This is a genomic window from Sphingomonas sp. FG14, from assembly GCF_057809675.1.
Map to the genome: position 1 here is coordinate 1 of NZ_JBMDKK010000020.1, position 57344 is coordinate 57344.

Annotated in this window: 53 protein-coding genes and 3 pseudogenes (1 of these 56 running past the window's edge); 42 read left to right on the forward strand and 14 right to left on the reverse strand. The window is 64.5% G+C overall.

Annotation, left to right across the window (positions count from 1 at the left end; all coding sequences use genetic code 11):
• Positions 1–693: helix-turn-helix domain-containing protein (locus ACODTA_RS26375; RefSeq protein ID WP_489070197.1), on the reverse strand; the 693-nt coding region annotated here is incomplete at its 3' end.
• A gap of 191 nt (positions 694–884) precedes the next feature.
• Between ACODTA_RS26375 and ACODTA_RS26380 the strand changes: the two genes are divergently transcribed.
• Positions 885–1457: a recombinase family protein gene (locus ACODTA_RS26380; RefSeq protein WP_009824027.1), complete on the forward strand. Its 573-nt coding sequence runs from the start codon at positions 885–887 to the stop codon at positions 1455–1457.
• 289 nt (positions 1458–1746) lie between these two features.
• The gene (locus ACODTA_RS26385) at positions 1747–2949 is read left to right on the forward strand and encodes an aspartyl protease family protein (RefSeq protein WP_013039112.1); all 1203 of its coding nucleotides are present in this window, start codon (positions 1747–1749) and stop codon (positions 2947–2949) included.
• Here the strand turns inward: ACODTA_RS26385 and ACODTA_RS26390 are convergent.
• Positions 2943–3359, reverse strand: a complete 417-nt coding sequence (locus ACODTA_RS26390) for a MerR family transcriptional regulator (protein WP_004212867.1) — start codon at positions 3357–3359, stop codon at positions 2943–2945. The genes ACODTA_RS26385 and ACODTA_RS26390 overlap by 7 nt on opposite strands.
• Before the next feature lie 78 nt (positions 3360–3437).
• On the opposite strand from ACODTA_RS26390, the gene ACODTA_RS26395 reads away from it, so the two are divergent.
• From ACODTA_RS26395 to ACODTA_RS26455, 13 genes are all read left to right on the forward strand, one after another.
• Positions 3438–4064, forward strand: a complete 627-nt coding sequence (locus ACODTA_RS26395) for a cation efflux transmembrane domain-containing protein (RefSeq protein ID WP_004212870.1) — start codon at positions 3438–3440, stop codon at positions 4062–4064.
• Entirely contained in the window at positions 4064–6031 is a 1968-nt protein-coding gene (locus tag ACODTA_RS26400) for a cytochrome c/FTR1 family iron permease (protein ID WP_004212871.1), read from the forward strand. Before ACODTA_RS26395 ends, ACODTA_RS26400 begins: the two co-directional genes overlap by 1 nt.
• 73 nt (positions 6032–6104) lie before the next feature.
• Positions 6105–6401, forward strand: coding sequence for a hypothetical protein (locus ACODTA_RS26405; RefSeq protein ID WP_007406840.1), 297 nt, complete (start codon positions 6105–6107; stop codon positions 6399–6401).
• 60 nt (positions 6402–6461) lie between these two features.
• Positions 6462–7739 (forward strand): TolC family protein, encoded by a 1278-nt coding sequence (locus tag ACODTA_RS26410; protein ID WP_013039111.1) that lies wholly within the window; start codon positions 6462–6464, stop codon positions 7737–7739.
• The gene (locus ACODTA_RS26415; protein WP_004212877.1) at positions 7739–8917 is read left to right on the forward strand and encodes an efflux RND transporter periplasmic adaptor subunit; all 1179 of its coding nucleotides are present in this window, start codon (positions 7739–7741) and stop codon (positions 8915–8917) included. The genes ACODTA_RS26410 and ACODTA_RS26415 overlap by 1 nt, the downstream gene beginning before the upstream one ends.
• 3 nt (positions 8918–8920) lie before the next feature.
• Positions 8921–12166, forward strand: a complete 3246-nt coding sequence (locus ACODTA_RS26420; RefSeq protein WP_004212878.1) for an efflux RND transporter permease subunit — start codon at positions 8921–8923, stop codon at positions 12164–12166.
• A 53-nt stretch (positions 12167–12219) separates the two neighbouring features.
• Positions 12220–12708, forward strand: coding sequence for an SRPBCC domain-containing protein (locus ACODTA_RS26425; protein WP_004212879.1), 489 nt, complete (start codon positions 12220–12222; stop codon positions 12706–12708).
• Positions 12705–13082: a hypothetical protein gene (locus tag ACODTA_RS26430; RefSeq protein ID WP_021238674.1), complete on the forward strand. Its 378-nt coding sequence runs from the start codon at positions 12705–12707 to the stop codon at positions 13080–13082. The genes ACODTA_RS26425 and ACODTA_RS26430 overlap by 4 nt, the downstream gene beginning before the upstream one ends.
• Before the next feature lie 47 nt (positions 13083–13129).
• Positions 13130–13543 (forward strand): hypothetical protein, encoded by a 414-nt coding sequence (locus ACODTA_RS26435; RefSeq protein WP_017183574.1) that lies wholly within the window; start codon positions 13130–13132, stop codon positions 13541–13543.
• Between the two features lie 3 nt (positions 13544–13546).
• Positions 13547–14233, forward strand: coding sequence for a ZIP family metal transporter (locus ACODTA_RS26440; RefSeq protein WP_004212882.1), 687 nt, complete (start codon positions 13547–13549; stop codon positions 14231–14233).
• Positions 14230–14838 (forward strand): cation efflux transmembrane domain-containing protein, encoded by a 609-nt coding sequence (locus ACODTA_RS26445; RefSeq protein WP_004212885.1) that lies wholly within the window; start codon positions 14230–14232, stop codon positions 14836–14838. Before ACODTA_RS26440 ends, ACODTA_RS26445 begins: the two co-directional genes overlap by 4 nt.
• A complete protein-coding gene (locus ACODTA_RS26450) occupies positions 14835–17336 on the forward strand; it encodes a heavy metal translocating P-type ATPase (protein WP_004212886.1) in 2502 nt (833 codons plus the stop codon). Before ACODTA_RS26445 ends, ACODTA_RS26450 begins: the two co-directional genes overlap by 4 nt.
• The gene (locus ACODTA_RS26455; protein ID WP_004212890.1) at positions 17333–18082 is read left to right on the forward strand and encodes an HAD-IIB family hydrolase; all 750 of its coding nucleotides are present in this window, start codon (positions 17333–17335) and stop codon (positions 18080–18082) included. Before ACODTA_RS26450 ends, ACODTA_RS26455 begins: the two co-directional genes overlap by 4 nt.
• 247 nt (positions 18083–18329) lie before the next feature.
• Here the strand turns inward: ACODTA_RS26455 and ACODTA_RS26460 are convergent.
• From ACODTA_RS26460 to ACODTA_RS26480, 5 genes and pseudogenes are all read right to left on the reverse strand, one after another.
• Positions 18330–18905 (reverse strand): annotated as a pseudogene (locus ACODTA_RS26460) (Tn3 family transposase); the annotation flags it as partial.
• 57 nt (positions 18906–18962) lie between these two features.
• On the reverse strand, positions 18963–21932 hold the full coding sequence (locus tag ACODTA_RS26465; RefSeq protein ID WP_014072601.1) for a Tn3 family transposase: 2970 nt from the start codon (positions 21930–21932) through the stop codon (positions 18963–18965).
• 91 nt (positions 21933–22023) lie between these two features.
• Entirely contained in the window at positions 22024–23400 is a 1377-nt protein-coding gene (merA, locus tag ACODTA_RS26470) for a mercury(II) reductase (RefSeq protein WP_021222959.1), read from the reverse strand.
• Between the two features lie 79 nt (positions 23401–23479).
• Positions 23480–23809, reverse strand: a complete 330-nt coding sequence (locus tag ACODTA_RS26475; RefSeq protein ID WP_004213249.1) for a heavy-metal-associated domain-containing protein — start codon at positions 23807–23809, stop codon at positions 23480–23482.
• 12 nt (positions 23810–23821) lie between these two features.
• A complete protein-coding gene (locus tag ACODTA_RS26480; protein ID WP_014072602.1) occupies positions 23822–24217 on the reverse strand; it encodes a mercuric transporter MerT family protein in 396 nt (131 codons plus the stop codon).
• A 76-nt stretch (positions 24218–24293) separates the two neighbouring features.
• On the opposite strand from ACODTA_RS26480, the gene ACODTA_RS26485 reads away from it, so the two are divergent.
• Both ACODTA_RS26485 and ACODTA_RS26490 read left to right on the forward strand, forming a co-directional pair.
• Positions 24294–24716 carry a MerR family transcriptional regulator gene (locus ACODTA_RS26485; protein ID WP_014072603.1) on the forward strand — a complete coding sequence of 141 codons (423 nt, stop codon included), beginning with the start codon at positions 24294–24296 and terminating at the stop codon, positions 24714–24716.
• Between the two features lie 170 nt (positions 24717–24886).
• On the forward strand, positions 24887–25447 hold the full coding sequence (locus ACODTA_RS26490) for a recombinase family protein (RefSeq protein ID WP_004213255.1): 561 nt from the start codon (positions 24887–24889) through the stop codon (positions 25445–25447).
• A gap of 61 nt (positions 25448–25508) precedes the next feature.
• Here ACODTA_RS26490 and ACODTA_RS26495 read toward each other — a convergent pair.
• A pseudogene (locus ACODTA_RS26495) lies at positions 25509–27782 on the reverse strand (Tn3 family transposase); the annotation flags it as partial.
• A gap of 125 nt (positions 27783–27907) precedes the next feature.
• On the opposite strand from ACODTA_RS26495, the gene ACODTA_RS26500 reads away from it, so the two are divergent.
• Both ACODTA_RS26500 and ACODTA_RS26505 read left to right on the forward strand, forming a co-directional pair.
• Positions 27908–28528, forward strand: a complete 621-nt coding sequence (locus ACODTA_RS26500) for a recombinase family protein (protein WP_008832583.1) — start codon at positions 27908–27910, stop codon at positions 28526–28528.
• Complete coding sequence (locus ACODTA_RS26505) at positions 28525–29055, forward strand: GNAT family N-acetyltransferase (protein WP_007686150.1); 531 nt, start codon at positions 28525–28527, stop codon at positions 29053–29055. The genes ACODTA_RS26500 and ACODTA_RS26505 overlap by 4 nt, the downstream gene beginning before the upstream one ends.
• Before the next feature lie 66 nt (positions 29056–29121).
• Here the strand turns inward: ACODTA_RS26505 and ACODTA_RS26510 are convergent, their stop codons facing one another.
• The 6 genes from ACODTA_RS26510 to ACODTA_RS26535 form a co-directional block, all read right to left on the reverse strand.
• Entirely contained in the window at positions 29122–30384 is a 1263-nt protein-coding gene (locus ACODTA_RS26510; protein ID WP_439959212.1) for a type II restriction endonuclease, read from the reverse strand.
• A 281-nt stretch (positions 30385–30665) separates the two neighbouring features.
• Complete coding sequence (locus ACODTA_RS26515; RefSeq protein ID WP_037462736.1) at positions 30666–31070, reverse strand: copper-binding protein; 405 nt, start codon at positions 31068–31070, stop codon at positions 30666–30668.
• Positions 31067–34210 (reverse strand): efflux RND transporter permease subunit, encoded by a 3144-nt coding sequence (locus ACODTA_RS26520; RefSeq protein WP_066969660.1) that lies wholly within the window; start codon positions 34208–34210, stop codon positions 31067–31069. The genes ACODTA_RS26515 and ACODTA_RS26520 overlap by 4 nt, the downstream gene beginning before the upstream one ends.
• Positions 34207–35697 (reverse strand): efflux RND transporter periplasmic adaptor subunit, encoded by a 1491-nt coding sequence (locus tag ACODTA_RS26525; protein WP_021243085.1) that lies wholly within the window; start codon positions 35695–35697, stop codon positions 34207–34209. The genes ACODTA_RS26520 and ACODTA_RS26525 overlap by 4 nt, the downstream gene beginning before the upstream one ends.
• A complete protein-coding gene (locus tag ACODTA_RS26530) occupies positions 35694–36956 on the reverse strand; it encodes a TolC family protein (RefSeq protein ID WP_013039107.1) in 1263 nt (420 codons plus the stop codon). Before ACODTA_RS26530 ends, ACODTA_RS26525 begins: the two co-directional genes overlap by 4 nt.
• A gap of 398 nt (positions 36957–37354) precedes the next feature.
• Positions 37355–37717, reverse strand: a complete 363-nt coding sequence (locus ACODTA_RS26535) for a hypothetical protein (RefSeq protein ID WP_007406428.1) — start codon at positions 37715–37717, stop codon at positions 37355–37357.
• Between the two features lie 261 nt (positions 37718–37978).
• Between ACODTA_RS26535 and ACODTA_RS26540 the strand changes: the two genes are divergently transcribed.
• The 23 genes and pseudogenes from ACODTA_RS26540 to ACODTA_RS26650 all read left to right on the forward strand — a co-directional run.
• Complete coding sequence (locus ACODTA_RS26540; RefSeq protein ID WP_021243088.1) at positions 37979–38317, forward strand: hypothetical protein; 339 nt, start codon at positions 37979–37981, stop codon at positions 38315–38317.
• A 143-nt stretch (positions 38318–38460) separates the two neighbouring features.
• On the forward strand, positions 38461–38886 hold the full coding sequence (locus ACODTA_RS26545) for a heavy metal-responsive transcriptional regulator (protein ID WP_021243089.1): 426 nt from the start codon (positions 38461–38463) through the stop codon (positions 38884–38886).
• 332 nt (positions 38887–39218) lie between these two features.
• Positions 39219–39536 (forward strand): hypothetical protein, encoded by a 318-nt coding sequence (locus ACODTA_RS26550; RefSeq protein WP_021243090.1) that lies wholly within the window; start codon positions 39219–39221, stop codon positions 39534–39536.
• A gap of 19 nt (positions 39537–39555) precedes the next feature.
• Positions 39556–41481 carry a 2Fe-2S iron-sulfur cluster-binding protein gene (locus ACODTA_RS26555; RefSeq protein WP_021243091.1) on the forward strand — a complete coding sequence of 642 codons (1926 nt, stop codon included), beginning with the start codon at positions 39556–39558 and terminating at the stop codon, positions 41479–41481.
• On the forward strand, positions 41481–42209 hold the full coding sequence (locus ACODTA_RS26560) for a hypothetical protein (protein ID WP_009824015.1): 729 nt from the start codon (positions 41481–41483) through the stop codon (positions 42207–42209). Before ACODTA_RS26555 ends, ACODTA_RS26560 begins: the two co-directional genes overlap by 1 nt.
• On the forward strand, positions 42206–42928 hold the full coding sequence (locus ACODTA_RS26565) for a hypothetical protein (protein ID WP_025549149.1): 723 nt from the start codon (positions 42206–42208) through the stop codon (positions 42926–42928). The genes ACODTA_RS26560 and ACODTA_RS26565 overlap by 4 nt, the downstream gene beginning before the upstream one ends.
• Entirely contained in the window at positions 42915–43358 is a 444-nt protein-coding gene (locus tag ACODTA_RS26570; RefSeq protein ID WP_004212663.1) for a DUF1622 domain-containing protein, read from the forward strand. Before ACODTA_RS26565 ends, ACODTA_RS26570 begins: the two co-directional genes overlap by 14 nt.
• Positions 43359–43372: 14 nt before the next feature.
• Positions 43373–43813: a four-helix bundle copper-binding protein gene (locus ACODTA_RS26575; protein WP_025549148.1), complete on the forward strand. Its 441-nt coding sequence runs from the start codon at positions 43373–43375 to the stop codon at positions 43811–43813.
• Between the two features lie 254 nt (positions 43814–44067).
• Positions 44068–45369 carry a glycoside hydrolase family 130 protein gene (locus ACODTA_RS26580; protein WP_438830636.1) on the forward strand — a complete coding sequence of 434 codons (1302 nt, stop codon included), beginning with the start codon at positions 44068–44070 and terminating at the stop codon, positions 45367–45369.
• 228 nt (positions 45370–45597) lie between these two features.
• Entirely contained in the window at positions 45598–45888 is a 291-nt protein-coding gene (locus ACODTA_RS26585; RefSeq protein ID WP_007406388.1) for a hypothetical protein, read from the forward strand.
• Positions 45889–46206: 318 nt separating this feature from the next.
• On the forward strand, positions 46207–46608 hold the full coding sequence (locus ACODTA_RS26590) for a hypothetical protein (protein ID WP_015449265.1): 402 nt from the start codon (positions 46207–46209) through the stop codon (positions 46606–46608).
• A gap of 148 nt (positions 46609–46756) precedes the next feature.
• Complete coding sequence (locus ACODTA_RS26595) at positions 46757–47086, forward strand: hypothetical protein (protein WP_021224454.1); 330 nt, start codon at positions 46757–46759, stop codon at positions 47084–47086.
• Positions 47087–47339: 253 nt separating this feature from the next.
• The gene (locus ACODTA_RS26600) at positions 47340–48860 is read left to right on the forward strand and encodes an aldehyde dehydrogenase family protein (protein ID WP_025549141.1); all 1521 of its coding nucleotides are present in this window, start codon (positions 47340–47342) and stop codon (positions 48858–48860) included.
• Positions 48861–48886: 26 nt separating this feature from the next.
• A complete protein-coding gene (adhP, locus tag ACODTA_RS26605; RefSeq protein ID WP_007683342.1) occupies positions 48887–49912 on the forward strand; it encodes an alcohol dehydrogenase AdhP in 1026 nt (341 codons plus the stop codon).
• 25 nt (positions 49913–49937) lie between these two features.
• Positions 49938–51644 carry a copper resistance system multicopper oxidase gene (locus ACODTA_RS26610; protein ID WP_062343367.1) on the forward strand — a complete coding sequence of 569 codons (1707 nt, stop codon included), beginning with the start codon at positions 49938–49940 and terminating at the stop codon, positions 51642–51644.
• Entirely contained in the window at positions 51641–52627 is a 987-nt protein-coding gene (locus tag ACODTA_RS26615; protein ID WP_009823975.1) for a copper resistance protein B, read from the forward strand. The genes ACODTA_RS26610 and ACODTA_RS26615 overlap by 4 nt, the downstream gene beginning before the upstream one ends.
• Complete coding sequence (locus tag ACODTA_RS26620; protein WP_066969879.1) at positions 52621–53862, forward strand: MFS transporter; 1242 nt, start codon at positions 52621–52623, stop codon at positions 53860–53862. The genes ACODTA_RS26615 and ACODTA_RS26620 overlap by 7 nt, the downstream gene beginning before the upstream one ends.
• 79 nt (positions 53863–53941) lie before the next feature.
• The gene (locus ACODTA_RS26625; RefSeq protein ID WP_007683347.1) at positions 53942–54379 is read left to right on the forward strand and encodes a DUF411 domain-containing protein; all 438 of its coding nucleotides are present in this window, start codon (positions 53942–53944) and stop codon (positions 54377–54379) included.
• A 383-nt stretch (positions 54380–54762) separates the two neighbouring features.
• The gene (locus tag ACODTA_RS26630) at positions 54763–55026 is read left to right on the forward strand and encodes a type II toxin-antitoxin system RelB/DinJ family antitoxin (RefSeq protein WP_004212689.1); all 264 of its coding nucleotides are present in this window, start codon (positions 54763–54765) and stop codon (positions 55024–55026) included.
• Positions 55013–55294 (forward strand): type II toxin-antitoxin system YafQ family toxin, encoded by a 282-nt coding sequence (locus ACODTA_RS26635; protein ID WP_004212690.1) that lies wholly within the window; start codon positions 55013–55015, stop codon positions 55292–55294. The genes ACODTA_RS26630 and ACODTA_RS26635 overlap by 14 nt, the downstream gene beginning before the upstream one ends.
• 401 nt (positions 55295–55695) lie before the next feature.
• A pseudogene (locus tag ACODTA_RS26640) lies at positions 55696–56390 on the forward strand (Mu transposase domain-containing protein); the annotation flags it as partial.
• Positions 56377–57105: an IS21-like element helper ATPase IstB gene (gene istB, locus ACODTA_RS26645; protein WP_025549137.1), complete on the forward strand. Its 729-nt coding sequence runs from the start codon at positions 56377–56379 to the stop codon at positions 57103–57105. The pseudogene ACODTA_RS26640 and the gene istB, both read left to right, overlap by 14 nt.
• 171 nt (positions 57106–57276) lie before the next feature.
• Positions 57277–57344, forward strand: partial view of a TonB-dependent receptor domain-containing protein gene (locus ACODTA_RS26650; protein ID WP_004212694.1) — the beginning only. The gene runs 391 nt beyond the window's last position; the window shows 68 of its 459 coding nt (coding positions 1–68); its start codon is at positions 57277–57279; its stop codon lies off the right edge, out of view.

Below are 57344 nucleotides of genomic sequence, written 5' to 3' on the forward strand. Positions count from 1 at the left end.
GTCGACGTAAAGCTGTTCGGGAATGCCGCTGACGATCCATTCGGGATTGGGCTTGCGCCAGATCGCCTGCCGCAAGGCGAGCGCCGTGTTGAGGGCACTGGGGGCATCGAGGCTGAGGAAGTAACCGGCGATGGCTCGGCTGTGATCGTCAACGATGACGGTCAGCCAAGGACGCACCGGGGTTCCGGCATCATCGAGCACGAGAATGTCGAGAACGGTATGATCGGCCTGCCACATCTCGTTCGAGGTCGCGGCTTCGCGCCGATGCACTAGCTCGTGCTGGTCGCGGTAGACGGCCGGATCGGAGGCTGCGGCGATCTGGCTTGCCGGTATCGCCCTGACGACACGCGCGACGGCCGCATAGCTGGGGGTTCGGTGTCCATGCGCGATGGCGAGTTCCTGCACCTTTCGGTGAATGGCGGCGACCGGGGGTCGCGGGCGCTTGGTGGCGAGAGTGCGGGTCAGTTCGACCAGATGTTCCGGCAGGTGCAGCCTGCCCCGATCGTTGCGCGGCAGACGCGCGAGACCGGCAAGTCCTTCGGCACGGTAGCGCCCGAGCCAGCGCTGCAACGTCCGCTCGCTCAGCGTGCCGGTGCGGGCGAGGTCCGCGAGCGGGATGCCATCGGCGAGGTGCGGTTCAAGGACGCGGTAGCGCTCGATCGCCAGCGGCGGGACAAGCGCCGGATGCGTCACCGCCGACGGTCCGTGTCGCAGGTAAGGAAAACGGAGATTTGCCTGCCCATCGCCATGCGAGTCCGCTCGCGTTGCCAAACCGGCCTGTTCGACGTAAATCTACCCGGTAAAGAAAACTAGGGCAACATAGACCTGCCGATGACGACTTTCTTCCCAAACCGCGCCCGATCGGGGCGCCACCGGCCCTACGCATGAAAATCGGTTACGCCCGCGTATCGACCGCCGAGCAGAACCTGGACCTCCAGCGTGATGCGCTGAAGGCTGCCGGCTGCGAGAAGGTCATCACCGACAAGGCCTCCGGGGCGACTGCCGCTCGCCCTGGATTGGAAAAGGTGAAGGAGCTGCTTCGCGCCGGCGACACACTGGTGGTCTGGCGCCTCGACAGGCTCGGCCGCTCGCTCCGTGATCTGATCGGATGGATGACCTACCTCGACGAGGAAAAGGTCGGGCTGCTGAGCCTGCACGAGGCGATCGACACGACCACCACGTCGGGCAAGCTTACCTTCCACCTGTTCGGGGCATTGGCGGAGTTCGAGCGCAACCTGATCCGCGAGCGGACCCAGGCCGGTCTCACCGCAGCCCGCGCTCGCGGCAAGAAGGGTGGCCGGCCGGCCGCACTCGGCAAGGACAAGCGCGACCTGCCCGTCAGGCTCTACCACGAGAACACGATGCCGATCGCCAAGATTTGCTCGATGCTCGGCATCTCCAAGCCAAAACTCTACGCCTATGTGCGATCGGCCGAGACCAAGCCGGTAGCCGCGTAGCGACGCTCGCCGACAAATAGCGCGATCAGAATGCCGCCACTTAGCGCGAGCGTTTACACCGTTCGCGGTCCCGATCGGCCCAGCGTCCCCCGGAACCGTTCGTTATCGGGAAGGCATCTAAGCGGTCTGCACCATCCTTCATCTAAAGTTCTCCAAGCGCTTCTGAGGATTTTCGGGCGCACCAAAAGCACTTGCTCCTCCAGTGGCTGGAGCATGTAACCGCAATTTGCTCTCCTGCGGACGGGGGGCTGGAGGTGGCTTTTTGACGGCCCGTGTTGAAGCAATCGGTATGTCTCGACGCTCATTAGTGGCGCGGCTGGTGGCCTGTGGAACCGGCTTGGTGCTCGGTTCTCCAACGCTCGCGCGACAGACTTCCCGGTCTGCGGGCTCGTGGAACTTCGGTGCGGCTCACCTCGAATGGGAGCCGCTGGAAGTCGGCACGGGTGATACCCTCCTTGTTTCGGCACAAGTGCGCGGAGTGCCGGTGCGGGCGGTGCTCGACAGTGGCAGCGGCGCGTCGATCATGAGCACGGCGCTCGCGGCGAAGCTCGGCTTGAACGATGGTGAGCGGCGCATGATTAGCGGGCTGAGCGCCAAGGCCCCGGTGCTGCTGGTCCGCGACATCGACGTACAGCTCGCCCGCGAAACCCGTCGCTTACCCTTTGCCGTCGTTGGTGATCTGAGTTCAGTGTCGGCGGCCTTCGGACGACCGATCGATATCCTCCTCGGTGCCGATATGTTCACGGGTAGCTGCATCGCGCTCGATTTCGCGAAAAGGCGTATGGCGGTCGTCAAGTCAGGCACGTTTCTCGCCGGTCCCGACTGGCGCGCTGTCGCGCTCGGGCGCGGTGCCAAGCAGGAGCTGTTCATTCGAGCTTCCGTCTCGGGTTTGCCTCCCGTGCCCTTGATGATCGATCTTGGCAGCTCGGCCGCGCTGATGCTCTCGTCGGCCTATGCCCGCGATCAAGGGCTGTTGAACGGGAAGCTCGTCTCGACCGCGGCGATCGGCGGCGTCGATGGTGTGCGTATCAACGATGCTTTCACGATCCAGAACATCAACATCGAAGGGCTTGGCGTCTCGAACGTCCCCACACTCGGGATGAGAGCTTGGCTCTCCACCAGCACGGTTGGCAATGTCGGCCTACCGCTGATCGCTCAATTCGACGTGGTGTTCGACGTGACCGCCGGATTCGTGTGGCTCCGGCCACTCGGTCCTCGTCGTCGCCTGCCGATGCTGAAGGACCGTAGCGGCCTTGGCCTCGCAGCCTCACCAACGGCGCTCACCGTTGTTCATGTGGCGGCGAACAGTCCCGCGGAAAAGGCTGGCTGGGCGGTCGGCGACCGGATCGTGGCGGTGAACGGCCATTCGATCGATGCGAACTATACGCGTGGGGAGCTCTGGCAAGTGCGCTCCCGGCCTGCTGGCACCCTCGTAAAGCTGACGATGGCCTCGGGTGATGTGCGCGAGCTCAGGCTGGCCGATTATTATTGATCGGCTTGAGGGTGGCCTTTGCCGATCGCCTTCATGATCCGACAATCGGCCATGCGCGCCTTGGTGCAGCTCTGGCTGAGCATTGCCAACTCATCCCGCAACACCGCGAGTTGCGCCAGTCTCTCCTCCACATCCTTGAGGTGCTGAGCAGCGATAGCTGAGGCGGCACCACAATCCTGGTCCGGGTTCTGCGCCAGCCCCATCAACGAACGGATCTCGTCGACGGAGAAGCCAAGCCGGCGACCGTTGCGGATGAAGTGCAAACGCTCAATGTCACTGGCATCGTAGGTTCTGCGACCCGACGCCGTGCGAGGGGCGGATCGGAGCAACCCGATCGACTCATAAAAGCGGATCGTCGTCACCTTCGTCGAGGTCTCGCTGGCGAGCTGCCCAATCATCACCGGCTTCATCATGCCATCCTTGCTTATGCGAACGTGTCGCACATTTCGCTTGCTTCTACAGCGACTGGAGGTGGTAAGGAAGGCCGCATGAATGCTTCTACCGAAAGCTGCGGGTGCCACGGGGAGCCCGCGCGCGCGCAAACCGATCCGGCCTATCGCCGTGCGCTGCTGACCGTCGTGGTGCTCAACCTCGGCTTCGGAGTCGCCGAGCTGTTCGGCGGGTTCATCGCCGATAGCCAAGCGCTGAAAGCGGATTCCCTCGATTTTCTCGGGGACGGGTCGATCAGCCTTATCGGTCTTCTCGCGCTTGCCTGGTCCGCACGGGCGAGGGCAAAGGTCGCGCTGACGCAGGGGTTGTTTCTCGGTGCGCTTGGCGTGGGCGTAATCGGTTTCGCGATTTGGCGCGCCCTGAACGCAACCGCGCCCGATGCCGAACTGATGGGCACAATCGGCGTTGTCGCGCTCGCGATCAATGTCGTGTCCGCCTTGGTGCTTGCGCGTTTCCGGGAAGGGGACGCCAATGTTCGCGCGATCTGGCTGTTCAGCCGCAACGACGCGCTCGCCAACGTGGCGGTGATCGCCGCGGCCGGTCTGGTGGCGTGGACAGGAAGCGCCTGGCCGGACCTCGCCGTCGCCGGCCTCATCGCCCTCCTGTTCCTCCACTCCGCTTATGAAATCGTCACTGGCGCTCGGCGCGAATTGGGAGAGCGGTAGTGCGTCTGCTCGCGTTGATCCGGGCAATGCTCTCGTTGCGGCTGCTCTCCGCGCTCGCGGCGCTGCTGATCCCTGCTGCGGCAATCGCCGAACCCGGCGACGTGCAAACCGCATGGCGGCTGCTCGACTATATGGCCGTCGATTATGGCGGCGCGGTCGCCAACGGTCGGATCAAGAGCACGTCGGAATATGCCGAGATGACGGAGTTCGCCGCGTCGGTCTCGACACGGCTTCAGGGCCTGCCGGCGAAGCCGGAGCGTCAAGCCCTCATCCAGCGGGCTGCCAACCTCCAGGCGGTGATCGCGGAAAAGGGACCGACTGAACAGGTGGCAACATTGGCGCACGGGCTCGCGGCCGATCTGTTGCGCGCCTACCCGGTGCCGCTCGCGCCCGATAAGGCTCCGAACCTCGTCTCCAGCGATGCACTGTTCCGACAATCCTGCGCGTCCTGCCACGGGATGACGGGCAACGGCCGTGGCCCTGACGCCGCCAAGCTCGCTACGCCCCCGATTGCTTTCACCGATGCCGAGCGCGCGCGCCAGCGCAGCGTGTTCGCGCTCTATCAGGTGGTGACGCAAGGCATCGACGGGACCGCGATGCAGAGCTTCGCCGATCTGCCCAACGATCAGCGCTGGGCGTTAGCATTCCGAGCCGGGAGCTTCGCCTTCACGGATGCGCAGGCGCGCGAAGGCGAGCGGCTTTGGAAATCCGACCCGACCCTTCGCCGGCGCATTCCGGACCTGAAAACCCTGGTCGCGCTCACCCCGGCCGCGCTCGGCGCGGCGATCGGCGACGCCAAGGCTGACCCAGTGCTCGCGTTCCTGCGTCGTCATCCCGAACAGGTGATACAACAGGCTCCCGGCTCGCTCGCGGTCGCCCGCGCCAAACTCGCCGAAAGCGTGGCGGCTGCGCGGCGCGGCGATGCGCGCATGGCGAAAGAGCTGGCGCTGTCGGCCTATCTCGATGGGTTCGAGCCGATCGAGCCAACACTCACCGCGCGCGACGCGACGCTGATGGGTCGAATCGAGGGCGCGATGGGGGAGTTCCGCGCCTCGATCGACCGGGGCGCGTCGCCCGATGATCTCGCGGAGAAGGTCGCAGTACTGGGCGGCCTTTTCGACGATGCGGAAGCGGCGCTCGCGCCTGATGCCGCCACCGAAGCGTCCACGTTCCTGGGCGCGTTCACGATCCTGCTGCGTGAAGGGCTCGAAGCCCTGCTCATCGTTGTCGCCATGATCGCGTTCCTGCGTAAAGCCGAGCGCGGCGAGGCGCTGCGGTACGTGCATGGCGGCTGGGTCAGCGCGATCATCGCGGGCGGGATCACCTGGGCGGTCGCCACCTATGCGATCGGGATCAGCGGTGCGAGCCGGGAGCTGACGGAAGGGTTTGGCTCGCTGTTCGCCGCGGTCGTGCTGCTCTCGGTCGGGATTTGGATGCACGGCAAGGCGCAGGCCGATCAGTGGCAGCGCTATATTCGCGAGAAGATGTCGCGGGCGCTCTCGGGCGGGTCGGGCTGGTTCCTGTTCGGGCTGGCGTTCGTCGTAGTTTATCGCGAGGTCTTCGAGACGATCCTGTTCTATGCCGCGCTTTCGGCGCAAGGTGACAACGGGATGCTTCTCGCGGGGGCCGGGTCGGCGATTGGACTGCTCAGCCTGATCGCTTGGGCCATGCTTCGCTACAGTCGCAAGCTGCCGATCGCGCAGTTCTTCCGCTATAGCTCCTGGCTCATGGCGGTCCTGACCGTCGTGCTGGCGGGTAAAGGCGTCGCCGCGCTCCAGGAAGCCGGCCTTATCAACATCGCACCGCTCGCGGACGTGCCACGGCTGTCGATGCTCGGCGTGTTTCCCACTTGGCAATCGGTGCTGGCGCAACTCCTGATGGCGGTCGCCATTGCGGTCGGGTTCGCCTGGAACGGGCGCGACCGATCCCGCTCGGGTTCCGGCTCAGTGACCCTTGGTTCGAATTAGTGCAATGACATGAAAACCCTTCCGTGATAGAGGCAAGCTAGTGCGAGCCTTTTTGCCTTTCCTGACATGCCTGATGCTGGTCCTGACCAGCTTCTCCGGCATGGCCCATGCCGCCGATCTGGCGGGGGGAAGCATCGCGGGCGTTGAGTTCACGGTCCATACCGCCGGTGACATCGATCAGGTGCCATCGGACTCGGACAAGAATGTCCCGCATCATCACAATTATTGTCACGGACACGACGTCGGCGCGCCTGCGCGCACGACGATGGAATATACCCCCGTCCTCACAGTGCCCAAGCCGACAATCTCCGCCTCTGCGTCGCTCGACGGCCGCACCGGCATGGTCCATTTGAGGCCCCCCCAAGCCTGACGTCCGATTTGGGCGTGCGTTGGCGCGCCCCTGTCGATCATCGTCAGGAGTCCTATTTTCATGAATCGTATCCTCGCGGCCATGCTGGCCGCAGCGTCTTGCGCCACGATGGCGCAGGCGCAGGTCGGACCGTCCGCGCCTGTTGCGCAGGATGCGCCGGTCTACACGCTTGACCAAGCGGTCAGTGCAGCGGGCGGTTCGGCCCCTGCTGCGGAAGCGGCGACAGCTGGAATCGACGCGGCCCGTGCAGGTCGCACAGTCGCCGGCTTGCGGCCCAATCCGGTGGTTCAAGGCCAAGTCGAGAATGTCATCGGCTCCGGGCCGTATCGGGGGGTCCGCAGCGCGGAAACCACGGTCGGCTTTGCGATCCCGATCGAGCTAGGCGGCAAGCGCGGCGCCCGCGTCGCGGTCGCCAATGCGCAATTGTCCCGGGCCGAGATCCAGGCCGCGATCATCGCGGCGGATGTCCGGCTTCAGGTAACGCAGCTCTATGTCGAAGCGGTCGCGGCCGATCGCCGGGTAATGACAGCCCGCGATCAGGCCCGGATCGCCAGCGATGCGCTGCGGGCCGCGAGCGTTCGCGTGCAGGCAGGGCGGGCATCGCCACTCGAGCAACAGCGCGCGGATGTCGCGCGTATCAATGCCGACGCCAATGTGGAGCGGCAGCTTCGCTTGGCCGAGGCGGCCCGCGCCAATCTGGCGCGTCGGATCGGACGGCCGATCGACGGCCTGCTCGATGACACGCTGCTCGATCGCCTTCCCGATGTGAACGTCTATGGGCCGTTGGCACCGGTCAACACGACCGGCACACTCGCGCTGGCGGCAGCCAACGCGGATTTCTCCATTGCCGAAGCCGGCGTGCGGCTCGCGCGCGCCAATCGCGTGCCTGACCTGAACGTCGGGCCGTCGATCCGCCGCCTGGAAGCGACCAACGACATGGCGGCGGTGTTCAGCGTGTCGATCCCGATCCCGGTGTTCAACAATGGTCGCGCCGCGATTGCGCAGGCGACCGCGCAGCGGACCCAGGCGGATGCGCAGCGCCGCGTGACCGCGCTCGACATCGAACAGGCGATCACGGACGCGCAGGCGCAGGCGGCCAATGCCGCAACGACGGCTCGTGCGGCGTCGGGGCCGGCGCTGGCGGCTGCACAGGAGGCCGCCCGCATCGCGCGGATCGGCTATCGCGAGGGCAAGTTCGGCCAGCTCGAATTGCTCGATGCTGAACGCACGCTCGCCGAAACGCGGGTCGCCGCGATCGACGCGCTTGCCAATTACCAGAATGCCCGCGCGCAAGTGGAGCGACTGACCGCTCGTGCGCCCAATGGGGGGAATCAGTGATGAAGAGCTTTTATCTCGCGGGCGCGGCGTCGCTCGCCCTGCTCTTGGCTGCCTGCGGCGGCAAGGATGGCGGAAACGAGGCAACTGCCGAAGGCGCAGCTGCCAATGAGACGGCAGCGGGCACGGAAAAGGGCGGTGCTGAAGGCGGTCATGCCGGTGAAGGCGTCGTCACATTGGGTGCCGACCAGATCGCCACAGCGGGCGTCCAGGTCGGACGGCCGATCATCGGCGGGGCCGGGACGATCGAGCTGCCCGCGATCATCGAGGGCGACCCACAGGGAACGCAGGTCGTCTCGGCCGCAATTGCGGGACGCGTGGTCGCGCTCACCCGTAACCTCGGCCAATCGGTCGGACGCGGCCAGACCATTGCGGTCATCGAAAGCCGCGAGGCGGCGCAGATCAAGGGCGAGGTCGAGGCGGCGCGGGCGCGGCTTCAGCTCGCTAATTCGAACCTCGCGCGCGAACAGCGGCTGTTCGCGCAGAGAGTCTCCCCTGAACAGGATCTGATCGCCGCCCGCACAGCGGCGACGGAGGCGCGGATCGCCCTGACGCAGGCGCAGAGCATGGTTTCGGCGGCGGGTGTCGGCGGCGGCGGGCTCAACCGGCTCGGCATTGCCGCGCCGATCTCGGGCCAGATCATTGCGCGCCCCGTGACGCTGGGACAAACGGTCGCGGCGGATGCCGAACTCTATCGCATCGCCAACCTGAGCCAGGTGTCGATCGCGCTTAATCTCAAGCCCGAGGATGCGGGCCGGGTGCGTCCCGGCAATACGGTGCTGGTGAAGGCGGCAGGCCGTCAGGCGACCGCCCGCGTGACCTTCGTGTCGCCGGCGCTTGATCCGCAGACGCGGCTCGTGCCTGCGCTCGCCACCCTCGACAATCGCGGTGGCGAATGGCGGGTCGGCGAGCCTGTGACGGCAGCCGTGCAGCTCACGGGCAGCGGCGGGAGCGGGGCGGTCCGCGTGCCGACGACGGCGGTCCAGAGTTTCGAGGGCAAGTCGGTCGTGTTCGTGCGCACGCCCACCGGCTTCAAGGCGACCCCGGTCCAGCTCGGCGATGCGTCGGGCGACACGGTGATCGTCCGGTCGGGCCTGACCGGCAACGAACAGATCGCCACCACCGGAAGTTTCACGCTCAAGGCCGAGATCGGCAAGGGCGAAGCGAGCCACGAGGATTAAGCCATGATCGCCCGTATCGTAACCTGGGCGGTCGAGAAGCGCTGGCTAGTCCTGCTCCTCACCGTCATCGTCGCCGCCATCGGCGCCTTTTCCCTCTACCGGCTACCGATCGACGCGGTGCCGGACATCACCAACAATCAGGTCCAGATCAACGTCCGCGCGCCTGCCCTCTCGCCCGAGCTGGTCGAGAAGCAGGTGTCGTTTCCAATCGAAACCGCGCTCGCCGGCACCCCCGGCCTGGAATATACGCGCTCGTTGAGCCGCAACGGCTTCGCGCAGATCACGGCGGTCTTTTCGGACGCGACGGACATCTATTTCGCCCGCCAGCAGGTGGGCGAGCGTCTGCGGGGCGTGCAAGAGAATCTGCCCGACGGCGTGAACCCTGAAATGGGTCCGATCGCGACAGGCCTGGGCGAGGTGTACATGTACACCGTTCGTCTCGATCATCGCGAGGACGACAAGCACAAGCCCGGTGAACCGGGCCAACAGCCCGATGGCAGCTACATCACGCCAGAGGGCGAGCGACTGACGACCGAAGAGGACAAGGCGACCTACCTGCGCACCGCGCAGGACTGGATCGTGACGCCGCTTCTGAAGACCACACCGGGCCTCGCCGGTGTCGACTCGATTGGCGGTTACGCCAAGCAGTTCCTCGTCGTGCCCGACGTGCAGAAGCTGGCCTCGCTCGGCATCACGCTGACGGACCTGGGAAATGCGCTGGAGCGCAATAACACCAGCGTCGGCGGTGGCTTCGTCAATCGCAATGGCGAAGGTCTGGCTGTTCGCTCGGATGCGCTCGTTCGCAATGCCAGCGAGTTGGCCAGGACCGTGATCGCGACACGTAACGGCGTGCCGATCACGGTCGAACAAGTTGCGACTGTGAAGACGGGTCAGGCGATCCGCATGGGTTCGGCATCGGAGAACGGTACCGAAGTCGTCGTCGGCACGGCGATCATGCGGATCGGCGAGAACAGCCGCATCGTGTCGACCGCGGTCGCTGAGAAACTGAAGACGATCAACGCTTCGCTGCCTCCTGACGTCGTAATTCAGCCGGTGCTGAACCGCACCGAGCTGGTCAATTCGACGATCAAGACGGTCGCGAAAAACCTGTCCGAAGGCGCGGTGCTGGTCATCGTCGTGCTCTTCCTGCTGCTCGGCAACTTCCGTGCGGCCCTGATCGCGGCGTTGGTCATCCCGATCACCATGATGCTGACAGGCTTTGGTATGCTGCGCGCTGGGGTCTCGGCCAATCTGATGAGCCTTGGGGCTTTGGACTTCGGTCTGATCGTCGACGGCGCCGTCATCATTGTCGAAAACGCGCTGCGCCGGCTTGCCGAGCAACAGCATCATGAAGGCCGATTGCTCAGCGTCAAGGAACGGCTCGCGACCGTGGCAGCCGCTGCGCGTGAGATGATCCGTCCCTCTGTGTACGGGCAGGCAATCATCATCCTCGTCTACGTACCGCTGCTCACGCTGACCGGCGTGGAGGGTAAAACGTTCGGACCGATGGCGCTGACCGTCATCATCGCGCTCGCCTTCGCCTTCATCCTCTCTCTCACCTTCGTGCCGGCGATGATTGCGATCTGGCTGTCGAAGAAGGTCGAGGAGAAGGACGGCCGCATCATCACGTGGCTGAAGAAGCGCTACGAACCCGGTCTCGACCGGGCCATGAAGCGCCCGACGCTGACGATCGGTGCGGGTGTGGGAAGCCTTGTGGTGGCGGCGCTTGCTTTCACTACGCTCGGCTCGGTGTTCCTGCCGCAGCTCGACGAAGGCGATTTGCTGATCCAGTCGCTCCGCATTCCGGCAACGTCGGTCCAGCAGAGCCAGGCGATGCAGGTGCCGATCGAGCGGATGATGTCGAAGCAGCCGGAGGTGCAATTCGTCTATTCCAAGACGGGCACCGCCGAGCTGGCGGCCGACCCGATGCCGCCGAACGCGACCGACATGTTCGTCATCCTGAAGCCGCGCAAGGATTGGCCGGATCCTGAGCTTCCCAAGGAGGAGCTGGTCAGCCGGATCGAGGGTAATCTCGCGAAGATTCCGGGAAATGCCTACGAGATCACCCAGCCCATCCAGATGCGCTTCAACGAGCTGATCGCCGGCGTGCGCGGCGACATCGCGGTGAAGGTGTTCGGGGACGACTTCAACCAGATGAACCGGACGGCCGAGCAAATCGCGGCGGTGCTGCGCAGAACGCAAGGCGCAGCGGACGTGAAGGTGGAGCAGACGACCGGTCTTCCCATGCTCGACATTCGCGTCAACCGCGACGCGATGGCGCGGTTGGGCGTTACGGCTCAGGATGTGCAGGACACCGTGACTGCGACGATCGGCGGGCGAACATCGGGCCAGATCTTCGAGGGCGACCGTCGCTTCCCCGTGGTGATCCGCCTGTCGGAGGCGCAGCGTGCCGACATCGGCCTGCTCCAACAGGTGCAGGTGCCGGTGGCAGGCGGCGGCTATGTACCGCTGTCCAGCGTCGCCGAGATCAAGGTGGTCGATGGTCCGAACCAGATCAGCCGCGAGAACGGCAAGCGGCGCGTGGTGGTGCAAGCCAACGTGCGTGGCCGCGACGTCGGATCCGTCGTGGCGGATGCGCAGGCGGCGATCGGCAGCCAACTCCGGCTGCCTGCCGGCACCTATCTCGAATGGGGCGGCCAGTTCGAGAACCTCCAATCGGCAAGCGAACGGCTGAAGCTGGTCATTCCGGCTTGCTTCATCTTGATCCTGCTGCTCCTCTACGGGGCGTTGGGATCGGTCCGCGACGCCGCGATCGTGTTCACCGGCGTGCCTTTCGCGCTGGTGGGCGGCGTCCTGTTGCTGTTCCTGCGGGGCATGGACTTCTCGATCTCGGCGGCAGTGGGCTTCATCGCCCTCTCGGGCATCGCGGTCCTCAACGGCCTCGTCATGGTCAGCTCGATCCAAGATCTGATCCGATCAGGGATGAGCCGCGAGGAAGCCGCGCATGTTGGCGCGATGCAGCGTCTGCGACCCGTCATCATGACCGCGCTAGTCGCCAGCCTCGGCTTCGTGCCGATGGCGCTGGGCGAAGGCGCCGGCGCAGAGGTTCAAAAGCCTTTGGCGACGGTCGTCATCGGCGGTCTGATCTCGGCGACGCTTCTTACGCTGTTCGTGCTGCCGACACTCTATGCCCGGTTCGGGCAGAAAGTGATCGAGAAACCCGAGCACTACAATGAGGAGCATGAAGGGGACGACCACGGTCAGACCTTCGTGAACAACTTGGCCTGATGGATGGGCGGGGCGATCCGCGATCGCCCCGCCCATCTCTGGGAGATGGGGATATGCCTCGCACCATAACCAGCTCGATGCTTCACGGCGGGCCACTGCGCATCTGGTCGGCACTCACCGATCCGGATCATCGCCGGGCGTGGAGTCCGCTCGTATTTCTCGATGATCCGTCCCGGCTCGGCGACACAGAATGCACCTTTGCGATCCAGGGCATCACCCGGCCAATTCGGACGCCAGCACGGATTGATCGATTCGATAAACCGCACGCCTTCGCTTGGTCCTGCGGCATCCCCTATCTGTTCACGCTCGAAGAGCGGTACGAGCTGGCGGGGGACGATGGCGGCACCAGGCTAACGCATAGCTGCACGCTGCGCGGGGCGCTCTCCCTGCCGTTCGCGGCGATGATGTTGCGCCGCCTGCGATCCCTGATGGTCGAATCTGACGATCGCCTCGCAACCTATCTCCGCTGGCGGGTAGGTCAGCCTGCCCGGGCTATCAATCGTCAGCGCGTCCCCTTCCGCTACAGGAGGAAGGCGCGATGATGATGCACTGTAAGCGGGTGCTGCCCGCCGTCATCCTCGTTGTCGGGCTCGCGGCGTGCTCGGAAAGAAAGCCGCCAGCCCCGCCAACGGAGCAGCAGATCCATTCGTCCGACAGCGCCGTGACGACCGGGGAAATGGGGCGGCATAGATATCGCTGTTCCGACGGGGAACCGCTGTTCGTCGATTACAAGGACAACGGCCTGCAGATCGATTTGCGGCGCTCCAACGGGGGACCGCCGATGATGCTGACCGCGCCAGCGCAGGGCCTGCAATATGTCGGCGAAACAGCCACCGCGACCTTCAAGGGGTCGCAGCTCACCATCGTGGAAGGCGATGGCCGTACCCGGATCTGCGAGCAGGAAGGCACGCGATGAACTGCCCTGCCTTCGAACGCCACAGGGCGCTTCGTCGGAAGAGACCGATGTCTGACACGTCGATTTCAAATGTGACAACCTTGTGCGGCCTGAATCGGGCCGGTCTGGCGATCGCGCGCCTCGGCGTCGTTCTCGTCTCCGGGGCGGTTATAGGGGCGTGTAATCCAGCGCCGACCCAGCCTACCGAGCCGGCGCATGAAAAGCATCTGACGTCGAAACTAATCGCGCAGCGCATCATGTACTGCGACGACGGCACACGCGCCGATGTCGACTTCATCGATGAAGGCTTGAAAATGGCCGTCACCTGGCTGCCGAAGGGCAGGACCGAGATCCTGCGCGCGCAGCGAACCGGTGACGAGTTTCGCGGCGACCATTCGCGGGCTGTCGTGGCGGGCGGATCGATCGCGTTCACGCGACGCGGGAAGATCCGCGTCTGCCACCGAACCCCGGAGGAGTCCTAGGAAATGCAGGCACTGCTCTATACGCTTGCGCCTGTGCTGGCGGTCGTGCTCGGCGCGATTGTCGCGAGCCGCACCAAGTTGAAACCTGGCCTCGTGGCGGGCCTACAGCATCTCGCTGCCGGCGTCGTGTTCGCGGCGGCAGCGACCGAAATCCTGCCGCAGGTCAAGCATGAGGCATCGCCCAGCGCGACGTTGATCGGCGGGGCGGCGGGCGTCGCGACCATGCTGGGGCTCAAGGCTCTTGAGGCCCGCTTCAAGGGGCCGATGGCGCTACTCGCCGCGATCGGCATCGACATTCTGGTGGACGGCCTGGTGCTCGGCCTCGCTTTCGTGGCGGGCGAGAAGGCAGGTCTCCTGCTGACGATCGCGCTCACTCTGGAAGTGTTATTTCTGGGACTGACGCTGACCGACGAGCTGGCGGAAACCTATCGCTCGCGCTTGCGCATCATCGTGATCGTCTCGGCATTGGCCCTGCTGCTGCCGATCGGCGCGCTCGCTGCCGTGCCGGTCGCCGCGCTGTCGCCGGTGATGATCGCCGGCTTCCTCAGCTTCGGGCTGATGGCGCTGCTCTACCTCGTCACGGAGGAGTTGCTGGTCGAGGCGCACGAGAAACCCGACACCCCGCTCATCAGCTCGATGTTTTTCGTCGGCTTCCTGGCCCTGCTGACACTTGAGGAGATGATGGGATGATCCCGGGCAACGACAACAATGGCGGGCAGGAGCGCCGCACACTGTGGATCGTCCTGCTGCTGAACGCGGCGATCGCTGCGGGCTTCTTCGTTTCCGGCTTCTTCGCGGACTCGAGCGCGCTGATCGCCAACGGCGTCGACAACCTGTCCGATACGGCTGTGTATGCGCTGAGCCTTGTGGCGCTCACCCGGGGCCAGACATGGAAGACACGCGCCGCGGTCGCTTCGGGCGTCATGCTGCTGATCTTCGCGGGCGGCATCTTGATCGATGTCGGACGGCGCTACGTGCAGGGCAGCGAGCCCATCGGACCTACCATGATGGTCATGTCCGCGATCGCCGGCGTCGTGAATTACCTCTGCCTGCGGCTGCTCCAGCGCCTCAAGGATCCGGACGTCAATCTCCGGGCCGCAACCACCTTCAGCTTCAACGACTTCATTTCCAACGGCGGCATCCTGATCGCCGGCGTGCTGGTGCTGTGGTTGGGTACCAATTGGCCGGACCTGCTGGTCGGCTTCGCCACCGCCATCATCGCCATCAAGGGCGGTGTCGAAATCCTGCGCGACGCGCGCGCCGAAACCAAGAAAAGCGAAAGGAGGTCGTCATGAACGACAAGCTCGAACTCGACATTCCAGTGTTGTTGCCGGACCTTCCTGACGCGGCCGATGCCTGCCTGGACCGTCTCGTATCAACCCTGTCAAAGCGCGAAGGTGTCGAGCGGGCGCATGTGATCTGTCTCGACGGCAACACGCCAGCGGCGCTGTGCATCCATTTCGATGCCGCCAAGCTGCCGCTGCCACGGTTGCGCGAAATGGTGCGCGCCGCAGGTGCCGAAATCACCGAGCGCTACGGCCATGCGATCTGGCAGGTGACGGGGATCAACCACGAACGTCGGGCGCGCACGGTCAGCGATGCGCTGTGCGCCTTGCCCGGCGTGGTCCAGGCAAGCGCCAGCACCAGCGGGTCTGTCCGGGTCGAATATGATCGCCGCGAAACCACCGAAGAGGAGGTGCGCGCTGCGCTTCGCAAGCTGAAGGTGAGGGTGGGCAAGCGGGTCGCTGCCGATGAACATGCCGGCCACGACCACGGCCCCGGGGGCCACGGCGCGGGCGAAGAGAAGCACGGCCCCGGCGATGGCCACGACCATAGCCACGCCGAATTTCTCGGCCCCAATACCGAGCTGATCTTCGCGCTCGCCTGTGGCGCGCTGCTGGGGATCGGCTACGCGATCGAGAGGCTGGTCGCTGGCGCGCCCGAATGGCTGCCGACCGCCTGCTATATCGCAGCCTATTTCTTCGGCGGATTCTTCACGCTGCGCGAGGCGATCGACAACCTCCGGATGAAGAAGTTCGAGATCGACACGCTGATGTTGGTCGCTGCGGCCGGCGCCGCTGCGCTGGGCGCATGGGCCGAAGGTGCGCTGCTGCTGTTCCTGTTCAGCCTCGGCCATGCGCTTGAGCATTATGCAATGGGCCGCGCCAAGAAGGCGATCGAGGCGCTGGCGAAGCTCGCGCCCGAAACCGCGACCGTGCGACGCGGCGGGCAGACCAGCGAAATCCCGGTCGAGCAGATGGTCGTCGGGGACATTGCCATCGTCCGCCCGAACGAGCGCCTGCCTGCCGACGGCTTCGTCATCAAGGGCACCAGCGCGATCAACCAGGCCCCGGTCACGGGTGAAAGCATCCCGGTCGACAAGGTGCCGGTCGCAGATGCCGCAGCGGCACGCGCCAAGCCCGATGCAGTCGACGCGGAAAGCCGGGTTTTTGCTGGTACGATCAACGGCGGCGGCGCGATCGAGATCGAGGTGACACGCCGTTCCAATGAAAGCGCGCTTGCCAAGGTCGTGAAGATGGTGAGCGAAGCGGAGACGCAGAAGTCGCCGACGCAGCGCTTCACCGACCGGTTCGAACGGATCTTCGTGCCCGCCGTCCTGGTCCTGTCAGTGCTCCTGCTGTTCGCATGGGTGGTCGTCGACGAGCCGTTCCGCGACAGCTTCTATCGCGCGATGGCGGTGCTGGTGGCGGCAAGCCCGTGCGCGCTCGCGATCGCAACGCCGAGCGCGGTCCTGTCGGGCGTTGCCCGTGCAGCGCGGGGCGGCGTGCTCGTGAAGGGCGGTGCACCGCTCGAAAACCTCGGGTCGCTCAAAGCGATCGCTTTCGACAAGACGGGCACGCTGACCGAAGGTCGTCCGCGCATCACTGATGTCGTGCCCGTCGATGGCGCCGATGAAGGCGAGTTGCTGGCGCTGGCTGTCGCCGTCGAAGCGTTGAGCGACCATCCCCTGGCCCAAGCGATCGTCAAGGACGGCCGCGAACGTCTGAACGATCGTGCCGTGCCGACTGCCGGCGACCTCAAGAGCCTGACCGGTCGGGGCGTCACCGCGAGCGTGGATGGCGAGACGGTGTGGATCGGCAAGGCCGAGATGTTCGGAAGTGAGGGCATTCCGGCGCTGGGGCAGGGCGCGCAGGACGCAATCGCGAAGCTGCGCGAGAACGGCCGCACGACAATGGTGGTCCGCAAGGGGGACCGCGACCTGGGCGCGATCGGCCTGATGGACACGCCTCGCGAAGCTGCCAAGACCGCGTTGCGTCGGCTGCACGAGATGGGCGTGTCGCGGATGATAATGATCTCCGGCGATCACCAGAAAGTCGCCGAAGCGATCGCCGACGAAGTCGGGATCGACGAAGCGTGGGGCGACCTCATGCCCGAAGACAAGGTTGCCGCGATCAAGAAGCTCGCCGGCGAAGACAAGGTCGCGATGGTGGGCGACGGCGTGAACGATGCGCCGGCGATGGCAAGCGCCACGGTCGGCATCGCGATGGGCGCGGCGGGGTCGGACGTTGCGCTGGAGACAGCCGACGTGGCGCTGATGGCCGACGATCTGGCGCACCTGCCATTCGCAGTCGGTCTTAGCCGCCATACCCGTGGAATCATCCGGCAGAACGTCTTCGTCAGCCTGGGTGTCGTCGCCTTCCTGGTGCCTGCTACCATCCTCGGCCTCGGCATTGGGCCAGCGGTGGCGGTTCATGAGGGATCGACGCTGCTCGTCGTCATCAATGCGCTCAGGCTGCTCGCCTACCGCGATCCGGCAGGGAAGGCGGCATGAAGTGGCTGATCGCCTTCGACCTCGACGGCACGCTTGCCGAGAGCAAGCGGCCGTTATCGGAGGATATGGCCGCAATCCTCGCCCGATTGCTCGCCATCACGGATGTGGCGGTGATCTCGGGCGGGGACTGGCCGCAGTTCGAAAAGCAGATCGCCTCGCGCCTTCCTGCCGGCGTCGCGCTCGACCGTCTCTGGTTGATGCCGACCACAGGCACGAAACTCTATCGGTTCATCAATGGCGCTTGGCGCGCGGTCTATGCCGAACTGTTCGACGACGCGGAGAAGGCGAAGATCCGCACGGCCTTCGATCAGGCGCTGACCGATGCCGGTCTCGCCGACGAACGTATCTGGGGCGAACGGATCGAGGACCGGGGCAGCCAGATCACCTTTTCGGGCCTGGGGCAGGCAGCGCCGCTGAAGGAAAAGGAAGCGTGGGATCCTGACCGAAAGAAGAGGACCGCGTTGCAGGCCACGTTGCGCGCGAAGCTGCCGGAGCTCTCGATCAATCTCGGTGGCACGACATCGATCGACGTGACCAGAGCAGGGATCGACAAGGGCTATGGCCTGAAGCGCCTGAGTGCCGAGAGCGGTGTCCCGCTCGACGGGATGCTGTTCATTGGGGATGCGATATTCCCCGGTGGGAATGACTATCCCGCTGCTGAAATCGGCCTCGACACAGTGAGGGTGCGCGACGTCGCGGAAACCACCGCCGTCGTGACCGCCATCATCGCGTGTCTGCACCGATAGGATCAAGATACATGGTCGGCTCCATCGCGGAATGCCGCATTGTCAAAGCTCTGGCTTCTGTCGCTTAGGGCAGCGCTTCCTAAAACGAAAAGAAGGCAATGTGCGCGTCTCCGCGAACAAAGCCTCCAGCGATCAATCTAAGAGATTCCGCCGCGCTTCTCAATCGTAGGGGGCGTTTGCGGGAGGGGGCGGAATCCTACGCTAAGGATTTGGGCCAGCGATATTCCCCGGTTAGATTGATGTGTTCCTATCCCAACGGCGAGACGTGGGCGAGTAGATCAGGCGCGATATGGGTACCGCTGGCGGCCCGGGTATTGACGACCTCGCCGAGCTTCATGGTGTTCCAGAATATGATGATGGCGGCGAGCAGGTTCATTCCGGCGATGCGATAGTGCTGGCCTTCGCCGGATCGATCCCGGATTTCACCTCGGCGGTGGAAGCTGATGGCGCGCTTTAGGGCGTGGTGGGCCTCACCCTTGTTGAGGCCGATCTGAGCCTGGCGCTGGAGGCCGGCATCAAGAATCCAGTCGATCATGAACAGGGTTCGCTCGATGCGGCCCACCTCTCGCAATGCGAGGGCCAGCTCATTCTGGCGCGGGTAAGAGGCGAGCTTGCGAAGAATCTGGCTGGGGGCGACGATCCCCGCTGCGATCGTCGCCATGATGCGCAGGATGTCGGGCCAGTTGCGCTCGATGAGCGGTTCATTGATCTTACCTCCGACCAGCGCTCGCACATTGGCCGGCGTCGCGTTGGGCGTGAAGGCATAGAGTCTTTTCTGAGGGAGATCGCGGATACGGGGGGCGAACCTGTAGCCGAGCAAGGCGTCACCTCAAGGTTTGTTCGCCAGACAACGATTTCTCGGACATAAGCGGAACATGGGCTACGCTACACGCTTCAACCGCGCCATTGGCTCGTTGAGTGGGTGGAATTCACCTGCTGGAAGTCGCCTGGCCTGCTCCCAGAGGTAATCGCCGGTCAGACTGATGTGCGCCCAGCCCATCGGAGAAAGGTGCGCAAGCAGTGCCGCATCGAACGTCGTGCCGACAGCGTTGAGGTGCTGGGCGGCCCGGTCGAGATAGACCGTGTTCCAGTAGGAAATCGCCGCAATCAGCAGGTTCAGCCCAGATGCGCGAAATTCCTGATTTTCCAGCGAGCGATCGGTGAACCGACCCTGCCGGTTGGTATAGATGGCGGCGGCAAGCGTGTGCCTCGCCTCGCCTTTGTTGAGACCGGCCTGACAGGCACGTCGCAGTTCCGGTTGTTCAAGCCAATCGAGCGTGAACAAAGTGCGCTCGATACGGCCCAGTTCAGCCAATGCAAAATCCAGCCTGTTCTGGCGTTTGTAGGCGGCAAGTTTTCGCAAGATTACTGACGGCGCCACCGTGCCATCCTTGATTGAGGCGACAATCCTGACGATGTCATCCCAATCGGCCTCGATCGCTGCCGTTTTGATGGTGCGGCCCATCAGATTTTCGATGCCCTTGTATGTCGATGGCGCAGCGATCGAACCCAGCTTGCGGTCGCCAATATCGCGCAGCCGTGGCGCGAAGCGGAACCCGAGTAGGTGGCAGAGTGCGAAAACATGATCGGTGGCGCCGCCGGTATCGGTATAGTGCTCATGCAACGGAAGGTTGCCGGCGCCCAGGACAAGCCCGTCGAGCACGTAAGGCGCTTCACCTGCCGTCGCGGACATGATCCGTGATCCGAATGATGCGAAGTGATCGGAAAGGTGAGAATAGATTTTCACGCCAGGTTCGGCGCCATATTTGGCATTGACGTCCGCCGCCCCTGAACGGCTCCGCCCCGACCGGAAGAACTGGCCATCGGACGACGAACTGGTGCCAGCGCCCCAATGCCGCGCGAAGGGTAATTCGTGATGGGCTGAGATGATCATGGCCAGCGCGGCCTGATAGTTCTCGGGTGAAAGATACCAGTTGTGGGTCCATGCGAGTTGGGCATAGCTGACGCCTTCGCTGGCATTGGCCATCCGCTCCAGCCCGAGGTTGGTGCCATCAGCCAGAATTGCGGCGAGTACCGTGCTGGGGTTGTCGTGCTCCTTGCCTGAGCGCAGGTCACGGAATGCGTTCAAAAAACCAGTGCGTTCGGCGACTTCAAGCAGCAGCTCGGTGATGCGCACGCGGGGAAGCAGGGTATCGAGCTTGCGATCGAGGGCTTCAGCTTCCGGTGGGGTGACAGGCGGCATTTGCTGAAGCTTGAGCCGGTCTCGTTCGAGCGACACTCCCTCAAGCTTGTTTGTTTTCAACTGCTTGGCAAATCGGCGCAGCCGCCAGTCAAGATTTCGTGCCCGGTCAGCGAGGTAGGATGCAGCATTTGAATCGAACGGAAGCACATCCGCCACTTTGGCGGCGTCGCGCCGACCCAGCAAATAGGCATCGAAGCGCTGATAGTTGCGGGTTCCCTCGATCCATACATCACCGGCGCGCAAACGATCACGCAAGGTTGCCATGATCGCAATTTCATAACGTCGGCGGTCGATACGGCCGCTTTCGGTGATGAGACGCTTCCACTGCCGATTGGGGAATGGCAGTGGAACGCCATCGGGAAGGTCGCGCGACTTTCGTGTGTTCGCATCGCGAATGACATCGATGGCTTTGATCAGTGCCGTCCCTGTTCCAGACGCCTTGAAGGTGAAGGCGTCCAGAAATGCCGGGCTGAAACGCCGTAGCGTGGCGTAACGCTCGGTTGCCGTTACCAGTGCGTCCTCGCCGGCAAGATCAGCAAGGGCATCTACTTGGGCCTTTGCCGCAACAAGCCGGTGCCAGCCCACCGCTTCGTCAATCAATTCGAGCGGATCGCCGCCATTCTGGACAGCCTCATCAAGTGCTGTAATCGTGGCGCCAAACAGCCGCATGAGTTGCCCCACCGACTGAATACTATCTTGGTAGCGACGCTCGCGCCCACGCCGCGCGCGCGTGAACATGCCGCCGATAAGTCGGTCAAACATTTGGATCGCGGCATCGGCAAGTCTGGCCTCAAGGTCGATCACTGCGGCCGTCAACGTCGCCCGCCTGCGATTGACGCTGTAATCCGAAAGCAGGAATGCCGGTGCCACGCCGCCCTCGCGGACAAATTGGGCAAAGCGGAATTCCGGAATGGCGCCCCCAACTACCGGGTGGATACCTATGCCGCGAACATAGCGCAGGCGCTCAAGCAAGCCATTGATATTGGCCGCAGTCGGGGCTTCTTCGAAATTACGCAACCACGCCAGCGGTGTCATGCCGAAATCCGGGTTGTTGATTACGAGTTCGTCTAGCCGTGTCAGTTCAGCAGAGCTGAGGCCTTCGACGATTGCGGCTGCGGCAGCTTTGCGTGCGCGTGCCCGGCCAGCAAGACCGGCGCGTTCCAGTGTGTCGCCTGACGGAAGAATGAACCGCTCACCCTTCAGGCCAACCATGAGGGCGCGAACAATCGGTTCACCTCTGTCTGTATACTCGGCGGCTTGCGCGGCAAGATTCAGGGCAAGTGCCAGGTCGCCGCGTCGAAACGGGCGTATGCCAAGATAACGCGCCACGAGATCGGCATGATCGGTACGGGTTTGCGCGCGCTGACCATATGCAGAGAAGGAGGAAGGATCGACGAATAACTGTGCCGCGAGGTACTGAAGAATGACGTCGGGAAGCCCGATCTCGGGTTGCAGACCAAAGCCGGGATGTCGCATCAAAGCGATTTGTGCAGCCAGACCGAGGCGATTTGCTGGACCATAGCGGCGCCCAACCAATTCAACATCTTCCGCAGAAAGGGTATAATGCCCAATGATCGCGGTTTCTTGGACAGGAGGATCGAACAGGCGCCGGCGCTCGTCTCCGGTCAGAAGTCGGCGTCGTGCCATTTTGCTCTCCCGCTGAGGCGAATAACAAAATTGACACCAAAGCGGCTTGCACTGGAGGGAGGCCATTCGTTGCCGGTTGATCCCCGAGCAATCACCCGGCGCAGCAAGACAGTTTGGCGACATCCTTATCAAACGTTTGGGCCGCCAGTTTGAGGCCTTCCACAGTGGTCAGGTAAGGAAATATCGTTGCACCCAATTCCAGGGTGGTCATGCCGTGTTTGATCGCCAGCACCAGTGTCTGGATCGAATCCGCGCCTTCGGGTGCCATGATCTGGCCGCCCAGCAAACGGTCGTTCGCCTTGTCGGCAATCAGTTTGATGAGACCCCGCGTATCGCGTGCTGCCAGTGCCCTTGGCACAGCATCGAGCGGGAGCAGCGAAACCTTGATGTCCAGGCCTTGCGCCCGTGCTGTCGTTTCAGTGAGGCCGGCGCTGGCGACTTGCGGGTCGGTGAAGACGACGGATGGCATGGAGGAATTGTCGTAGCGGTATTGGTTGCCCGTCACCGCGTTGCGCGCGGCCAGTTTTGCGCCATAGGCGGCCATGTAGACGAACTGGTCCCGTCCCGTTACATCGCCCGCCGCGTAAATGCCTGGAACCGACGTTTCGAGGTGGTCATCGACGACGATTCCACCATTACGGGCAAGCACTATGCCGCGCTCCTCCAGCCCAAGCCCGTCGCTATTGGGTCGGCGTCCGGTGGCGATGAGCACCTGTTCCGCCGCGACGGTGTCACAATGCCCCTCGCAGGTCAATTCGACCCCGCTCTGTGTTTGGGCGATACGCTGATAGCCGACACCTGCGCAAACCCGCACGCCCTCGGCTTCCAAATAGTTTTTCAGCGCGGCACTCACTTCCGGGTCCATTTCGGGGAGCAGGCGGCTTCGGCAGCAGATGGTGACATCAACGCCCAGACGCGAAAACATCTGTCCCAGTTCTACCCCGATCACCCCGCCACCGATCACCAGCAGCGATTTGGGCAAGCGATCCAGCGCCAGCGCCGATGTGCTGGTTAGGTAGGGCACGCTGTCCATCCCCGGAATCGGCGGCACGGCGGCGTGCGCACCCATCGCCAATATGACCTTGCCGACCTTCATGGGCGCATCGCCGACAATCAGCGCACCATCGGCAAAGCGTGCCTTGCCCTCGATATAGCTCACACCGTCATAGGCGGGCAGCAGATCGACATATTTTTTTTGGCGCAGCGTCGTGACAAGATCGTCCTTCGACGCCGCCAATACGGACCAGTCATCCATCTGGACAGCGCCCCCAAGGCCGGGAAAGCGCGCGGCGGCAAGCCCACCATGCACCGCTTCGGCGGCGCGGATCAGCGTCTTGGAAGGAACGCAGCCAACATTGACACAGGTGCCGCCAATCGTGCCGTGACCGACGAGCGCCACTTTCGCGCCCAGATCGGCAGCGGCGATCGCGGCGGAGAACCCGGCAGAACCCGCGCCGATGACGGCCACGTCAAATCCTTCCTGCCCGGGGCGGTTGCAACAGTCGTTCATTGCTTATCGCTTTCTTGAGGCGCTGGCGGCGCCCCGCTCAGTTTTGAATAGCGCGCGCCGGATAACCCGCGTTGGTTGATGCAGCGGCAATCGCAGCAGCATTGGTGCGGCGCGGGTTATAGGTTGCGCGCGCGGTCTTGGCTGCGAAATCGACCGTGACCGCCGTTACCCCGGCGACGCCTTCCATCGCCTTCTTCACGGTGATCGGGCAGGTGGCGCAGGTCATGTTCTCTATGGCAAAGGTGGTTTGCTTCTGAGCGGTTGCGGTAGCCGCGGGGCGATCTTGCGCCGTGCCACTAACTGCATAGGCGACCCCGCCGCCAGCCATAGCCAGCACGGCCATAGCGATACATACTGTCTTTTTCATGGGTATTTCCTTTCAATAGAACCAGGGTGCCCACCAGTCGATGGTGAGCGCCAGGATGGCGACGGCAAGGCCCAGCCACAGCACCGCCTTGGTGGTCCAAGCCGATTGTGGACGAGCGCAGTAGGAACCGTCTTCACAGGGCGGTTTCGGCTTGAAATAGACATGCCAGAAGCCGTAGCCGAGCAGCGCGAGCGTTACGCCTGCGACATAGGGCTTGTAAGGTTCGAGCGCCGTCAGGTTGGCGATCCACGCGCCGGAAATTCCGAGCATAACCAACAGTAGCGGGACGACGCAGCAAGCCGAGGCGAGCCCCGCGCCGATCAATGCGCCCGCCGCAACCCAGTTTGCCTGCTTCGGCTCGTGGTTTTCGGTGAGGGCTGGCTGTCCCGCTTCCGGCGTTGAGACCATGGCTTGAATCCCTTGTTCCAACTGAGTGATTCGCAGTGTAGGCTCTGTAGCCACTACAGACTCAAGAGGTATTTTCATGGAGCAACAGGTCGGCATCTTGCGTGCCCAGCTTGCCCGGAAAACAGGCTGCAATCTCGAAACCATCCGCTATTACGAGAAGGTGGGATTGCTGCCGGGGCCGCCTCGCAGTTCCAACGGCTACCGCGTCTATTCGCCGGAACTGGTGCAAAGGTTGCAGTTCATCCTGCGCGCGCGCGACCTTGGCTATGCAATGGATGAGATACGGTCATTGTTGTCGCTCACCGATACCGGTGCACAAACCTGCGCGGAGGTTATGGCGAGAACCGAACTCCACCTTGAAGATGTCCGCCGCCGCATTGCAGATTTGCAGAAGATAGAGGTGACGCTGGCGACCACGTTAGCCAGATGCACTGGAGATGACGTTGCCGAATGTCCCATCCTGGAAGCACTCCAGTTTTTACCCCATCAAGGCAATTGACGCCATCTTTGAGGGATTTGATTTTGTGATGTCAGCTTGGAGTATAGCCTAACCGGACGTCAGGGCGCTACCGCGGTTTCTGTCAGATTAGGGTACTAAACGGAATTTGTTGACGAATGTCGTTGCGTATCATAGATTTCAACCTGACATTTTGATGGAGAGAGTGCGCAGTGAAGGGGCAACGGATCGGCTATGTCCGGGTCAGCACGTTCGATCAGAATGTGGATCGCCAATTGGAAGGTCAGTCGCTCGATCGGACCTTCACCGACAAGGCATCGGGCAAGGACGTCAACCGCCCCCAGCTTGAGGCTCTGCTCACTTTCGCCCGCGAAGGCGATACCGTCGTCGTCCACAGCATGGATCGGTTGGCCCGCAATCTGGATGACCTGCGCAAGCTGGTCCAGGGCCTCACCAAGCGAGGTATCCGGATCGAGTTTGAGAAGGAAAGCCTGTCCTTCTCGGGGGAGGACTCCCCGATGGCCAATCTGATGCTCTCGGTCATGGGTGCGTTTGCTGAGTTCGAGCGCGCCCTGATCCGCGAACGGCAACGCGAAGGCATTGCGATCGCTCGGCAGCGCGGCGCCTATCGGGGGCGGAAACGGTCGCTCTCGGATGAGATGATTGCCGATCTGCACCGCCGCGTTGCCGCCGGTGAACGCAAGGCGACCATCGCGCGCGACATGGGCATCAGCCGCGAAACCCTCTACCAGTACCTTCGCGCCGCTGCCTGACACCAATGTTCACATTATGTCCGGAAAATCGTTGTTCAGCGTACAAAGCTTGAGGTGACGCCAGCAAGGCGCAGGCGGCGAACACATGATCGGTGAAGCCGCCCGTGTCGGCAAAATGCTGGCGAACGCGGCGGCCCGCGTCATTCATGAGCAGCCCGTCCAGGATATAGGGAGCCTCGCTGACCGTTGCCGGGATCACCTGGGTTGCGAACGGCGCATATTGATCGGACACATGGCTGTATCCCTTGAGGCCCGGGACGTTGCCATATTTCGCGTTGATCAGATTCATCGCCTCGCCCTGCTCGGTAGCAAGGAAGAACTGCCCGTCGCTGGATGCCGATTGCCCTTGTCCCCAGAAGGCGGCCATGGGCAGGGCGGCGTGGGCCTCCACGATCATGGCGAGCGCCCGATCATAGGCGCTGCCTTCGACATGCCAGCGCGCGATCCGCAGCAATTCCCAGAAGCTGTGCGTGTTGGTCGCCGCCGCCATCTTGCGCAAACCGAGATTGACGCCTTCCGCCAGCAACACGTTCATCAGGCCGATCCGGTCGCTGCAGGGCGCGCCGGTGCGCAGATGCGTGAACGCCTCGGAAAATCCGGTTCGCTCATCGACTTCCAGCAACAGATCGGTGATCCTCGCGGGCGGGAGCTGTTGATAGAGATCGAGCACGAGATCCTCGGCCCCTTCGGGCGTGTCGGCCCTCAGCTTGTCGATGTGCAGCTTGCCGTTCTCGATGATGCCGCCTGGGATCGTGCCGGTTCGCGCCGCGCGGCCAAACTCCTTCAGCCGTGTATCCAGTCGAGCCCTGCGCTCGGCCAGCCATTCGCCGGGTCGCAGCGGCACGGCGAGCCGCGCGGTCTGCTCTATCGCCTGTGGCGGGACCAGAAGCTGCTTGAGGTCGCCATAGCGGCGCGATCCCGCCAACCATATGTCACCGGACCGGAAGGCGTCGCGGATGTGGAACAGCACCGCGATTTCCCAAAGCCGGTGGTCGCCGCTGGGCTCAGCGCGAAGATGACGATGCCATTTCGAGTTGGGACGTAGAAAATCCACCGGCGGATCGACCTTGATCCCGTTACGCAGCATCGCAACGGCCGTCAGAAGAGGCGTGGCGATCGGCGCCGCCTGCATGTCGAGCAGGCGCAGCATCCTGGGCGCGTAGAGGCGGAAACGGTGATAGCCGTCCAGCACACGGCTGAGCGGGTCGGCCGCGAGCACGTTGGTCAGCGCGGAGGCCGTGGCGACAAGGGTTCTGAACCGTTCCCAGCCAGGCCCGGTGGCGATTATCCCGTCCAGGGCCGTGCCATCGTCCTGCGCTCCAAGCAAAGCACCACCGATTTCGGCAAAGGACTTCAGCGTGTCCCGAACGGCCGCCTTTTCGTCGGCGATCCTGGTGTTGCAAAGGCGTTCGGAGGCCCGATAGAGACGGCCTACGATGCGATCGTGGGTCTCCACGATGACATCGGCCAGCGATGACCGCCATTCCAGGGTGCAGACAGCGAGGATCGCAAGCCGCCTGTCTTCGGGCAGATCACGCATGCCGTCGGCGTAATAGCGCTCGCCCTGCCGGCGAAGCCGGGTCACACGATGCGCCGGCACGCCGTCCAGCAAATCCGCCGGAAGATCGAACCTTTGAAGATATTCCAGTCGATCCATCAGCCGGTTAGCGGCTGCTGAATTTGCGCCAACCTCGAACTGTCGCAGCCATACGAAGCGCGTGACGCGACCATCCACCGTATCCTCCAACAGGTGAGCCAAATTCTCGCTCAGGGTTGGCGTGATGCGATGGGCGATAAGATCCTCGATCCGGCGCTCGGCCTCAACCAGCGCATCGGCGCAAAGGCGCTCGATCGTCGAGGAGCCGGGAAGGATCGTGCGGGTGCGGCGACACTCCGCAACGAAGCGACGGGCAAGATCCTCATTCGATGTCGCCGCCTCGGCTTCCCGAGCGATCCATTCGCGCAAATCCCGTGCGCCCCGCCCCGAAAAGGAGCGATAGCCGTAGATTCGGCGAAGGTCCGCCAGATGCTCGTGCCGGGTCTCCTCGCGCGCGGCATAGAGGAGTAGATCGTCGCTGGTCAGGCCGAGCTGGGCCGCGATGAAATCCGATACCTGCGCCGGGATCAACTCGCCAGGAGCGAGCACCCGGCCCGGGTAGCGCAGGACGCACAGTTGCAGCGCGAAGCCAAAACGATTGTGGGCGCGCCGGCGCTGGCGGATATGCCCGAGATCCTCATCGCTGAGGGTATAGTGCCGCAGCAGCTCACCTTGATCGACCGGCAAGTGAAGCAGCGCCTCGCGCTGTCGATCGGTCAGGGTCACGCGACGCGGCATACATGCTCCTTATTCTTTCCGAGCTACGGTTTGAGATAGCTTGATTGAGATGCTGGTTAAGATACACAATAGCCCAATCTTATGTGCTCATGTTCGTCACCGCCTCAAACCTTCGTTTGTGATCCATGCTGATCGGCTACGCCCGCGTGTCCAAAGCCGACGGCTCGCAGTCGCTCGACCTGCAGCACGATGCCCTTCGCGCTGCCGGTGTCGAGCCAGGCAATATCTATGATGATCGTGCATCCGGTAGCCGTGATGATCGCCCCGGTCTTGCCGCCTGCCTGAAATCGTTGCGCGACGGCGATGTCCTCATCGTTTGGAAGCTCGACCGGCTCGGCCGAACGCTCACCCACCTGGTCAGCACGGTGCAGAATCTGTCGGATCGCGGTATCGGTCTGCGGGTGCTCACCGGCAAGGGCGCGCAGATCGACACCACGACGCCATCGGGCCGGATGGTGTTCGGCATTTTTGCCACACTGGCGGAGTTTGAGCGGGATATGATCCGCGAGCGCACCATGGCTGGCCTGGCCGCTGCCCGCGCGCGGGGACGCAAGGGTGGCCGCAAGTTCGCCCTCTCCAAGGCCCAGGTGCGGCTCGCTCAGGCTGCTATGGCCCAACGCGACACGTCCGTTTCCGACCTCTGCAAGGAACTCGGGATCGAGCGCGTCACTCTCTACCGCTATGTCGGTCCCAACGGGGAACTCCGGGATTACGGTCAGCGCGTGCTTGCTGCCAAAACGCGATGATGATGACGGGAGCCCCGATCAAACTTACCCAAGCGGACGCCGCAGACGTTGCAGACCTGTACAACCGTTGCAGCGACTATTTCCTGTTGCAGGACGGGGCCGCGCCCACGCTGGACGATGCTCGCGAGCTTTTCTCCGATGTGCCGCCCGAAAAGAGCGCCCACAATCAAGCTGTCCTGGGATGGAAGGGGCCTGGCGGCCTATATGCAATCGCGGCCATCCTCCGCGATTATCCGCGTGATGGCACATGGTATCTCGGCTTCATGATCGTAGATGCCGCACAGCGTGGTCGTGGCGTCGGACGCTCAATTTACTCGACGGTCGAAAGCTGGGCCGCTGCGAGAGGTGCCACAGAGATTCGGTTGGCCGTGCTGGAAGCGAATGAAGCGGCAGAGCGATTTTGGCGTTCTCTCGGCTTCATTGAGTATCGGCGCGTTGGGCCAGACACCTTCAAAATGCGTAGCCATCGCCGGATAGAACTGAGCCGTCGCCTTTCTGGCGCGACCGTAGAAGGCAGCAACAAGTAAGATCTCGCGCCGGCTATCTGGGCGAGCTTGGCGTAGGATTCCGCCCCCTCCCGCAAACGCCCCCTTTCAGGGAAGGGGGCTTGAGATCGCCTTGATGGCCTTCAATCCCGTTCCAAAACGAGCGATCGCGTCCCTGTTTCTCTCCAGCTCGCCATAGGGCAGATAGGCGAAGTCGAGATCGGCAATACGGCTGAAAGCCGGGCGACGGAGTTGCGCGCGAACGTCCTGCTCGCGCGCATTCGGTGCGACCAGGAATAGCCCGGCGGCAGCGTGCAGATCGCTCCCCGACAGCGCCAGATCGAGCATGCGCACGATCCCCGAGTAGATCGAGGTCGAATGTTCAACCTCGAACGCGGCGGCGACGCCGTCGCCACCCTTCGCCAGCCACAACACGTCGATGAGGCGGATCGAGTCCGCTCCGGGAGAGGTCGCAATGGCGTCTGGAAGGCGCTCGAGGCATCCCTGTCCAAGCGGGCAGCCAGCGTGAAGTCGACCGCGGTCATTGGCGGCGATCCACACATCGTAACCGAGGGCATGGCCGAGGTCGCGCAGCCAGGCCTGGATTTCGGCGTGCGTGCGATCGGTTTCGCCCTGCGCGGCGGCTGTCTTGTCGAGCCGGCTTGCCTCCGCTCTGGCATGTTCCAATCTGCCGAGCCAGTCGTCGGCCGCCGTTGCGTCATCCTCCAGCGGTGGCGCGGGATAGCGGCCCGAGCCAATGTCGAACAACAGTCCGCCGATCGCGCCGAGATCGTTGGAGAGCAACTCGCGGTAACGGTCGTTGAGGTCGAGGATGCCGGCGCGCATGGCGAGAAAATGATCCCATGACCCGAGCTTCACCTTGGCGCCGGTGACGGCATTGTAGCCCTTGACGATCGCGGTATTGAAGGGCGGCACCAGCGTCGGGTGAAGGAAATAGAGCAGGTTGGCCGCCGCCGGCCCCAGCCCCTTGATCTTGAGCGCGTCTATGCTGCGGATGTGGCTGATGATCTCCTCGGCGGTATCGCAGCACGAGCAATTGTCGAGCAGGCGACCGAACGCCCGCTGATTGTCCGGGCTTTCGTAAATGTCGGGAATGCGCAGCTTGGGCTTCCACAGCCAGGCATGGTCGGCGCCCTTGAAGATCTGCCGCTGTTCGGCGATCGAGTGGACAACCGTTTCCAGTGACGAGCCGCGATAGGCGACGCCGAACCGCCCACTTTCGATTTCCACGACCACCTGCTGCAGCCCCCGACGGATGGAGCGGAAGTTTTTCAGGCGTTCGTCCCAAAGAAACCAGGAGCGATAGGTGGCGCCCGGATCGTCTCGCCAACGACGGACAAGCTCGCTCAAGAGATCATGATGTGTCGTGGGTAACAAGGTCATACTGGCTCGGTCATCCTGAACTGGCTCCTTGCCGCTCAGGCTATCGCGGGCAAGGGCGGCTTGCACGTTCAATGTGCGATCCGCGAAGCTTGCTCAAACTGCCTGTGATCGCGCAGGGAAACGCGGCTGGCGTTGGGCGTTGCCGATCGCATCCGTAGACCGGGCGCACGGCCAGGCAGACGGCCGGCAGGGGCGTCGCCGCCCCGGAGCGGCGACGCAACCAGCTTCTTTTGGTCGAACTTAGCGGATCATTGCTTTGTGATCGCGGTGACCTCGCCATCGCTGCCCTTGAGCGAGAGGTCGAAATCGACCTTGTCGCCGACCTTGACCGCATCGGTGATCGCGGGCGCCGCCTTGAACGCCATCGTCATCGCCGGCCACTTGGCTTCGGGGATCGGGCCGTGGTTGAGCGTGATCGTGCCCGCCGTCTTGTCGATCGCGGTGACGGTGCCATGGCCCTTGGCCTTGATTGCGGCGTTCGCGTCAGGCGCCATCGACATGTTGCCCATGTCGCCGCTCATGGTCGCGGCAGGCGCCGCCTGGTTGGTTTCGGTTGTAACCGGGGTCTCGCCCTTCTTGCCGCACGCGGCGGTCAGGACGGCAAGGCCGAGGGCGAGGGTCAGTCGTGCATGTCTCATAATCGTCTCCTTCATGATGAAGCGGGTTGATGGATGGGGTCGGTCTTCGGCCGGCGCAGCAGCAGATAGGCGGCGGGCAGGACGAACATCGACAGCAGCGGCGCGCTCAGCATGCCGCCGATCATCGGCGCCGCGATCCGGCTCATCACCTCCGAGCCCGCGCCCGATCCCAGCAGGATCGGCAGCAGGCCGGCGAGGATCACCGCGACCGTCATCGCCTTGGGCCGGACGCGCAGCAGCGCGCCTTCGCGCACCGCGGCCTTCACCTCGGCGGCGTCCGGATTAGCCGTGCGCTCGGCCAGCGCATTCTTGAGATAGATCAGCATCACCACCCCGAACTCGGCGGAGACGCCGGCGAGCGCGATGAACCCGACCCCGGTGGCAACCGACTGGTTGAACCCCAGCAGATAGAGCGTCCAGATGCCGCCGGTCAGCGCGAACGGCAGCGTGCCCATGATCAGCGCAGCCTCGTCGAAGCGGCCGAAGATGAGGTAGAGCAGCACGAAGATGATCAGCAGCGTCGCGGGCACGACCAGCTTCAAGCGGTCGACCGCGCGCTCGAGATATTCGAACTGGCCCGAATAGGCGATGCTGACCCCCGGCGAGAGCCGAACCTGTCTCGCCACCGCGCGTTGCAGATCGCCAACCACCGAGGCGAGATCGCGCCCGCGCACATCGACATAGACCCAGGTCGAGGGCCGGGCATTCTCGGTCTTGAGCATCGGCGGCCCTTCGGCGATCGTGACATTGGCGACCGTGCCGAGGGTGATCTGCTGGCCCGCGGGCGTCAGGATCGGTAGCCCCCGCAGCCCGTCGAGGCTGTCGCGCAATTCGCGCGGATAGCGCACGCTGATCGGATAGCGGGCGAGGCCCTCGACCGTCTCGCCGATCGTCTCGCCGCCGATCGCGCCCGAGACGATGGCCTGCACGTCGGCGATGTTGAGTCCGAACCGCGCAGCGGCGGCGCGGTCGATGTTGACATCGACATAGCGTCCGCCGGTCAGCCGCTCGGCGAGCGCCGAGCTGACGCCCGGCACGGTCCTGGCCACGGTCTCGACATCATGGGCGATGCGGTCGAGCTCGGCGAGATCACTGCCCGACACCTTGACCCCGATCGGGCTCTTGATGCCCGTCGCGAGCATGTCGATGCGGTTGCGGATCGGCGGCACCCAGATATTGGCGAGCCCCGGAAGCCTCACCCGGCGATCGAGCTCGTCGATCAGCTTCTCGGGCGTCATGCCTGGTCGCCACTGGTCGCGGGGCTTGAACTGGATCGTCGTCTCGAACATCTCGAGCGGGGCGGGGTCGGTCGCGGTCTCGGCACGCCCCGCCTTGCCGAACACGCTTTCGACCTCGGGCACCGTCCTGATCAGCCGGTCGGTCTGCTGGAGCAGTTCGCTCGCCTTGGCGGCCGAGAGACCGGGCAGGGCCGAGGGCATGTAGAGCAGGTCGCCCTCGTCGAGGTTGGGCATGAATTCGCCGCCGAGCCGGCTGAGCGGCCAGGCCGTGGTCGCGAACACCAAAGCCGCGATCAGCAGCACGGTCTTGGGCCGCTTCATCGTCCAGTCGATCGCAGGCCGGTAGAGATCGGTCAGCCAGCGATTGACCGGATTGGCCTGCTCAGGCGGGATCCGCCCCCGGATCAGCCAGCCCATCAGGATCGGCACCAATGTCACCGACAGGATCGCGGCGGCGGCCATCGCATAGGTCTTGGTGAAGGCGAGCGGCGCGAACAGCCGGCCCTCCTGCGCCTCCAGTGTAAACACCGGGATGAACGACAGCGTGATGATCAGCAGGCTGAAGAACAGCGCCGGCCCGACCTCGGCCGCCGCCTCGGTGACGAGGATCCAGCGCGTCTCGCCGTCGAGATGCGTGCCCGGATGGTCCTGCTCCCAGCGCTCGATCTTCTTGTGGGCGTTCTCGATCATGACCACGGCCGCATCGACCATGGCACCGATCGCGATGGCGATGCCGCCGAGCGACATGATGTTGGCGTTGACGCCCTGGTAGCGCATCACGACGAAGGCGGCGAGCACGCCCAAGGGAAGGGTGAGGATCGCGACGAGCGCCGAGCGGACATGCCAGAGGAAGAGCGCACAGACCAGGGCCACGACGACGAACTCCTCGACCAGCTTGTGGGTGAGGTTCTCGACAGCACGGTCGATCAGCTGCGAGCGGTCATAGACCGTCACCACCTCGACGCCCGGCGGCAGGCTCCTCTTGAGGTCCGCGAGCTTGTCCTTGACCGCCGCGATCGTCTCCCGCGCATTCTTGCCCGAGCGCAGGATCACGACCCCGCCTGCGACCTCGCCTTCACCGTTCAGCTCGGCGATGCCGCGCCGCATCTCGGGGCCGATCTGGATCGTGGCGACGTCGCCGAGGCGGATCGGCACGCCGCCGGCCGCCGTCTTCAGCGGGATCGCGCGGAAATCGTCGAGCGTCTTCAGATAGCCTGAGGCGCGCACCATATATTCGGCTTCGGCCAGCTCGAGCACCGACCCGCCCGCTTCTTGATTGGCCTGCCGGATCGCCTCGACCGCCTGGGCGTGGGTCACCCCGTAGGCCGCGAGCTTCACCGGATCGAGCAGTATCTGATACTGCTTGACCATGCCGCCGATGCTGGCGACCTCGGCGACGCCGGTCACGGTCTTGAGCTCATAGCGCAGGAACCAGTCCTGCAGACCGCGCAGCTGCGACAGGTCATGCCGGCCGGTGCGGTCGACCAGCGCATATTCATAGACCCAGCCAACCCCGGTCGCGTCGGGCCCGAGCGCGCTGCGCGCGCTCGCCGGCAGGCGCCCCTGCACCTGGTTCAGATATTCGAGCACGCGGCTGCGCGCCCAATAGAGATCGGTGCCGTCCTCGAAGATCACATAGACGAAGCTGTCGCCGAAGAAGGAATAGCCGCGCACCGTCTTGGCGCCTGGCACCGACAGCATGGTGGTGGTGAGCGGATAGGTGACCTGGTTTTCGACGATCTGCGGCGCCTGACCCGGGTAGCTGGTACGAATGACGACCTGCACGTCGGACAGATCGGGGAGGGCGTCGATCGGGGTGGATCGTACCGCCCAGAGGCCCGCGCCGACCAGCGCCAGCATGCCGATCAGAACGAAGAAGCGGTTCTTGACCGACCAGCGGATGAGATGGGCGATCATCGGCCCGCCACCTTCGCCATACGCCGCAGCGTCGGTCCCGCCGGGGGCCGGTCGAACCCGAACCGAACCCGGTCGCCCGCCTTGAAGCCGCGCGCGATGCCCGGATCGGCGAGCGCGAAGGTCATCGTCATCGCGGGCCAGTCGAGCGCGGGGACCGGTTCGTGGCTGAGCGTCACCGCATTGGCCGTGAGCCGCTCGATCTTGCCCGTCGTCTCGTACAGCGTGGCTTTCGACCTCGGCGCGGCGATGGTCGCCGATGCCGCACCGCCGCCGATCGGCCGCGCCTCGATTCCCGACAGGCTCGCCTCGGAGTCGATCAGGAACTGCCCCGAGGCGACGACTTTCTCGCCGGGCGACAGGCCGGCAAGGATCTCGGTTTCACCGCCCGCCTCGCGGCCGATGCGGACCTCGGCGGGATGATAGCGCCCGTCGCCTGCGGCGAGCATGACGAGCGTGCGCTTGCCCGTGCGGATCACCGCCTCGCTCGGCACCAGCAGCGCCGGCTTGGCATCGCCGCCAAGCACGACGCTGGCGAACATGCCCGGCCGTAACCGCCCGTCCCGGTTGGGCAGCTCGATCCGCACGGTGAGCGTGCGGCTGTCGGCCTGCGTCGTCGGCAGGATCGCGATCACCCGGCCGGCGAAGCGCTCGCCGGGGAAGCTCGCCAGCGTGGCGCTGGCATTCTGGCCGACCCGGACATCGCCCGCGCGCGCTTCGGGCACCGCGGCATTGAGCCAGACGGTGCCGAGCCCGCTTACCTGGGCGAGCGTCTGGCCCATGGCGAGCGTCACGCCGGCACGGGCGTCGAGCGTCTGGATCGTGCCCGAGATCGGCGTCGTGATGGTCACCACGCCGTTCGGCCGACCGCTCCGCTCGACGCTGGCGATGAGGCCGTCGGACATGCCCATCAGCCGCAGCCGCTGGCGCGCGGCCGCGGTGAGATCGGGCTTGCCGAGCCGCCTGACGCTCAGATATTCGGTCTGCGCGCCGCCCCATTCGGGCAGGAGCAGGTCCGCGATCGGCGCGCCGGCGCGGACCACGTCCCCGGGCGCTCGCGCATAGACGCGGCTCACGAACCCGCCCGAACGCGCCTGGATGACGGCGACGTCGCGCTGGTTGAAGTCGATCGTGCCGGTGACCTCGAGGGCCGAGGCAAGGCTGCCCATCTTCGCCGCGACGACCCGCAATCCCAGGCTCTGCCGCGCGGCGGGATCGACGGCGACCGTGGGGGCCGCGCCGGCGCTTCCTCCGTCCGCGTATCGCGGCACGAGCTGCATATCCATGAAGGGCGACTTGCCGGGCTTGTCGAACTTCTGGTTGGGGAACATCGGATCGTACCAGTAAAGGACTTTGCCTGCCCCGGCGGGCGTGGTCGCCTCCGATTGCGGTGCCTGGCGATGGCCAGCCCAATAGCCTGTGCCGCCGGCCAGCAGCGCGACAGCCAGGATCGATGCGCCCCAGCGCAGCGCGGATTTATCGAGCGTCATGGCCGCTCCTCCCCATAGGTGATAGTGATGCGGACCGCGTCGCGCGCGACGTCGGCTTCGCGGTTGAGCGCCTCGACCTCGGCCTCCGCGAGCCCGAGCGTCGTGAGCAGCGCGGCGCCAAGGTCGAGCTTGCCGGCGCCATAGCTGTCGCGGTCGAGCTCGGCGCGGTGCCTGGCGAGTGGCACCAGCGTCTCGCGGGCATTGCGCAACCGGGAGAGATGCATGGCATGGTCTGCGAGATCGGCGTCGAGCTGCGCCACCAGCTCGCGGCGGATCGCCTCGCGGTCGAACCGACCCCCTTGCGCAAGGCTCTCGCTTGCAGCGATCCTGGGGTTCTGGCGCTTGCCGGCGAACAGCGGCAGGTCGATCGACACGCCGACCGAGGCCATGTCGCCGTACATGGGATCGCGCCGGCCATAGGTGACGCCGACCTTCCAGTCGGGGCGCTTGTCGGCGCGCGCGAGACGCACGTCCGCTTCGGCGACTGCGATCCGCGCGTCCTGCGCGCGCAGGGCGGGAAGCGCATCGATCCCGGCCCGCAGCCGGATCGGATCGACATCGAGCATCGGCGGGTCGCCCGTCGCCTGCGGGTCGGGGTCGCCGGTATAGCGCGCGAGCCGGGCCCGCGCCTGCGCCACCACCGCAGCCATCTCGGCGCGGCGATCGGCGATGGCGGCGCGGAGCTGGTCGGGCTCGAGCGCCTGGCTCGGGCGCGCGCTGCCCGACGCCAGGCGTGCGGTCACGGTCTTCTGCAGGTCGTCGAGGCTGGCATCGAGCAGGTCGAGCTGCCGGAGCCGGCGTTCTCCATAATAGAGATCGACCCAGGCGAGGGCGGTCTCGAGCCGCACGTTGCGGCCTTCGACCAGCTCGCCCGCCTCGGCGATACCGATATCGGCCGCGGCGCGCGCGGCGCGTGCATGGCGCTTGGCGAGATTGGGGAAGGTCTGGCTGAACCCGATCGTCGCCATGGTGAAATCGTCGCGCGTGAAGCTGCCGGCATTGGGGCCGCTCACCGGGAAGTTCTGCAGGCCCAGGTCGAGCGTCGGATCGGGCAGGCGATCGGCCGCGACCGCCGAAGAGCGGGCGCCGGCTGTCGCCGCCGCGCGCGCCTTGAGGCTTGGCGCGTTGGCGGCAGCGAGCCTCACTGCCTGCTCGTAGGTGAGCGGGCCGGCCGACACCGGCACGGCCCAGGCGCTCGCAAGCGTCGCACCGATAGAGAGCAACAGGCGTCGCACAGCGCGCCTCGGCATCATGATCATGGATATCATCCCCTCATGACAGAGGCGGCGCGCCAAGATGTGACGCGCCGCTCCGGAGCGGGTTTAGCCCTTGTCCGACCTGACTGCGCCGCGCATGCAGTCGGCGGCGCTTGCCTGCATCATCGCGCAATCGCAGCTGGCCATGTCCCGGCTGTCGGGCACCCATATGCGGACACGCGCAGGGCCAGTCGCCCGCGGACCATATTGCGGCGCCGACCGCCATTCCCAATGGCCTTGCGGCGTGCGGCTCGCGTCGGTTGCAAGCGCAGGCGCGGCGAGACTGAGGGCCGCCACAAGGGCGGCCGGAAGCAGTTTGATCATCACGAAAACCTTTGACTGAAAAGAAGGAAACCGGGCGCGCACGCATCGATCGATGCGCGCAGCCCGTGCTCGTTCAATCAGGCAAGGCTGGTGGGAGGATCCGGCTCGGGCGCAACCGCCTTGCCGGTCAATATCGTGTCGGTCGTCCAGAAGCTGGGCGCGTCGTAGAGACGCGCAGGCGCAACGCCGCCTGCCAGGTCCGCTGCGACCAGCGGGATCACGCACCCCATCGCGGCGATGCAATCGAGCGTCAGGCCCTTGCAGGGCTTTTCGCTGGGCGCAGGCTGCTGCTTGGCCATCATCGCCATGCAGTCCGCATCCATGCCCTTGGCCAGCGGCGCGCCTGCCGCCTGCGGCACGCTGTGCGCGGCCGCCATCTGGGCTCCGAAGAGACCGGACAGCGCTCCGATGACGAGCAGGAGGGCGAGCAGGCGTTTCACGGGCCTCGATATCTAGCGGGTTTCGCGGGCGCAGCCAACCAAAGTCTCGCGCCGCGCGGATTTTGAAGTGCTGACGGCTGATTCCGTCAACTCCGCGTCAATAAAGATCCGGCCCGGGGAAGAAGATCGGCTGCGGCCTCTACGTATATCGAGGCTGGACCCGGGACCGTAGTCCCAAGCCTGAAGAGACGCTCTTCCCCTCGGCAAAGTCCGGGCGGTGGCTTACCATCCAAGGAGGTGAATATGGTCAGAAAAACTCTCATGGTCGCGCTTGCCGGCATTTCGATGCTTGCTGCCGTCCCCGCTATGGCCCAGGGCATCGGGCACAGCCTGTTCATGCGCGGCTCGATCGTCGACACGGGCAGCAACGGCACGGTCGTCTGCATCGGCAAGGCCGATGGCGCCGAGGTCGGCCAGAAGCTCGAGGTCTATCGCGTCGTGACCCATCCGGGTCCGTCCAAGGGCGTGGCGCCGACCTATCACCGCCAGCTCGTCGGCCATGTGACAATCGACCATATCTTTGACGATCACTTCGCGCACGTGTCCGTCGCCGACGGCACGCCTGCCAAGCACGACATCGTCGAGCTTCGCAAGAACTGACAAGCCGGTGGCCCGGCGGCACGGGCTGCCCTGATGCGACGCGTCGGGGCAGCGGGCCGCCGGCGACGAGGAGACCGTTCGGGGTCAAAGCGAAACCGCTTGACCCTGGACCATGGTCCAACCGGCATGATCGAGCGGATGACATGGGCAATTTCAAGATCGGCGAACTGGCCGCGGCCGCAGGCGTGGGCCGCGATACGATCCGCTATTATGAGCGGATGGGCCTGCTGCGCGAGCCCGCGCGCACGGCAGCGGGCTACAGGCTCTACGACGCGACGGACCTCGAGCGCGTCAACTTCATCCGCTCGGCGCAGGAGCTTGGCTTCACCCTCGATCAGGCCCGGCAGCTGCTGGCGCTCAGGGCATCGGACACCGCGCATGCGCAGGCCGTGCTCGATATCACGCTCGCCAAGATCACGGACGCCGAAGTCCGGCTCAAGCGCCTGTCCGATATTCGCGACATGCTTCGATTGCTTGCCGATGAGTGCCCGGGCGAAGTTCCTGTTTCCGATTGCCCTATTCTCACGTTCCTCACGGAAAGGCGGAGATCTGATCACCGAAAGATATAAGAGCAAGCCTCGCAGGAAGAACAAACACCATTATTAAAAGGGGATTTATCATGACACGAATGCATATAGTGGCTGGGATTGTTCCAGCATTGCTTCTGGGCGCCTGTGCGACGACGCCGCCTACCTCCGCACAGGTCGAAAGCTGTAGGGCCATGGAGGGCGATATGGGTCTCCAGACACGTCATGACCATGGCGAGATGAAACAGCAGGGTCGTAATCCCATGAACCTGTCGCACGATCAGTGCCGCAAGATTCTTCGCCAAGCACAATGATTCCTGCTCCGGGTGGCTCGGGCCCACCCGGAGATTCCTCCAGTACGAAAGGAAGAAGCAATGGTCGGAAATCGAAAAGTCATACTGTCGCTAATCAGCGTTAGCCTGCTCTCGATGGCGGCGCTTTCGGGCTGTGAGCGCAAGACCGATCAGACGGTGCCGGCTGCGGCCAACAGCGCCGCACCCGCGGCTGGCGCTGATAGCGTAAATCCCGCCGGCATGGATCATTCGGACGCCATGGCCAATGAACAGGAGATGGAGCGGCATCACCAGCAGGCCATGGACCATGATGCGATGCGCCAGGGAGGCATGAACAGCAGCGCTCCGAAGACCGAGCCTGCGCCTGCGGATTCGGCGATGCCGATGAAGGACATGTAAGGGCGCGAAGGGGGTCGACATGTGCGTTTGGACCAGCCTTCGCCTTTCGGGTCTGGGGTTGTTGCTCGCTTTCAGCCTTCCCTCTGCGAGCGTGCACGCTCAGGAGGGCGAAGACCATTCGGCACATCATGGGGATACTTCGGGCGGTGCGGGGATGGCCGATGGCGCAATGTCCGCAAAGCCCGAGGTCGGCACCTCCGATATGGCCTCGATGATGAACTCTATGATGGAGCGCATGATCAACGGCGAAGGCGAGAATGAACATGGGCACGATTCCCGCCGCACCGCATTTTTTTCGCAGTTGCTCGCCTTTCCCGCGCTCGACGAAGCGGCCCGGCAGCGGGTCGCTGCGCAGGCCGGGGAACGGGTAAGCACGGGCCTGTCGATGGTCAACGCCGCCTCGGCCGACGGCGCGCGTGCGACAACGGTCTCGGCCCGGCTCGATGCGGCGCGCCGGATGCGCGAAGGGACCGACCTGTTCCGCTCCGGTACCGCCGCGCAGGGCGCGATCGGAGGCTTGCAGCCGCCCCGGGAGGTCGGGCTTGCCTGGCTGCGCGATCAGCTCGACATCGACCAGGCCGCGCCCGGCCATGCCGATCACTGGTTCGGCATCTCGCCCTCGCACCTCCTTCTCATGCTGTTCCTGGGGCTGGTGAGCGCCACGCTTATCGCGCTGCAGATCTTCCGCCTGCGGCGGATCGGGGCGATCGCCGGCGGTGTCGCCACCGCCAAGGTTCCAGCAAAGCCGGAGCCGAAGGCTGCCCCTCCCGCTACCAGGGTTGCGCCCGCGCCTGCACCCGTTGCCGACAGCGCCGGGCTCGCGCCGAGCAATGCGGCCGCACCCGCTGGGGCGTCGCTGCGCAAGCCCAAAAGCTGGGCGGGGCAGCTGCGCGTGGTCCAGATCGTGCGAGAGACGCCGAGCGTGCTGACCTTCCGGCTCGCGGACCCGACCGCCGACCGGCTGCCGTTCGACTTCCTGCCGGGCCAGTTCCTGCAGGTCGAGGTAGAGCCCGAAGCGGGCAAGACCGCGCGCCGTTCCTACACGATCGCCTCTTCGCCGACCCAGCGGGCCTATGTCGAACTGACGGTCAAGCGCGAGGAGCAGGGCGTGGTCTCGCGATACCTGCACGACAAGGTCGTCGCCGACGATCTGCTGAAGGTCAGCGGACCGTTCGGCGCCTTCACCTTCACGGGAACGGATGCCCAGAGCATCGTGCTGATCGCGGGCGGGGTCGGCATCACCCCGATGATGTCGGTGCTGCGCTATCTCACCGACACCGCGTGGAAGGGTGATATCTTCTTCTTCTACGGCGCACGGTCGACCGAGGAATTCGTGTTCCGCGACGAGCTCGAGCGGCTCGAACGCCGTTTTCCCAACCTCCATGTCGTCGCCGCGATGCAGCGCGCGCCCGGCACCGTCTGGATGGGCCCCGAAGGGCCGATCACCCGCGAGATGATCCTGGCCGCGGTGCCGGAGATCGCGAGCCGGCGGATCCATATGTGCGGCCCGCCGGCGATGATGGGCGCGATGCGCGGCGTGCTGGCGGAACTTGGCGTCCCCGAAGCGCAGCTGCACACCGAGGCGTTCGGTCCGGCCTCGCTGCCGGCCGACCACGAGGATCTCGAGGTCAAACCCGCGCCCGCGCCAGCGGATAAGCCGGCCCCGAGCGCCGAGGTGGCGCCGAGCACGGTGACCTTCTCCGTGTCGGGGGTGTCGGCGGCCTTGCCCGCGGACGAGACCGTGCTCGAGGCGGCCGAGGGCGCGGGCGTCGAGATCTCCTATGCCTGCCGTGCGGGCACATGCGGCGCCTGCGTGGTCAAGCTGCTGCAGGGCGAGGTAACGATGGAGGTCGAGTCCGGCCTCGCGCCCGCCGACAAGGCGCAGGGCTATGTGCTCGCGTGCCAGGCGAAGGGCACGGGCACGCCGCTCGTGGTCGAAGCCTGATGCGCGAACGCAGCGACATCGCCGTCGGCCTGCTGGTCGCATTCCTGCTGCTGTTCCCGTTCGGCTACCTCGTGCATGTGTCACCGCGCTTTCCGGGCAGCCTCGCTGGCGGGATCATCGGGATCGCAGCGCTCGTGCTGATGCTGCTGACGCTTCCCTATGTCGCGGCCAAGCACATCGCCTGGGTCGACAAAGTGCTCTCCCGGCTCGTCAGCAAGCCTACCCTGCTCGCCATCCACATCTATGCCGGCGTGCTGGCGCCGATCCTGGGTCTGGTCCACGCCGCGCACAAGCTCGAAAGCCCGGTCGGACTGCTTCTGACCGTCCTCCTGCTGATGACGGTCATCACCGGCTTCATCGGCCGCTACCTGCTTGCCCAGCTTGGTCGGGCGCTGCGCGGACGCAGGTCGGAACTGGCCTCGCTTCGCGCCGCCTTCCTTGAGGAGCCGGCGGCGCCGGCGCAGGCCGATACCGCAGCCGCGCCGCTGTCGGGCTGGAGGCGCTATCTGTTCGTCGCCGGGGATGCGCCCGCGGGCCAGCACCCCCAGAACAGGGCGGGGATCGCCGCGGCGCTGGCCGATACCGAATTCGCGATCCGCGCCGAAGAGGCGACCAACACCCTGTTCGCGCGATGGCGGTTCCTGCACATCCTGCTGGGCTGTCTCATCTTCGCGCTGCTCGCGCTCCACGTCGGCGCGGCGATCTATTACGGGCTGCGCTGGCTATGAGCTGGCAGCGTCTTTCCTATGCCGTCTTCATCGCAGCCCTGCTGGTGATGGTCGCCGCGGTCGCGATCCGGATGCGATCGGACGCGCCGAGGGATGCCGGCCTGGTGGCGCAGCTCGTAGCGCCCGGCCCGCTCTCGAGCGCCCACCAGTCCTTCGCCGGCCAATGCACGGCCTGCCACACGCCGGGCAAGGGCGTCGAAACCCGGACCTGTCTCACCTGCCATGCGGGCACGGATTTCGGGACGAAGCAGTCGACGCAGTTCCACGCGAAAGCGACGCAGTGCACCTCCTGCCACGTCGAACATGAGGGAGAGCGCGGCATCATCCGCATGGATCACGCCGCCTTGCTCGACATGGCAAAGTGGCGGCAGCCTTCGGCGGGCATGTCGACAAACACTCGAAGCCTGACCCCCGAGACCGCGCTCAATTGCGCGAGCTGCCATGCGTTCCGCGATCCGCACCAGGGCCTGTTCGGCACCGACTGCGCGAGCTGTCACAAGACCGACAGCTGGAAGATCGCCAATTACCGCCATCCATCGGTCAATTCGACGCAGTGCGCCGAGTGCCACAAGGCGCCGCCCAGTCACTTCATGGAGCATTTCAGCATGGTCTCGCAGCGCGCAGCCGGATCGAAAGCGCGCGTCGACCAATGCTATGCCTGTCACGCCACCGACAGCTTCAACAATATCCGCAAGCGAGGCTGGTATGATCACCATTGAGGCCGACTGGCTGAGCGCCTTCTTCCGGCTTGCGGTGATCGGCCTGGAACTGGCGGGCACGCTGACCATCCTGGTCGGCGCGGGGCTCGCAACCTTTCTGTTTGCGCGGCGGGCGAGGGCGGGCGACCGAACCGAGGCCTATAGCGCGTTCCGATCGGCGCTCGGCCGCAGCATCCTGCTCGGCCTGGAATTTCTGGTCGCCGGCGACATCGTCAAGTCGCTGGTGATCAACCCGACGCTCGACGATCTCATCGTGCTGGCCGGGCTTGTGCTGGTGCGGACCTTCCTGAGCATCTCGCTCGGGGTCGAGATCAACGGCCACTGGCCCTGGGAGGAAACCCGGATGGCGCGGGAGAAGGCGCGTGCGGCGTCGGATGGGTCGCCGGCTACGGCTGAGGCCGCCGGATGCGGCACAGCGCTCAAGCGATAGCAGATGGAAGGCGCATCATGATCGAGAGACGCGAATTGCTGATGGCGGGCGCCGGCCTTGCCGCCGCCGGAACGCTGGCTGCGCCGGCGGCGGCGCAGCAGCATCGAATGGAAGGGATGGCGATGTCGATGACGGACTGCATCGACGATTGCGTGGCTTCGCACCGCATGTGCCTGGAAACCGCCGCTTGGCTGACGAAGCAAGGCGGCGCGTCAGCTACGGCGTCGCTGATCGCCATGCTGAACGACTGTGCGGAACTGTGCCAGGCGACTGCCAACTCGATGCTGCGGGAATCTGCCCTGCACCGCATCGTCTGCCGCGCCTGCGCCGACGCTTGCGAGCGCTGCGCCGAGGAATGCGGACGCCATAGCGCGGACCAGCGGATCGCGCGTTGCTCGGCCACCTGCAAGAAATGCGCGGCGAGCTGCCGAACGATGGCGGACATGTCGAGCTGAGCGGCGCGCTTCGCACGTGCCCCACATAGTCACGTTCAGGCCAGAGCCCCCGGTCACAGCTTGTGTGTCCGACAACTACGCCAGGACAGCGATCATGGCACGTGGCACAAAGTCCGAGTATCCGGCAACGGCGGAAATCATCGCACCCGCCATCGCCGGAGCCTTCCGTGCCGCCACCCGATAGTCGGGTAATGCCGAGCACCATCTTTACGATTGCGTGAACGCTCCACGGTCGATCTGTATTGGAGAAGTCAGTGTCAACCGCCGAATTTGTCAACCGGCTACCCGAATTGCTCCGCCCCAATCCAGCAAGGGTAGTGATCAGACCCTATATGCCGTCGACGGAAACCTATAAATATGCGGTACCGGATCAGCCACGTGCGCAGCGCATCGCCGACCGCGTCCTGGCGCTCGACCCAGCATCGCTCCACGATGAGTTGCAACGCATTCTTGATGATTTCTCGGGAAGGCATCGTGAGGTTCCGTCCCTGTTTTTGCGGCGGTTCCACGAGGTTGATGGCATCATCGTCTGTGATTGCGAGGTCACCCATGAACAGGCGCTCTTGATCGGTGCCCATTTTTGCAACGAATATTCCTATGAGGCAGCAGCGCTTTTCAATCCGAGCATCGTCCTGCATCCTGACCAGTCTGCTGTACCTGAAAACTCTCTCCGATTCATTCTTTCCCTGCGAGGCGTGGGCGAGGGGCATATCTCCTCCGTCACCTTTCGCACCGGGTTTTGCGCCGCGGACGGAACCATAGCAATCAATCCTCCGAGCCCCATGCCGCTCGTGCTGGAGACTGAAAACATCTCCGGCGAGGACGGGCCGGACGCGGGCATTCGGATCAAGTGCGATGGCAGCCACGATCTCTCGGAGATCGTGATCTTTCCGACAACCCCCAGCCAGCGTGGTGGCATCGAAGACCTTCGCTTGGTCCGCTTCCTGGACGACGATGGCCGAGCCACCTATTTCGGTACATATACGGCATTTAGCGGCCAGTCCGTCCGGCAGGAGTTGTTGTCCACGCCGGACTTCCGGACATTCGAACTCAGACCGCTGCGTGGGGATGCCACCGGTAGCAAGGGCATGGCGCTTTTCCCCCGACGCATTGCCGGGCACTTTGCCATGCTTGGGCGCGAGGATAACGAAAATATCTGGTTCCTGACGTCCGCGGACATTCACGACTGGAGTGGCGGAGCGAAAGCCATCGAACCTCGCTGGCCTTGGGAGTTTGTCCAGATCGGTAATTGCGGATCGCCGATCGAGATCGACGAAGGCTGGCTGGTCGTAACTCATGGAGTCGGCGCCGTTCGGAACTATTGCATCGGGGCGTGCCTGCTGGACCGTGACGATCCCTCGAAGCTGCTGGCGCGGACGAAGCTACCGCTTTTGCGGTCGGACATGGATGAGCGCGAAGGTTATGTGCCAAACGTAGCCTACAGCTGCGGCGCGATGGTACATAATCGGGTGCTGGTACTGCCTTATGCCATTGCTGACAGCTTCACCACTTTTGCCACTATTCCTCTCGAGCGTCTGCTGGCCGCCATGGATTAGTCACTGTTGCCGACCTGTCCTGCTCTCGAGTCCGAACCATAGTTACACATCGGCACAACAACGATGCCAGTGCGATAATTTATGGCCATCTCAGAGACGGACTTCGCACATTACGTATACAGCAAGGCGGAAGGTGACACCATTTCACGGGCAAGCTCCGGAAGGGGCGACAATCGACCGGGCATATGCTCGATCGAACGAGAAACCCAGACTTGAAGGAATGGATACTTGCGCAAGAAGACGGCAATGATCGCTTCGCTCGCAGCTCTCGGCTTCCTCGCCGTCAGTGCCGGACCGGTGCTGGCGGACGGGATGCCGCCGGGCATGCCCGATCTTGAGGAGACCCTCAAGGCCAGGCCGGCGCCTGCCCAGCCCGATCCTGCCCACATGCAGGGCATGGCTCACGGTAAGGAGCAGATGCACGGCCAGATGATGCAGGGCCATCGAATGGCGATGCGGGATTCGCAGGACCAGGACGGCGCCTCCGGCATGTCACACAGGTCGGACGGTGGTTGCTGACCCTGCCATCATTCCATCAGACGACAAGGTTGACGGACAAGATCATGGCCGCTTTCAACCGAAGCCTTGGTCCGCCGTTCCCACGGCGGGCCAATCGCTTTTCTGGCCGGTCTCAGGACGAGAAAACCAGGCCGGGTCACATTTTTGATCGATCCCGGATCATCATTTTACGCGCCTGCTCCAGCAGGCACACGGCCGATCGGATTTCGATTCGTAACTTACGTATACAGACAGCGTCTCGCTAGCAGCATTGAAGCTTCGGAATTGCCGGGATCGGAACGTCGATCGGGCAACAGGAAGAACACTCGGAGACCCTCAATGCGACAGACGACATTTCTCGCGGCGCCCGTCAGCCTCTTCGCGACGCTAACCTTCGCCGCCGGCACCGCTCTCGCCCAGTCGACGCCCGCGCCCGCGCAGGCTGCGCCGGCCCATGCCCACCAGCAGGGCATGGATCATGGCGGGCAGCAGATGCACGATCAGATGATGAAGGATCATCAGGCCGGCGCGCAGAAGCAGCAGGGGCAACCGGCCCAGCAGGATCAACAGGGCATGTCGGGGATGGCCGGCATGTCCGGCGGGTCGCCAGCATCGAACGGCTCGGGCATGGCCGGTAAGGCGAAGAGTGGCTGCTGCAAGATGCCGATGAAGAAGGCCAAGCCGGCCGCGAAGAAGAAGACCGCCAAGCCCATGGCCGACAAGCCGATGAGCGACATGTGAAGTTTCCAGCCCCGATAAAACACCCCCCGGGGCTGAGGGCCCGCCGCCGCCCCGCGGCGGGCCAGTTCTTTGACGATGCCCAGCGTCGCCCCGTGCTCCCAGCTTTCAAAGCCGGGACCGAGCAACTAACGTGAGAGAGGAAACAGTGATGCGAAAGCATCTTGGCGTCGGTGCTGCTGTTGGCTTTCTGCTCTTTGGCAGCACGCCGCTCCTCGCACAGGGTATCGGCCATAGCTTGTTCATGCGCGGCAAGATCGTCCGTACGGATGCGGGCGGCACAGTGGCCTGCCTGGGCAAAGCCGATGGCGCGCACATCGGGCAGATACTCGAAGTCTATCACGCAACGCCGCGCCACCGCCGCCTTGTCGGTCATGTCGAAGTCGACCAGATTTTCGACGACCATTATGCTCATTTCCGCGTGAGGGACGGGACGCTTCAGAAAGGCGATTGGGTGAGCCTAAAGCGCGTCCGGGCGTAACGCCAGAATTGGAATGCCAAGCGCCGCCCTCGCCAAAAGAAGACTCGGCCGAGTAACGCCTGTCTCGGCATAATTCCGATCAGGCGTGCGCGAATAGGTTCAGGAGTCGATGAATATTCATCGGCTCCGTTGGCGTGTCCGACCCTTAAAGCCCGCGACACCGATACCAGACTACCTTCTGCGGAACTTACTTATAGGCCGCCCGGGCAAAGAGACTACTCCGTCAGGCCATCGATAGAGATGGAGTCAGGTTATGTTCGAGAAGGCGATCGGGACCATTAACGCGGCGGCCTCCTTCCGACACCGCTATGATAATTTCATCGGAGGCCGCTGGAGCGCTCCTGCGAGCGGCGAGTATTTCGCCGACAAGAGCCCGATCAATGGCGCCCAGATCGCCGAGTTCGCGCTGTCGACGCCGGAAGATGTCGAGCGCGCGCTCGATGCGGCGCACGCCGCCAAGGATCAATGGGCAAGGATCGCGCCCGCCGAGCGCGCCAGGATTCTCAATCGCGTCGCCGACCGGCTCGAGGATAATCTGGAGCTGCTGGCGCTTGCCGAGACGATCGACAATGGCAAGCCGATCCGCGAGACCCGCGCTGCCGACGTGCCGCTTGCAATCGACCATTTCCGCTACTTCGCCGGCTGCATCCGGGCGGAGGAAGGCGGCATCTCGACGATCGATGCCGACACCATCGCCTATCATTTCCGCGAGCCGCTCGGCGTCGTCGGCCAGATCATCCCGTGGAACTTCCCGCTGCTGATGGCGGCGTGGAAGATCGCCCCGGCGCTGGCGGCGGGCAACTGCACCGTCATCAAGCCCGCATCCCAGACGCCGCTCACCTTGCTGATGTTCGCCGAGCTCACCGCCGACATCCTGCCGCCCGGCGTGCTCAATGTCGTCACCGGCCCGGGACGGACCGTCGGCCAGGCGATCGCCGCCAATCCGCGCATCGCCAAGGTCTCGTTCACCGGCGAGACCGTCACCGGCAAGCAGATCATGCACGCCGCGGCGGACCATCTGATCCCCCAGACGATGGAGCTTGGCGGCAAGTCGCCCAACATCTTCATGGCGGACGTGCTCGACGAGGACGATGCCTTCTTCGACAAGGCGCTCGAAGGCTTTACTTTGTTCGCCTTCAACAAGGGCGAGGTCTGTACCTGCCCGTCGCGCGCCCTGATCCATGAGTCGATCTTCGACCGCTTCATCGAGCGCGCCGTGGCGCGCGTCGCCGCGATCCGCCAGGGCGATCCGCTCGACCCGTCGGTCCAGGTCGGCGCGCAGGCGTCGGAGGACCAGCTCCACAAGATCCTGGGCTATATCGATATCGGCAAGGCCGAGGGCGCGCAGTGTCTGGTCGGTGGCGCCAGGGCGCTGCCGGGCGGTGCGCTCGACCAGGGCTATTTCGTACAGCCGACCGTGTTCGTGGGTCAGAACCACATGCGCATCTTCCAGGAGGAGATCTTCGGTCCCGTCCTGGCGGTCACCACCTTCAAGACGGTCGAGGAGGCGATCGCACTTGCCAACGACACCGCCTACGGTCTTGGCGCGGGCGTCTGGACCCGGAGCGGCAACACCGCCTACCGTCTGGGCCGCGCGATCGAGGCCGGGCGGGTCTGGACCAACTGCTATCACCAGTACCCCGCCCATGCCGCCTTCGGCGGATACAAGGCGTCGGGCTTCGGGCGTGAAAATCACCGGATGATGCTCGACCATTATCAGCAGACCAAGAACCTGCTCGTCTCCTATGACGAGCACGCGCTCGGCCTGTTCTGACCCCTCGCTCAAAAGGAGAAACGGACATGGCGAAAACCATGAAGGCGGCGGTCGTCCGCGAATTCGGCAAGCCCCTGGTCATCGAGGACGCGCCGATCCCGACGGTCGGCCCCGGGCAGATCCTGGTCAAGATTGCGGCAACCGGCGTGTGCCATACCGACCTGCACGCGGCAGAAGGGGACTGGCCGGTCAAACCCAACCCGCCCTTCATTCCTGGCCATGAAGGCGTCGGGCATGTCGCCGCCGTCGGTGCGGGCGTCACCCATGTGAAGGAAGGCGACCGGGTCGGTGTGCCCTGGCTCTACACCGCCTGCGGGCATTGCGTGCATTGCCTGGGTGGCTGGGAGACGCTTTGCCACGAACAGCAGAACACCGGCTATTCGGTCAATGGCAGCTTTGCCGAATATGTCCTCGCCGATCCCAACTATGTTGGTCACCTTCCCGACAATGTCGACTTCCTCGACATTGCGCCGATCCTCTGCGCGGGCGTCACCGTCTACAAGGGATTGAAGGCCACCGAGGCCCGACCCGGCGAGTGGGTGGTCGTCTCAGGGATCGGCGGGCTCGGCCACATGGCGGTGCAATATGCCCGTGCCATGGGTCTCAATGTGGCCGCGGTCGACATCGACGATAGCAAGCTCGACCTCGCTACACGCCTTGGCGCCACACTGACGGTCAACGCGCACAGCGAGGACCCTTCGGCAGCGCTCAAGAAGGCGATAGGCGGCGCGCACGGAGCGCTCGTCACCGCCGTTTCGCCCAAGGCGTTCCAGCAGGCGCTCGGCATGGTCCGGCGCGGCGGCACGGTCGCGCTCAATGGTCTGCCGCCGGGCGACTTCCCGCTGTCGATCTTCGACACCGTGCTGAACGGCATTACCGTGCGAGGCTCGATCGTCGGCACGCGGCTCGATCTGCTCGAGGCACTGGCGTTCGCCGGCGACGGCAAGGTCAAGGCCACGGTCCATGCAGACAAGCTGGAGAACATCAACGACGTCTTCTCCCGCATGCACCATGGCGACATCGAGGGCCGGATCGTCCTCGACCTCGCCTGAACCCGACTTCGCGAAAGTACAGTTCATGTCTCCCTTACATATCCGGCCGATCGCACGGCGCCGTTTCGTCCAGGGGCTGGCGATCGGCGGCGCGGTTGCCGGCTTCGCCCCGGCGCTTCTCGCGCGATCCGCCCCAGTCTCGCCCGCCGAGCTTAGCGGGACCGAGTTCGACCTCGAGATCGCCGAGCTGCCAGTCAACTTCACCGGCAAACGCCGTATCGCGACCGCCGTGAACGGCAGCGTGCCCGCGCCGGTCCTGCGCCTGCGCGAAGGCGACACGGTCACGCTCCGTGTGCGCAACGGCCTCAAGGAGATGTCGAGCATCCATTGGCACGGCATCATCGTGCCGGCGGAGATGGACGGCGTGCCCGGCATCAGCTTTGCCGGCATCGCGCCGGGCGAGACCTTCACCTATCGCTTCGAGGTCCGCCAGAGCGGAACCTACTGGTATCACGCTCACACGCTCGCCGAGCAGACGGGACTCTATGGAGCGATCATCGTGGAGCCGAAACAGGCGCCGGCGGCGCGGGCGCCCGATCGCGACTATTGCATCGTGCTCAGCGACTGGTCGGACGAGCCGCCGCTGCAGATCTTCCTCAATCTCAAGAAGCAGAGCAGCTACTATAATTTTGCGCAGCCGACCGCCGGCGATTTCCTCAAGGATGTCGGCACCATGGGCTTGGGCAAGGCGCTCGAGCGGCGGCGGATGTGGAACAGCTCGCGGATGAACCCGACCGACTACAGCGATGTCTCTGCCGCGACCTACACCTATCTGATGAACGGCGCGCCGCCCGCCGGCAACTGGACCGGTATCGCCGCGCCCGGCGAGCGCGTGCGCCTGCGCTTCGTCGGCGCGGGGACGGCGACGTTCTTCGACGTGCGGATCCCCGGGGTCGAGCTGACGGTCGTATCGACCGACGGGCAGCCGGTCGAGCCGGTCACGGTCGAGGAATTCCGGATCGGCCCGGGCGAGACCTACGACGTCGAGTTCACCATGCCCGAGGGCGGCGCCCGCACCATCTTCGCGCAGGCGATCGATCGGAGCGGCTATGCGCGTGGCACGATCGCACCGGCCCCGGGCATGGCGGCAGCCGTGCCGCCGCTCGATGCCCGGACCTGGCTCGAGCCGGTCGACATGATGGGCGCGATGGCGACGATGGGCGCAATGGGAGGCGACGCGCATGCCGGGCACGGCATGACCGAGATGCCGGCCAGGGCACGGCACGCCCGCACCGAATATGGCGCCAATACCGACATGCGCGTCGACTATCCGCGCACCAATCTCGACGATCCCGGCGCCGGGCTGCGCGGGCGCGGCTGGCGCGTGCTGACGCTGGCCGATCTGCGCACGCCGGGCGGCGATCCCGACCCGCGCGAGCCCGAGCGCGACATCGAGCTGCATCTGACGGGCAATATGGAACGGTTCATCTGGTCGCTCGACGGCATCAAGCTCAACGATTCCCGGCCGCTGCATTTCAAGCCGAACGAGCGGCTGCGCGTCACCTTCGTCAACGACACGATGATGGCGCATCCGATGCATCTGCACGGCATGTGGAGCGATGTCGAAGGCCCGGACGGCGCCTTCCAGGTCCGCAAGCATACGGTCGTGGTCCAGCCCGCCCAGCGGGTGAGCTTCCGCGTCACCGCCGACGCCATGGGCCGATGGGCCTTCCACTGCCATCTGCTCTATCACATGGCGGCCGGCATGTTCCGGGAGGTGGTGGTCGCATGATCCGGATTATCCCCTCGCGCGGCATTGCTCTTGGCGTTGCCCTCTTCCTGGCGCCGGCGATCACGGCTCCCGCCCTCGCGCAGGATGCCTTGCCCCCGTCGCCCGCCGCCACCCCTGCCCAAACGGCCACTCCCGATCCAAACTCACCTTCCGCGCAAGGCTCTCAGGAGCATGCGGGCATGGACATGCCGGGCATGGATATGACCGACACGAAGGCGTCCGGTAACGGCGCCACGATGGACATGGGCTCGATGCAGGGTGGCAAGGCCCCGCCGGACGCGCGCAACTCGGACGATTATGCCGACGGCTATCGCAACTCGACGCTGCCGGGCTATGAGATGGCCGACAAGCTCTCGATCCCCAAGATACTTGTGGATGAGCTCGAGTTCACCAGCGGCAACGAGGGTCAGGGCGTGGGCTGGACCGTGCTCGTCACCAAGGGTCAGGACAATGACAAGCTCTGGCTGCGCAGCCAGGGGCTCAAGAACTCCCGCGACCAACGTCTCGATCCGGAGAGCAGCGTCGAGGCGCTGTGGTGGCACAGCAAGAACCCGTTCTGGGGCACGCTGCTCGGGGTCAGGCAGGATCTCGGCAAGGGTGCGACCACCTGGCTCGCCGCCGGCGTCGAGGGACTGGCGCCCTATTGGTTCGACGTCCAGCTCACCGGCTATGTAGGAACCGATGGGCGTCTCGCGGCGCGCGCCAAGGCCTCCTATGAGGTCCTGTTCACCAATCGGTTGATCCTTACGCCGCAGGTGGAAACCAATATCTATTCGAAGCGGTCGAGCGATCGGCAGCTCGGCAGCGGCTTCAGCAATGTCGAGCTGAGCGGACGGTTGCGCTACGAGGTGTCGCGCAAGTTCGCGCCCTATATCGGCTTCGTCTGGGAGCGCGCATTTGACGGCACGGCCGATTTCCGTCGCCTGCGCAGGGAAGGGCCTTCCGAACACAGGCTGGTGATCGGCTTGCGCGCCTGGTGGTGATCCGCGGATGGCCACTCGAGGGATCGACCGCGAACGCGCCGCGTGACAAGGCTGGATCGCAAGCCAACGGTCGCTGGCCGGCCTCCTTTTTCGTCTTGTTGCTCGCGGCGGCTGCGGCGTCGGCGGGACAGACGGCCATTCTCGCCTTCCTTCCGGCACTGGTCGACCCGGCTCGTGGCGCGCTATCGTCAAGCGCTCATGATTTTCACGTCGCGAGCCTGACCGCGGTCCATCCCCTGGCAGCCTTGCTGGCGGCGCCGCTCTGGGGCTGGATCGCGGACCGGGTCGACTATCGGGCGATGTTGCGCGCAGCGCTGGTCATCCTCGCGCTGGTGACCGCGCCGATCGGCCTCGTCGGGTTGCCTGAGCTTTATGCATTGCGTCTGGTGGCGGGGATGGCGTCGGCCGCCATCATACCGTTGGGCTTGCTCTGCGCGAGCTTTGCCGCAAGCGGGCGCGCGGACCAGGCGCGCCGCTTCACCTGGCTGACCGCCTTCGTGTTTCTGGGCGATCTCGCCGGTCCGCTGGTGGCGGAGGTCTCGGCCGCGATCCTGCCCCGCGCTCCCCTCATGATCCTCGCTCTCGGCATCGGTGCCGTCGGGGCGGCGCTTTGCGCCGTGCGTCTGCCGCGCTGGTGTGCACCTTGCATCGATGGCGGAGACCTGCCCGCGCCGACGCTCGGCGCGACGCTGATCCTGCTTTTCGTCACGATCGTCGCGGGCGGCGGGCTGGCGGCGATGCATGTCAATCTCCTGGTGACGCGGAGCGTCATTTCGCTGAGCCGCGAAGAGATCGCCTGGATGCTCAGTCTCTGCGGATTGGGCATGCTGGCAGCACAGATCTTCCATGCGAGGCTCGATTGGCTGGTGACCATGCCGAGGCGGCTTGCGGGGCTGACGCTCGGCCTGCTGGCTGCGGCGCTTTTCCTGTTCCCTGTCGCCGCGAGCATGGCCGAACTCAGTGGGATCATCGTTGCTGCCGGCTGGAGCTCGGCAACCCTTCGATTGGTCACCAGCTTCTGGATCAGCGGCGGCGGGGCCCCTTCAGGCGTGAAGCTCGGTTTCCAGCATTCCGCCGCCAGCATCGGGCAGGCGCTCGCGCCGCTGGCGATAGCCATCGTCGCTCCCGGGGCGCAGCCGCTCGTTCTGTGGGGGATTGGTGGTCTATCGCTAGCGCTGCTTGTGTCCCTGCCGCTAGCCTGGAGGCCGCCCGCCATCGTAAAATCATCTGCGTGATGAGGGGAGGGGCGCATTGATGCGTATAGAAAAGAAGGGGCCTCTGCCCCATGCTTATCGTTCTTCCGGGAGTCATTTCATGAAGACCCGCCTATTCGTCGCCTTGCTGTTCCTCGCCATGCCCGGCGTAGCGCTTGCGGCCAGTGATATCGTCGTCCACCGGGATCCGGGATGTGGATGTTGCGAGAAGTGGGCGCAGGCCGTGCGCGCGAAGCTGGGACGCAAGGTCGTCATGCGTGACGATGCGTCGCGCAGCGAGCTTCAGCGCAAGGCCGGCATGCCCCGGACGCTGGCATCTTGCCACAGCGCGATCGTCGATGGCTATATGATCGAGGGCCATGTCCCGATATCCGACGTCAAGCGCTTGCTGGCGACCCGTCCTGCGGGCGTCAAAGGCATTGCGGTTGCGGGGATGCCGATCGGTTCGGAGGGCATGGAAGTGGCAGGCGCTGCCCGCCAACCCTATACGGTGGTGGCCTTCGGCAGCGCCGGTCAGCGAATTTTCGCCCGCCATTGATATCGCGCGGTTTGCAGCATCCTGCAGAATTGCCCGGTGGTAGAGGACCCCGCTGTCGAGTGTAGAACCTTGTGTCAAGCGAGCTGATGGCGTCCCTACCCCTACCTACACTGAAAAAGCAACGATTTGTCTTGTAAGTTGTTCGCGGTCGTCTCCCTGATTTGCCTGAATTTGGCCCAAAATGTGGAACGATTGTGGGACCGTTTGCCCACCGAAAGTGTGAGAACGGCCCCAACATTCCCGATCAGGGCCCCGAACCGATGGCACTCACAGCATTGAAGGTGAAAAACGCGAAGCCCGGTCGCCATGTCGATAGCCGGGGCTTTGCCTGATTGCACTTTGCGTTCGCTTGCATTACATCGTCATGCAGAAAGGAAATCGACATGGCCGCAAACGCTCTTGTGCAGACCCGGATCGACGGAGCGGTGAAGGAGGAAGCCGCGACCGTGCTGGCTGCTATGGGGCTGACCGTCTCCGATGCCGTGCGCCTGATGCTGACCCGCGTTGCCCGCGACAAGGCCTTGCCGTTTGAACCGCTGGTGCCCAATGCCGAGACGATCGAGGCCATGAAGGAAGCGCGCGAGGGAAAGGGCAAGCGGTTCGCCACGGTGGTCGACCTGATGGCCGACCTCAATGCGGACGATTGAACGCTTCGGGCGGTTCAAGCGCGACTACAAGCGGGAGAAGAAGGGGCAGCACGCCAAGACGCTGGACGCTGACCTGATCCCGATCATCGAGGCGCTGGCATCCGACGAGCCGCTTGAACCGCGCCACCGCGACCATGCGCTGACCGGCGACTGGCGCGACCATCGCGATTGCCACATAAAGCCCGACCTCGTGCTGATTTACCGCAAGCCCGATGACGACACCTTGCAGCTTGTGCGCTTGGGATCGCACGCGGAATTGGGTTGGTGACGCCCGCGCATGGCGAGCTTATACGTTTGTCGGGTATGTCAGCCAGAGGCACGATTACGGGTTAGGTGTGATCAGCGAGCATCCGATGCCAACAAGCTTTTGCAGAAGACATCAATCGCAGAGATGCATTCGGCAGGCGCTGCTTGAAACAAAAATGAGGGCCATAAATCACTTTCACCCTCAAATTCTGACAAATTTGCCGTTAGTTCACGACTGGTGAGCGAGAAATGAGCCGATCGCGTTGGGCTTGAAGAGCCGACCGCTCGCTCCACCGTCGTGACCCCTACGTTGATGACCGGCGGATGCTGGCCCGGTAGACGATGCTGCCGAGAGCGACGACGACGCCCATGATGGCAAAAGATTCCATGCTCGAATGGCTCAAAAGCCAGATCGTGAGAAGGAAGGCGGAGTGCCGGCGCTGGGCCGAGCACCACACCCATCCCGAGCGCGGCGATATCACCGTGGCCTAGGCGCTGGAGATGGAGCGGCCTGTCCTGCAGCCGATCCTGGCGCCCTTCGATGGCTTCCATGAGAGCGAGCATGCCGTCACCGGCACCTGCCTCATCAGCTTCGACCGCAACCGCTACTCGGTCATGTCCAGGGCGGCGCGGCGCACGGTGCAGGTGCGCGCCTATGCGGGCCGGATCGTCATCCGCTGCGGCGAAGAGATCGTCGGGGAACATGAGCGTCACTTCGGGCGGAACCGCACCATTTACGATCCCTGGCATTATCTGCCGGTTCTGGCCCACAAGCCCGGTGCCCTGCGCAACGGCGCGCCGTTCCAGGACTGGGAGTTGCCGCCATCCCTCCATCGCCTGCGACGCAGGCTGGGGCACGGGGATGAGGCGGATCGCAGGTTCGTGCGGGTGCTCTCGGCCGTGCTCACCGATGGCTGGAGCAGGTCGAGGCGGCGGTGCGCGAAGCGCTGGCGAGCGGAACGGTCAGCGACGACCTGATCCTCAACATCCTCTCCCGTCGCCGCGAGCCGGCGACGCCCCATAGCATCGTCACTTCGGAAGACCGGATGCTGAGTCACCCGCCGATCGCCGACTGTGCCAGCTATGACCGACTGCGAGGCTATGATGCAGCGGCATGAGATGATCGACACAATGCGCGGCCTGGGCCTCAAGGGCATGGTGGCCGCGTTCGACGAGGCCGTCACCACCGGCCTCCAGCGCCAGCGCACCACCATGGAGATCCTGACCGATCTGCTCCGCGCGGAAGCCACCCATCGCGACGCCGCCTCGATCCGATATCGCATGACGGCCGCGCGGCTGCCGGTGGTGAAGGACCTGGAGCGGTTCAGCTTCGAAGGGACGCCGATCAACGAGGGACTGATCCGCTCCCTGCATGATGGCTCCTTCCTACCGGCGCGTCGCAACATCGTGCTCGTCGGCGGCACGGGCACCGGCAAGACCCACCTCGCCATCGCGATTACCGCCAACGTCGTGCGCAAAGGGGCTCGGGCACGATACTTCAACACCGTCGATCTGGTGACACGCCTCGAAGAGGAGGCCCGGATCGGCAAGGGCGGGACCCTGGCGGGACAGCTCTCACGGCTCGACCTGGTGGTGCTCGATGAGTTGGGATATCTGCCGTTCGCGCGCTCTGGTGGCCAGCTCCTGTTCCACCTGATCAGCAAGCTCTACGAACGCACCAGCGTCGTTATCACGACCAACCTCGCCTTCGGCGAATGGCCTACCGTGTTCGGGGATCCCAAAATGACCACGGCTCTGCTCGACCGCGTCACTCATCACTGCGATATCGTCGAGACCGGCAACGACAGCTGGCGCTTCAAAAACCGCAGTTAGCCGCCACTCTCACCCCAGCTTCAAAACGAACTTGCGCTGTGTACGCCTCCGGCCGGGCTACGCCCGACCTCCGCCGCACACAGCGCAGGGCATCAACCCTCCGCTCAATCTCGAAAAGGGGGTCCCCCTTCAACGCCTATACGGGGTCCCGTTTGCGCGCCGTTTGACAAAGTGAATGGCAGACTGCCGATCACCCCGGCATTGCTGCTGACCGCGAATTATACCTACACCGATTCCGT

Coding starts and splice junctions, on each gene's coding strand:
- ACODTA_RS26380 (WP_009824027.1), top strand. CDS start 885: ATGAAAATCGGTTACGCCCGCGTATCGACCGCCGAGCAGAACCTGGAC.
- ACODTA_RS26385 (WP_013039112.1), top strand. CDS start 1,747: ATGTCTCGACGCTCATTAGTGGCGCGGCTGGTGGCCTGTGGAACCGGC.
- ACODTA_RS26390 (WP_004212867.1), bottom strand. CDS start 3,359: ATGAAGCCGGTGATGATTGGGCAGCTCGCCAGCGAGACCTCGACGAAG.
- ACODTA_RS26395 (WP_004212870.1), top strand. CDS start 3,438: ATGAATGCTTCTACCGAAAGCTGCGGGTGCCACGGGGAGCCCGCGCGC.
- ACODTA_RS26405 (WP_007406840.1), top strand. CDS start 6,105: ATGCTGGTCCTGACCAGCTTCTCCGGCATGGCCCATGCCGCCGATCTG.
- ACODTA_RS26410 (WP_013039111.1), top strand. CDS start 6,462: ATGAATCGTATCCTCGCGGCCATGCTGGCCGCAGCGTCTTGCGCCACG.
- ACODTA_RS26415 (WP_004212877.1), top strand. CDS start 7,739: ATGAAGAGCTTTTATCTCGCGGGCGCGGCGTCGCTCGCCCTGCTCTTG.
- ACODTA_RS26420 (WP_004212878.1), top strand. CDS start 8,921: ATGATCGCCCGTATCGTAACCTGGGCGGTCGAGAAGCGCTGGCTAGTC.
- ACODTA_RS26425 (WP_004212879.1), top strand. CDS start 12,220: ATGCCTCGCACCATAACCAGCTCGATGCTTCACGGCGGGCCACTGCGC.
- ACODTA_RS26430 (WP_021238674.1), top strand. CDS start 12,705: ATGATGATGCACTGTAAGCGGGTGCTGCCCGCCGTCATCCTCGTTGTC.
- ACODTA_RS26435 (WP_017183574.1), top strand. CDS start 13,130: ATGTCTGACACGTCGATTTCAAATGTGACAACCTTGTGCGGCCTGAAT.
- ACODTA_RS26440 (WP_004212882.1), top strand. CDS start 13,547: ATGCAGGCACTGCTCTATACGCTTGCGCCTGTGCTGGCGGTCGTGCTC.
- ACODTA_RS26445 (WP_004212885.1), top strand. CDS start 14,230: ATGATCCCGGGCAACGACAACAATGGCGGGCAGGAGCGCCGCACACTG.
- ACODTA_RS26450 (WP_004212886.1), top strand. CDS start 14,835: ATGAACGACAAGCTCGAACTCGACATTCCAGTGTTGTTGCCGGACCTT.
- ACODTA_RS26455 (WP_004212890.1), top strand. CDS start 17,333: ATGAAGTGGCTGATCGCCTTCGACCTCGACGGCACGCTTGCCGAGAGC.
- ACODTA_RS26465 (WP_014072601.1), bottom strand. CDS start 21,932: ATGGCACGACGCCGACTTCTGACCGGAGACGAGCGCCGGCGCCTGTTC.
- ACODTA_RS26475 (WP_004213249.1), bottom strand. CDS start 23,809: ATGAAAAAGACAGTATGTATCGCTATGGCCGTGCTGGCTATGGCTGGC.
- ACODTA_RS26480 (WP_014072602.1), bottom strand. CDS start 24,217: ATGGTCTCAACGCCGGAAGCGGGACAGCCAGCCCTCACCGAAAACCAC.
- ACODTA_RS26485 (WP_014072603.1), top strand. CDS start 24,294: ATGGAGCAACAGGTCGGCATCTTGCGTGCCCAGCTTGCCCGGAAAACA.
- ACODTA_RS26500 (WP_008832583.1), top strand. CDS start 27,908: ATGCTGATCGGCTACGCCCGCGTGTCCAAAGCCGACGGCTCGCAGTCG.
- ACODTA_RS26505 (WP_007686150.1), top strand. CDS start 28,525: ATGATGATGACGGGAGCCCCGATCAAACTTACCCAAGCGGACGCCGCA.
- ACODTA_RS26515 (WP_037462736.1), bottom strand. CDS start 31,070: ATGAAGGAGACGATTATGAGACATGCACGACTGACCCTCGCCCTCGGC.
- ACODTA_RS26520 (WP_066969660.1), bottom strand. CDS start 34,210: ATGATCGCCCATCTCATCCGCTGGTCGGTCAAGAACCGCTTCTTCGTT.
- ACODTA_RS26525 (WP_021243085.1), bottom strand. CDS start 35,697: ATGACGCTCGATAAATCCGCGCTGCGCTGGGGCGCATCGATCCTGGCT.
- ACODTA_RS26530 (WP_013039107.1), bottom strand. CDS start 36,956: ATGATCATGATGCCGAGGCGCGCTGTGCGACGCCTGTTGCTCTCTATC.
- ACODTA_RS26540 (WP_021243088.1), top strand. CDS start 37,979: ATGGTCGCGCTTGCCGGCATTTCGATGCTTGCTGCCGTCCCCGCTATG.
- ACODTA_RS26545 (WP_021243089.1), top strand. CDS start 38,461: ATGGGCAATTTCAAGATCGGCGAACTGGCCGCGGCCGCAGGCGTGGGC.
- ACODTA_RS26550 (WP_021243090.1), top strand. CDS start 39,219: ATGGTCGGAAATCGAAAAGTCATACTGTCGCTAATCAGCGTTAGCCTG.
- ACODTA_RS26555 (WP_021243091.1), top strand. CDS start 39,556: ATGTGCGTTTGGACCAGCCTTCGCCTTTCGGGTCTGGGGTTGTTGCTC.
- ACODTA_RS26560 (WP_009824015.1), top strand. CDS start 41,481: ATGCGCGAACGCAGCGACATCGCCGTCGGCCTGCTGGTCGCATTCCTG.
- ACODTA_RS26565 (WP_025549149.1), top strand. CDS start 42,206: ATGAGCTGGCAGCGTCTTTCCTATGCCGTCTTCATCGCAGCCCTGCTG.
- ACODTA_RS26570 (WP_004212663.1), top strand. CDS start 42,915: ATGATCACCATTGAGGCCGACTGGCTGAGCGCCTTCTTCCGGCTTGCG.
- ACODTA_RS26590 (WP_015449265.1), top strand. CDS start 46,207: ATGCGACAGACGACATTTCTCGCGGCGCCCGTCAGCCTCTTCGCGACG.
- ACODTA_RS26595 (WP_021224454.1), top strand. CDS start 46,757: ATGCGAAAGCATCTTGGCGTCGGTGCTGCTGTTGGCTTTCTGCTCTTT.
- ACODTA_RS26600 (WP_025549141.1), top strand. CDS start 47,340: ATGTTCGAGAAGGCGATCGGGACCATTAACGCGGCGGCCTCCTTCCGA.
- adhP (WP_007683342.1), top strand. CDS start 48,887: ATGGCGAAAACCATGAAGGCGGCGGTCGTCCGCGAATTCGGCAAGCCC.
- ACODTA_RS26610 (WP_062343367.1), top strand. CDS start 49,938: ATGTCTCCCTTACATATCCGGCCGATCGCACGGCGCCGTTTCGTCCAG.
- ACODTA_RS26615 (WP_009823975.1), top strand. CDS start 51,641: ATGATCCGGATTATCCCCTCGCGCGGCATTGCTCTTGGCGTTGCCCTC.
- ACODTA_RS26625 (WP_007683347.1), top strand. CDS start 53,942: ATGAAGACCCGCCTATTCGTCGCCTTGCTGTTCCTCGCCATGCCCGGC.
- ACODTA_RS26630 (WP_004212689.1), top strand. CDS start 54,763: ATGGCCGCAAACGCTCTTGTGCAGACCCGGATCGACGGAGCGGTGAAG.
- ACODTA_RS26635 (WP_004212690.1), top strand. CDS start 55,013: ATGCGGACGATTGAACGCTTCGGGCGGTTCAAGCGCGACTACAAGCGG.
- istB (WP_025549137.1), top strand. CDS start 56,377: ATGCAGCGGCATGAGATGATCGACACAATGCGCGGCCTGGGCCTCAAG.